The sequence below is a fragment of the Streptomyces europaeiscabiei genome (assembly GCF_001550375.1).
Taxonomy (GTDB): Bacteria; Actinomycetota; Actinomycetes; order Streptomycetales; family Streptomycetaceae; genus Streptomyces; species Streptomyces europaeiscabiei.
Genome location: NZ_LRTR01000837.1, coordinates 1 through 57,671 on the forward strand (window position 1 = coordinate 1; position 57,671 = coordinate 57,671).

A 57,671-nucleotide genomic window follows, 5' to 3' on the forward strand; every position below is an offset into this window, starting at 1 on the left:
CGCGCGGCGGCCTCGCTCGTGTCCTCGTCCTCGCGCATGGCGGTGTCCGCGCGGTCACCGGCGGCACGCAGGACGGGGGCCAGTACCGCTGCGGCCACCCCTCCGGCGAGCGCCGGCCACATCCCCTCCAAGGCGGTACCCACGCCCTCGTGCCACGCGGAGGCCACCTGCGCCGCCAGCGCGACCACCGCCGCCGGGCGCCCCCAGGCCCGGGGCAGATAGGCCACGGCGAGGAGGACCGCGGCGGCCGTCGCCATACAACGCAGGCCCACCACCAGCTCGGAGGTCCGCTGCACCGCGTACGCCGTGTGCACGGTCACGGCCACCGCCACGGCGGACCAGGCATCCACCGGACCGATGCGGACGAAAGCCCCCCGGTAGGCCCAGGCCGTCGCGGACGCGGCGAAGAGCGCTGTGACGCCCAGGGACAGCGGATGCCGATGATCCGAGAGGGCCAGCGAGACGGCCGTGAGCCACCAGGCGAGCGCGAACAGCAGGGACAGCCCGGCGAACGAGCGGCGAAGAGCGCTTTCCACTCCGGATCGATGGGTGTCGCGCCGGGTCACCCGGCGTCATCCGGGTTGGATGCGCCGGGCCTTCCGGTACCGGTCGGGTCCAGGTCGATGTGGCCGTCCACCATCGAGCGGTACACCAGCTCCGAGTTGTCGGCCAGCCGGGTCCTCTCGTTCTTGGCGAACGCCTCGATGGCCCGCCTCCGGTGAGTCCTGACCGTCTCCTCGGTCATGTACAGGCGGCGCGCGATGACCGCCGGCTTCAGGCCCCGGGCCAGCAGCTCCAGCACTTCGAGCTGGCGGGGGCTCAACCGCACCTTGCCGCGCCGGTCGTGGACGATCTGGTGGGCCAGCCGGCTGGACACATACGCCTTCCCCGCGTGCGCCGCCCTGATCGCCTCGGCGAGTTGGGCGTCCGGGTCCTCCTTCAGCACCAGTCCGAGCGCTCCCGCCTCGATGCCCCGGCGCACCACCACGGGGCGGTGTTCGCGGCTGAACAGCATGACCTGCGGACCCCACTCGCGCAGGCGGTGGACGTTGGCGGCGACGTCGCTGCCGTCGTTCAGCTCGATGTCCAGCAGAACGACCGACGGGAGCGCCGATACTCTGGACGGCAGTTCATCGACGTTCTCGGCGCTGCCCACCCACTCGATCTCGGGTGCCGACCCCGCGAGGCACGCCTGGATGCCGTGCAGGATCACCGGGTGGTCGTCGACCGCCGCCAGGCGCGGTCCGGTCGTGGCGTCGTCGCCGGTGCTCGATTCCTGTGTGTCGTTCATGCAGTTCTCCCACCCCCGCGGCCCGTCGGCCACCTGGCCGGGCTCAACGGCCCCACCAAGCAGGTCTACCACTCGTGGTGGTCCGGCGTCTGTCCCCGATGCCGGGGACAGACGGGCACACGGCTCCGGGGCGAAGGTGTGAACCGGCCCCACATGGAGGCCTGTTCGCCGCAGCAGCGGACTGCGGGGCGAAGCCGAGGGCGTACGGCATCACATCAGGAGGACGTTCATGGGCAGGTTCACCAAGCGGGTCGGCAGCTTCGACTCGCCGCACTCGGTCGAGGACACGTTGGAGGTTCTCTTCAACGGCGTGGCCGAGCAGCTCAGCACCCCGTCGCCGACCGTGTCGATGCCCGGGGTGGAGGCGGCGGTCTACCTGAGCCGCTTCGACACCACCGGCGTGACAGTGGCCGCGGGCAACAAGATCGACACGTACTTCACGTTCTACGTCGACCTCACGCCCACCACCAGCGGCTGCGTCGGCGAGGCGTACTTCGACCGGCGGATGGGAGCGATCAACCGCTGGATGGGCAACGCCATGGGCCTGACGGGCGGCCTGTCGCTGGTATTCCAGCGGTGCAGTGTGCGCACCCGCGGCTGGACAATCGCCTGACGCGAAGGAACGACGAGCGATGAGCCAGATGAAGTGCAGGTGTGGTCAGCAACTGGAACGGTGCTGTTCCAGGGGGTGCAGCCGCTGTACCTCGGGGCAGCGATGCCCTCGTCACGGCAAGGACTGGGCAGTCACGACAGGCGGTGGGCTGTTCAGCGCAGGCCGGTCGGGCAGCGGCGCGAAGTGCCGCAAGGACCAGGTTCCTGTCGTCAACTGCCCCTCCTGCAGGGGGCAGCGGGGCAGGACCTGCAACACCTGCGGCGGTACCGGCCAGACGTGCCCGAACCATGGCCGCTTCTGGACATGACCCCGGGCAGGTCCGAGGGGACAAGGAGCGGTGCGGCCCGTACCGGCCGCACCGCTCCCCGCAGGCAGCTTCACCGCCCGGCCGCAGCCATGCGTCTGGCCGGGGGCGGTCTTATTGCGGCGTAACAGGTATGTCCCCGGCGGGAGTTGGGGCTTGCCTGATCAAAGCGCCGGAGAGGTCCCCAACGGCGGGCCGGGGGAGCAGGACACGGTGGACGTAGAGGTGGAGCAGTGCTGATGGGCTGTTCGGCCGACCTGCACCAGGACGCCCTCGCCCGGTCACGTATCCCTCGCCGCGGACTCTCAGCGCAGTCGGCGCACGCGCAGCACCAGGTCGTCGGTGTGATGTGCGCCGGCGCCGCCGTCGGGTGCCACGCGTGGCCGTTGTTCGTCCACCTGGACCTCCCAGTCGTCGTTCAGCAGATCGGCGACCATCGAGGGCCAGACGTAGTCGGCCGGGTCGAAGCCGCCCTCGTGCGCCTGCTGGGTGTCCATGCCCGCGTGGTGTACGAGCAGCAGTACGCCGCCGGGCGCGACGGCCGCGAGCAGCGCTCGCTCGGCCGCGGCGTCGGGGGTGCGCAGCAAGGCCGGGTACTGCGCGGAGACCAGGTCGAAGGAGGCCGGTGGGAGCCCTGCTTCGGTGAGTGAGGCGTGTATCCAGTGAACGATGAGACCGGCGTCCCAGGCGTGCCCGGACGCCCGCTCCAGCGCCACGCCCGAGACCTCGAGCGCGGTCACGTCCCAGCCGCCGCGTGCGAGCCAGACGGCGTCCGCGCCCTCGCCGCAGCCGACGTCGAGCACCCGCCCGGGTGTGAGCCCGGCGACCTCGGCCACGAGCGCGCCGTTGGGCCGGCCGCTCCACAACTGTTGTCGGTCGGCGTACCGGTTGTCCCACTCCGCTCGCACCGCGGGGTCTCCGACGTATCCGTCGGCGAACGAGGCGATGTCGGACGCGGGCGATCCTGCTGCGATGTCATCGGTCACAGTCCCACCCTCGCCCCGCCGAGTTCCGGTCGGCCACTCCTGTTGCCGATCCGGCAAATCGGCGGCAGGGCCTGGGGCACGGAATTCTCCATCCGTGCGAAGGGGTGAGGGCCCGCGCCCCGGAGGCCACGAGCCCGAACCGGGCTCTACAAGCAAGGTGATGGGCGACAGGGCCGAACGGGCCCGGTGCGGTCGGGCGGCACGGCGCAGCGGGCCGACGGTCACAGGGTGGCTCGTGCCCCGATGAGTTCACGGCCGGAGACCACCTCGGATTCGATCCGCACGAAGACCTCGTCCCGCATCGGCACCCAGGAGCTGGGGCCGCTGCGGGTCAGGCGTTCGTGCTCGGCCGGGTCGGTCACCACGGCGGCCCGCCCGGTCACGACCACGCTCCAGCCGGACCGGGTGACCGGATCGAACTCATCCCCCTCGAAGGCGACCACGAAGCCGTCGATGGCGCGCACGAGGTCGGAGGTGGCCGACGTGCACAGCAGGACGGAGGCATCGGCGTCAAGGACGAAGTTGACCGGGAGGACCGCGGGCAGCGCCTGCCGGGTGTACACCACCCGACCGACCGGCACCTTGGCCAACAGGCCCATGCACTCCTGCCGGTCGAGTGCGCGAAAGGCATTGTTGTGAACCATCAGTCCATCGTCAGTTCGGCAGTCGAAACGGAGTAGGGCCGGTCGGCCTCTTCTGCGGCCCCGACCGGCCTGGGGAGGAGCGAGGCCGTGGCGATCGGGGCCGAACTGGGCAGAACCGGGCCAGTCCGCCCGGGCCGAGCCTGCGACGTTCGAGGTGAGCCCCGTATCGCCGTGCCGGCGCGCAGGGGAAGGGACGGACACCATGGTCCAGTCGTCGACGACAGAGAGCGGCGGCCGGTGTCGGACGGGTCGGTGCGGCGACGGGCGTGGCTGATGTTGGCTGGCCACGGCCGGTTTCGCCATGGACTTCTGGGCCTGGGGCCCTGCTCAGCCCGCTCGGCCCCCGGTTCAAGGACACCCTGCAGCTCAGCTCCTTCCAGGGCACCGGGGTTCGCCAGGCGCTGAACCGTCCGGTGCCTGCCGCGGTCTCCCACTGACCGCCGAAGCCCTGCGGCACGACGCACCGACCGACACCCCGCACCCCCGCTCGACCCGAGCGGGGGTGCGGGGTGTCAGGGATTCAGGCTGTGCCCGTCGTGCCGCAGCAGAGGGGGGTCCGGGTACGGGGGAGTCACCTCGGTCGGCGCTCGTCCGTCTCCGGATGCTCCAGATGGGAGGCGAGGACCGCGGCCTGGACCCTGCGTTGCACGCCCAGCTTGGCAAGCAGGCGGGAGATGTGGTTCTTGACGGTCTTCTCGGAGAGGAAGAGCCTCTTGCCGATCTCGCGGTTGGTGAGGCCTTCGCCGATCAGCGCCAGGATGTCCCGCTCGCGAGGGGACAGACCTGCCAACTCGGACGGCACGGCGGGGGTCTCGGCGGGTTCGGCGCGCAGTGAGCGCATCAGCCGGGCCGTGGTCGCGGGGTCCAGCATCGACTGGCCCGAGGCGACCGTGCGTACGGCCGAGACGAGGTCGGAGCCCTTGATCTGCTTGAGGACGTAGCCGGAGGCGCCGGCCATGATCGCGTCGAGCAGGGCCTCCTCGTCGTCGAACGAGGTCAGCATCAGACAGGCCAGCTCCGGCATCTGGCTGCGCAGCTCACGGCAGACCGAGATGCCGTCCCCGTCGGGGAGGCGCACATCGAGAACGGCGACGTCGGGGCGCAGCGCAGGGCCTCGTACGAGGGCGTGCTCGACGGTGCCGGCGTCGCCGATCACCGAGATGTCCGGCTCGGAGTCGAGCAGGTCGGCCAGGCCCCGGCGGACGACCTCGTGGTCGTCCAGCAGAAACACGCGGATCGGGTCCTGCTCGGTGAAAGTGCGTGGCTCAGGCATCACGGCCCCTCGTTCCCCGGTGGAGGACAGACTGCTGGTCGTCCATGGTGACGATCATCACGCGCCCGGGCCGAACGCACCAGGGCCGATCGGCCCCACTCGCGCGAGGACCCGGTGAGGGAGGCAGCGCGGGTGGGGCTGCCCGGCCCGATGTCGTCTCACAGTCGTGGTGTGTCCGGGAGGTTCATGCAGGGGCGATCCTCCCGGTGCCGTCTGCAGAGGCTTCCGCCGCCCCGGCCGATTCGTCGGGCCGCGTGAGGTCGAACCGCACATCCACGACCCCCTCGTCGGCGCGCACCAGCCGCGCGGCAGCCGGCATGAGCGACGTGTCACGGACACGGCCGACGAGCTTCACGACGCCGTCGCGCACCTCCACGTGCACGGACGAACCCGGTGGGGGGAACAGGTAGGACACGATCTCGCGGCCGACCTCCTCGGTGATCTCCTCGTCGGTGCGGAGGAAGACCTTGAGGAGGTCGGCACGGGCGACGACGCCTTCGAGCATCCCCACGGCGTCGACAGCCGGGAGTTGCTTGACCCTGGCCCGGGCCAGGGTGCGGGCCGCTGGGGCGAGCGTGGCGTCCGGGCGCACGGTGAGGGCGGGGGAGGTCATGAGTTCCTCGGCGGTCCCCCTCGCCCGCCTTCGTCAGATCGGACAGGCGGCGCAGCTGGGTGTACCGGTCGGGGGCGCTGTCGCGGAATTCCTCCTTGGGCAGGAGGTCCGCCTCGGAGACGACGCCGACGACCCGGCCGCCGCCCTCGATGAGGGGCAGGGCGCTGACCGTCCGGTCCCCGCATGAGCCGCACGATCTCCTTGAAGGTCGCCCTGCGACCGACCGCGGCGACCGTGTGGGTCATGACATCGCTGACGATGTGCGGGGCGCCGTGCATGGCCGCTCCCTCGTGCCTCGTGCCTCGTGCCTCGTGCCGGGCGGGGTCAGACGGTGCTGCCGGCGCCGTACGGGGCGTACAGGTCCAGCAGACGCGTCCGGGCGGAACGCAGACGGTGCGCCAGCACCCGCCCCACCCACTGGCTGACGTCGTTGCCCAGGGCCGGGTCGTCCCGGCACATGGACCGCACGGCGACGGCGTCGAACTCGTAGGCCCGGACCGGTGTCGTCGCCTCGGCTCCCATCTGCCAGGCGTGCGGCGGGAAGAGCCAGGACCAGCCGACCAGCTCGTTGTGCCCGAGACGCTCGATGACAGCCGCGCGTCGGCCCGGCACCCGCATGTCGAGTTCGACCGTGCCGGTGCGGATGATCCAGAAGCGGTCGGCGCGTCCGCCCTCCTCGAACAGACGCGTTCCCTGCGGGACGGACACGTCCCTGGCCAGGCGCATCAGCCGCTGACGGTGCTCGGCGGTCAGTGTGCGCAGCATGCTGGGGGTGGGGGGAGCGTTCATGACGTGCCTCCGCTGCCGGGTGTGGGGACTTCCATCACCAGGGTGTTCCGGGGCGTGGGTGAGGGCCATGGGCCACCCGGTCCATCGCACGGGCCGTTCGGTACCGGCGGCGGGCTGCGGGACACCGGCCCGTTGGGTGGAGGCCGAGGCGTTGGGGCTGAACGGGCCGTTCGGTCCTGCGATTCTGGGGACAGGGCGTACCCGTCTGGGGACAGGGCGCACCCGCCTACTGACGGGCGAGCCACACGCGGTACGCGGCCACGGCCGTCGGCAGCGTCGGGAAGATCCGGTCCTCGCCGACCGAGCCCGCGAGGCCGTACGCCTCCAGGTCGTCCCGTAGATCCTGCTTCACGCGGGCGAGGGAGAACACGATGTCCCGGTGGGCCAGTGTGCGCCGAAGGTCGTCGACCGCGTCGAGGGCGGTGATGTCCACCTCGACGTTGGCCTCGGTGTTGAGGACGAACCAGCGGACGGGGTCGGCCTGTTCGTCGACGGCGGCCAGGGCACGGCGCCGGAAGTTCTCCGCGTTGGCGAAGAAGAGCGGGGAGTCGTAGCGGTAGACGAGGAGCCCGGGGATGGTCCGGGCCTCGGGGTAGTCGTCGACGTCGTGCATGCCGGCCACGCCGGGGACCAGTCCCTCCACGGCGTCGTGCGGGCGTGCCACCCGGGTCAGCAGTTCTGCCACCGACAGGCCGACGGCCACGATCACCCCGTACAGGATGCCCAGGGCGAGCACTCCGGCCAGGCAGCCGAGGGCCAGCAGCAGTTCCCGGCGGCGGAACGACGCCAGCCGGCGGAAGCCCGCGAGGTCGATCATGCGGACGGCGGCGTAGACGACGAGCGCGCCGAGCACGGCGGACGGAGTGCGCGTCAGCAGAGGGCTGAGCAGGAGCAGCACGGCGAGTACCGCCGCCCCGGCGACCAGCGAGTAGGCCTGGCTGTGGGCGCCCGCGGAGGAGGCGAGCGCGGTGCGGCTGGCGCTGCTGCTCACCGGGAATCCGTGCAGGACCCCGGCGCCGAGGTTGGCAGTGCCGAGGGCGAGGAACTCCTGGTCCGGGTCGAGCCCGGGACCTGCGCCGTCGCGGTCGTCGAACGCCCGGGCGGTGAGGATGAAGTCGGTGTAGGCGACGAGGAGGACCCCGAGCGCGGGCAGCACGAGGTGCGGCAGTTCGCTCAGGTCCGGGACTGCGAACCCCGGCAGGCCGGAGGGGACGTCGCCGATCACCTTGAGCCCGTACCGGTCGTCGAGGTCGAAGACCGACACGGCGGCGGTGCCGAGCACGACCGCCAGCAGCGGACCCGGCACGGCGCGAGCGTAACGGGCCGTCACGAAGAGGAACACGAGTACGGCGGCGGAGAAGACGACGGTGGGCAGGTGTGCGTCCGTCAAGTGGGTGACGAAGGACCACAGTTGAGGGAAGAACTCCGTCCCGGTGGTCCGCACGCCGGTGAGCTTGGGGAGCTGGTCCACCATCATGATGAACGCCACGCCCGCGAGATAGCCGACCAGGACGGGACGGGACAGCAGGTCCGCCAGGAAGCCCAGCCGCACCACCCGGGCCACCAGGCACAGCAGTCCGACCGTGACCGCGAGGGCCGCCGCCAGTGACGCGTAGCGCCCTGGATCGCCGGCGGCGAGTGGCGCGACCACCGTCGCCGTCATCAGGGCGGTCGTGGACTCGGGCCCGACCGACAGCAGCCGAGAGGAACCGAACAGGGCGTAGAGCGCGAGAGCCGGGAGGATGGCCCACAGCCCGGCGACCGGCGGCAGCCCGGCCACGCCCGCGTAGGCCATGACCTGCGGCACCAGATACGCGGCCACGGTCGCACCGGCGAGCAGGTCACCGGCCAGCCACGCACGCCGGTAGCCGAGAAGGGCCGAGGCCCCGGGCGCCCACCGACGCCACCCCGATCCGTTCCCGCCCGCCTTCAGGGCCATGTGCCACCTTTCGCCGGTCCAAGGATCCGTGCGTCCGCGGCAACGCGCGAGACACGCGTACCACAGCATGCCCGGGCGGCGGGTCGTACGGGGCCCAACGGACCTGGCGGGCAGGGCCGTTCAGCCCCATGGCCGCAGACCTTCGGCATCCTGCGCCGCCCGGCGCACGGCACCAGAGTGAGGGGCGTCAGGCAATGACCCGACCGCCCCTCGAAGGGAACCATGACCATGGCCGTGCACGAGCACCCGCACCGGAACTCCGGCTTCCGCCTGCCGTCGTTCCGCAGGCACCGGGCGGCCTTTGCACCCGAGTCCGCCGTGTCGGCACACACCGGCACGCACACCGCGCGGGCCTACGCCTTCGCGTCCCTGCGTCTGCTGACCGGGTTCGCCTTCCTGTGGGCCTTCCTCGACAAGAGCTTCGGCCTCGGCTACGCCACACAGTCCGGCAAGGGCTGGATCGACGGCGGATCGCCCACGAAGGGCTTCCTCGGCTCCGTCGCCGTCGGGCCGATGCAGTCCACCCTCCACTCCTGGGCCGGCGACGCCTGGGCGGACCTGCTGTTCATGCTCGGCCTGCTCGGCATCGGCGTGGCCCTGGTCGCCGGCGTCGCGCTGCGGCTCGCCGCCGTCGCCGGCACCGTGATGATGGCGCTGATGTGGGTCGCCGAGTGGCCGCCCGCCCAGCACCTCTCGGACGGTTCGCCGAGCATGTCGACGAACCCGTTCGTCGACTACCACGTCATCTACGCCGTCGCCCTGATCGCCCTGGCCGCTGCCGCCGCCGGCGACACCCTGGGCCTCGGCAGGCTCTGGGCCGGGCTCCCCCTCGTCCGCCGCAGTCGCTGGCTGCGCTGACCGCGGGAGGCGCGGCGGACACCTCCCGCGGGGCCCGTGCCGGGCCAAGTCGTGCGCCCACGAGGCCCGCCGCGCCGAGCCGGGCGGGGGTCACTCGGCCCGGATTCGGGACCAGTGGCCCCTGCCCGAACAACGCCCTGAACACGACCCTGGAATCGAACTCCTCGCCCTGGAGGTGGAGAGCATGCTCCGCACCATCACCGTAGGCCTCGACGGCTCGCCGGAGAGCCGGGCCGCCGCCGAGTGGGCCGCTCGCGAGGCGCGGCTCAGCGGCCTCGCACTGAGAATCGTCCACATCTGGGAACCGGTACCGGAGCCCATCGCCCAGGCGCCTCTCCTGGGCCGCGAGACCCACCAGCACTGGACCGAGCGAATCCCCCGCGAGGCGGCCGACGGCATCGGACTGCGCCACCCCGGTGTGGAGGTGACCGGCGAGCACCTCGCCGGCCGTCCGAGCGAGATCCTGATCGAGGAGGCGAAGAGTGCCGAACTGCTCGTCCTCGGCTCCCGAGGCCTCAGCGGGATCGGCGGGTTCATGGTCGGCTCCGTGGGCCTGACCGTCGTCGCCCACGCGGAGTGCCCCGTGGTGCTGGTCCGTGCCCTGGAGCTGGCCGCGGACGAACACGAGATGGACCCGGCCGGAATTCCCTCCGCCGCCACTCCGTTCCGGCCCGTCGTCCTCGGCCTCGACATCGAGCACCCGGACGAGACGCTGATCGAGTTCGCCTTCGACGCCGCACAGTGCCGCGCCACCTCCCTGCGCGTCGTCCACGGCTGGAACCCGCCGCCGTACTACGCGTACGGCATGCCCGCCGATCCCGCACTGCACGAAGCACTCGCCCTGAGCGAGTCCGACGCGCTCACCGAGGTACTGCGCCCCTGGCGGCAGAAGTACCCGGCCGTGGAGGTCACCGAGGAGTCCCCCTACGGCACTCCCGGCAATCACCTCGTCGACGCCTCCCGCGAGGCCTCGCTGGTCGTCGTGGGCCGCCGTATCCGCCGCAGCCCGTTCGGCGCCCACATCGGACCCGTCACCCATGCCGTCCTGCACCACTCCGTCGCCCCCGTCGCCGTCGTCCCCCACCACTGACCCACCCCGAGGAGCAGCAACCATGAAGGCAGCGGTCGTACGAGCGTTCGGTGAGCCCCTGGTCATCGAGGAACGCCCCGACCCCGAGCCCGGCCCGGGCCAGGTCCGGGTCCGCGTCGAGGCCTCCGGGCTGTGCCACACCGACATCCACGCCGCCCACGGCGACTGGCCCGTCAAGCCGAACCCACCGTTCGTCCCCGGTCACGAGGGCGTGGGCCTCGTCGAGAAGCTCGGCGACGGTGTCACCCACCTGAGGGTCGGACAGCGGGTCGCCGTGCCCTGGCTCGGCAGGGCCTGCGGGCGGTGCGAGCACTGTCTGTCCGGCTGGGAGACGCTCTGCGAGCAGCAGATCAACACCGGATACGGCTGCGACGGCGGATACGCCGAGAAGATGCTGGCCTGGGCCGACTTCGCACAGGCGGTGCCCGACGGCGTCAGCGCCGTCGACGCCGCCCCTCTGACCTGCGCCGGCGTGACCACGTACAAGGCCCTCAAGGTCGCCGAGGTGCGGCCCGCGCAACTGGTCGCGATCTCCGGCATCGGCGGACTCGGCCACCTCGCCGTGCAGTACGCCAAGATCGCCGGAGCCACAGTGGCCGCGATCGACGTCACCGACGAGAAGCTCGAACTCGCCGGCGAACTCGGTGCCGACCTCGTCATCGACGCCCGCAAGGAGAACGTCGGCGAGGTCCTCAAGCGGCACGGCGGCGCCCACGCGGCCATCGCGCTCGCGGTCAACGACGCGGCCTTCGCCGCCGTCCACGCGGGTCTGCGGCGTGGCGGCAGGCTCGTCATGGTCGCCCTGCCCGCCCACGGCACCGTCCAGGTCCCGATCTTCGACACGGTCCTCAACGGTACGAGCGTGATCGGCTCGATCGTGGGCACCCGGCAGGACCTGGCCGAGGTCTTCGAGCTGCACGCGGCCGGCCGGACCAGGGTCATCTGCGAGACCCGCCCGCTGGCCTCCGTCAACGCATCCATGGATGAGGTGCTGCGCGGCCAGGTCAAGGCCCGGATCGTGTTCGACCTCGGCGCGGGAAGGTGAGGGAGATGGCGATGGACCTGCCGATCGTCGTCGGCGTCGACGGCTCCGAGCCCGGCCTGCGGGCCGTGGACTGGGCGGCAGACGAGGCCGCCCTGCGCGGGGCACCGCTGCGCCTGGTGTACGCCTCGCTGTGGGAGCGGTACGAGGGCGCCCGGCTCGCCGAGGACCTGGGTGAGCCGTCCGAGCGGGTACGGGCCGAGGACATCGTGGACAGCGCCGCCCGGCGCGCCCACCTCCGCCGGCCCGACGTGAAGATCACCACCGATGTGCTGCCCGAGGAACCCGAGTACACGCTGCTGCGGGAGAGCCGCAACGCCTCCCTGCTGGTGACGGGCACCCGGGGCCGCAGCGCCCTCACGGAGGCGCTGCTGGGCTCGGTGAGCCTGACGGTGGCCGCGCACGCGCACTGTCCGATGATCGTCGTACGCGGCAGCCACGACAACCGGGCCCTGCCCGTCACGCACGGCCGTGTCGTCGTCGGCGTGGGGGAGAGGCCGACGTCCTCCGCGGCGGTGCGCTTCGCCTTCGAGGAGGCGGGGCGGCGCGGGGCGGAGGTCGAAGCCGTACGGGCCTGGCGGTGCCCGGCGCACGAGACCACCGACCATCCTCTGCTGGCCGGGGAACCCGCGCGCCTGCACGAGGAGCAGGCCGTGGAGGACCTGGAGTCGGCGCTCCAGGACGCCCCCGCCGATGTCCGGCTGCACCGCCGCACGGCCGAGGGACATGCCCGGAACGCGCTGGTCGACGCCTCGCGCGACGCCGACCTCCTGATCATCGGAGCCAAGCGCCGGCAGCGGCACTTCGGACTTCAGCTCGGCCGGGTGACGCACGGGGTGCTGCACCACTCCGCCTGCCCGGTCGTGATCGTGCCCGAGCAGGAGTGAACGCGGTGACCGGCTGCTCAGAGACTCGCCGCGTGATCGGGGACGTACGTCTGCAGATCGCGCGGCGGGCGCTGGTAGCCGGTCGACGCCGGACGCGCGGGCAGGTCCAGCACCGGGGGCGGGACCTCGTGGTACGGCACGGAGTCCAGCAGATGGGCGATCATGTTCAGCCGCGCCCGGCGCTTGTCGTCGCTCTCGACCACGAACCAGGGCGCCTCGGAGACGTCGGTGTGCACCAGCATCTCGTCCTTCGCCCGGGAGTACGCCTCCCAGTGGGTGATCGACTCCAGGTCCATCGGCGACAGCTTCCAGCGCCGCAGCGGGTCATCCAGCCGACGCCGGAACCGCTCCTGCTGCTCGGTGTCACTCACGGAGAACCAGTACTTGCGCAACAGGATCCCGTCCTCGACCAGCATCCGCTCGAAGATCGGGCACTGGCGGAGGAAGAGCTGGTGCTCCTCCTTCGTGCAGAAGCCCATCACATGCTCGACACCGGCCCGGTTGTACCAGGACCGGTCGAACAGCACGATCTCCCCGGCGGCCGGCAAGTGCTCGGCGTACCGCTGGAAGTACCACTGGGTGCGCTCGCGCTCCGTCGGCTTGGGGAGCGCCGCGATCCGGGCGACGCGCGGGTTGAGATGCTCCGCGACCCGCTTGATCGTGCCGCCCTTGCCCGCAGCGTCCCGCCCCTCGAAGACCACGACCAGCCGGGCACCCTCGGCCCTCACCCACTCCTGCAGCTTCACCAACTCCGTCTGCAGGCGCAGCAGTTCCGTCTCGTATGCCGCGCGCGGCAGTTTCGTCGCCTTCTTGCCGGCCATGCCCGCCTCCACCACCCGATGATCCCCGTCGATGAGTTCCGGAGTCCCCCATGACCAAGGTCGAACACCAGAACGCCACCGTACTGACCGATGAGGAACTGCGCACCCTGGACGCCCACTGGCGGGCCGCCAACTATCTGACCGCCGGACAGATCTACCTGCTGGCCAACCCGCTGCTGACCGAGCCGCTGCGCCCCGAGCACATCAAGCCCCGGCTCCTCGGCCACTGGGGCACCTCTCCCGGCCTGAACCTCGTGTACACGCACCTCAACCGGGTGATCACGGCGCGCGGCCTCGACGCGCTGTGCGTGTGGGGTCCGGGACACGGCGGGCCGTCCGTGCTCGCGAACTCGTGGCTGGAGGGCAGCTACAGCGAGACCTACCCCGACGTGCCGCGCGACGCGGACGGCATGGCACGCCTCTTCCGGCAGTTCTCCTTCCCCGGCGGGGTGCCCAGCCATGTCGCCCCGGAGACGCCCGGCTCCATCCACGAGGGCGGTGAACTCGGCTACTCGCTGGCGCACGCGTACGGCGCAGCGCTCGACAACCCCGACCTGCTCGTGGCCTGTGTGATCGGGGACGGCGAGGCGGAGACCGGGCCACTGGCCGCTTCCTGGCACTCCAACAAGTTCCTCGACCCGGTGCACGACGGAGCGGTCCTGCCGATCCTGCACCTCAACGGCTACAAGATCGCCAACCCGACGGTGCTCTCCCGCATCCCGGAGAGCGAACTGGACGCGCTGCTGCGGGGATACGGCCATGTGCCGATCCACGTGAGCGGCGACGACCCGACGCAGGTGCACCGCGCGATGGCCAGGGCCGTCGACGAGGCGCTGGACCGCATCGCGATGATGCAGCGGTCCGCCCGCGAGGACGGAGCCGCCGAGCGTGCGCACTGGCCGGTGATCGTGCTGCGTACCCCCAAGGGCTGGACCGGCCCCGCCGAGGTCGACGGCGTGCCGGTCGAGGGCACCTGGCGCGCGCATCAGGTCCCGCTGGCCGGGGTACGCGAAAACCCGCAGCACCTAAGGCAGTTGGAGACCTGGCTTCGCTCGTACCGGCCCGAGGAACTCTTCGGCCCGGACGGCCGGCCCACCGCGGACGTCCTCACCTGCGTCCCCGACGGCGCGAAGCGGCTCGGCGCCACGGCGCACGCCAACGGCGGACTCCTCGTCCGCGACCTGCCCATCCGCTCCCTCGACGACTTCGCCGTACCGGTCGAGAAGCCGGGCACGACGCTGCACGAGCCCACCCGGGTCCTCGGCGACCTCCTGGAACAGGTCATGAACGACACCCGCCTGCGCCGGGACTTCCGGGTCGTCGGCCCGGACGAGACCGCCTCCAACCGGCTCCAGGCCGTCTTCGACGCCAGCGGCAAGGCATGGCAGGCCGAACACCTGCCGGTGGACGAACACCTGGACCGGCACGGGCGCGTGATGGAGATCCTCTCCGAACACACCTGCCAGGGCTGGCTGGAGGGCTACCTCCTCACCGGACGGCACGGACTGTTCTCCTGCTACGAGGCGTTCGTCCACATCGTCGACTCCATGGTCAACCAGCACATCAAATGGCTGAAGACCTCACGCGAGCTGCCCTGGCGCGCCCCCATCGCCTCCCTCAACTACCTGCTCACCTCACACGTGTGGCGCCAGGACCACAACGGCTTCTCCCACCAGGACCCCGGCTTCGTCGACCACGTCCTCAACAAGAGCCCCGAGGTCGTGCGCGTCTATCTCCCCCCGGACACCAACACCCTGCTCTCGGTGGCCGATCACGCCCTGCGCAGCCGCGACTACGTCAATGTGATCGTGGCCGGCAAACAGCCCTGCTTCGACTGGCTGTCCATCGAAGAGGCCCGCGCCCACTGCGCGCGGGGCGCGGGGATCTGGGACTGGGCCGGCACCGAGAACGGCGGCGAACCGGATGCCGTCCTCGCCTGCGCCGGTGACGTGCCCACCCTGGAGGTGCTGGCCGCCGCCCAACTGCTGCGCCGCCACCTGCCGCAGCTCGCCGTCCGTGTCGTCAACGTCGTCGACATGACCCGGCTGCTCCCGCGCGAGGAACACCCGCACGGGATGAGCGATTTCGAGTACGACGGCCTGTTCACCACCGACAAGCCGGTGATCTTCGCCTACCACGGTTACCCGTGGCTGATCCACCGCCTCGCCTACCGGCGCACCGGCCACAAGAACCTGCACGTACGCGGCTACAAGGAGTCCGGCACTACGACGACACCGTTCGACATGGTCGTCCGCAACGACCTCGACCGCTACCGCCTGGTCATGGACGTCATCGACCGGGTACCCGGCCTCGCGGTGCGCGCCGCCGCCGTACGCCAGCACATGGCCGACGCCCGCACCCGCCACCATGCCTGGATCCGCGAGCACGGAACCGACCTGCCGGAGGTGGCCGACTGGAGCTGGAGCACCTGAAATCCCGAACTCCGTAGAGGAGTTCACCGCCATGACCGTACGCGTTGGCATCCACCGCCTCGGCCGTACGGGCCGCACCCGGCTGTGGGCGGGTCTCCCGCTCACCGAGCGGTCGACCGTCCCGGCATCGCGGCAACGACTCGGAGGTCCCGGCCGTCGGGCCCGCTCAGCCCGAGGGAGCGCTGACGGAGCCGGTGACCGGCGAACCGACCGCCTCCTCGGGCAGTCGGGAGCGGATGTCGAAATCGTCGGTCAGCCCGGTGTGGTGCAGGATCCGCAGGAACGGGGAACTGTTCGTGACCAGCCGTAGTCGGCCGTTTCGGGCCTTCGCGCGGGTCCGCGTCCGGCACAGCACACCCAGCCCGGTGCAGTCGATGAAGGAGACCTGACGCAGGTCGAGCACCAGATCGGGATGTGGACACGAGGCCAGTGCGTCCAGGCAGGCCGCGAGCGAGGGCGCCGTCACGATGTCGATCTCGCCTTGCAGAGTCACGACGGTCGCGCCACCGACGGTGCGGTGTGTGCGGTACGGCGTGGACCTCGTGCGGTTGTCGTCCATGGGACGAGACAACCCCTGCCGACAGGATACGCGGAAGGGCCGTTCGGTCCCTGTTGCCCGGTTTCAGCAGGGCCTCTGGGCCCTCCGTGCCCCCGGTCGGCGCCGACCGGTGACCCGTCGGCCGACAGGGGAGGGCCGGATGGCCCAGGCGCAATGTACGGCCGAGGGACAAGCTGGATGTGTGGAGCAATCCCGGCACTCCAAGAAGGACGGTGAGGAGCGTTATGAGAGGCTTCGTCTTCCACGGACCCGGGCAGTCCGCCTGGGAGGAAATCCCGGACCCTGCCGTCAAGGAACCCACCGACGCCGTCGTGCGGGTCGACGCCGTCACCATCTGCGGCACGGATCTGCACATCCTCAAGGGCGACGTGCCCGAGGTGCGCCCGGGCACGGTCCTGGGGCACGAGGCCGTCGGCGAGATCATGGAGGTCGGCAGCGACGTCCGGACCGTCCGTCCGGGCGACCGGGTGCTGGTCTCCTGCATCAGCGCCTGCGGGCGCTGCCGCTACTGCCGGGAGAGCGCCTACGGCCAGTGCCGGGGTGGCGGAGGCTGGATCCTCGGCCACCTGATCGACGGCACCCAGGCCGAGTTCGTCCGCGTCCCCTACGCCGACCTGTCCGTGCACGTGCTCCCCGGCGCCGTCGAGAGCAGGGACGCCGTACTGCTTGCCGACATCTTCCCGACCTCCTACGAGGTGGGCGTGCTCAACGGGCGCGTGCGCCCGGGGGACACCGTCGCCGTCGTCGGAGCCGGACCCATCGGCCTCGCGGCGATCGCCACCGCACACCTGTTCGCACCCGAGCGCATCGTCGCCGTCGATCTGGCCGCACCCCGGCTGGAGGCCGCCAAGCGGCTCGGAGCCGATGCCGTGGCCGACGCCCGCGAGGACCCCGAGCAGCTGATCGCGGATCTGACGGACGGGCTCGGCGCGGACGTGGTCATCGAGGCGGTCGGCGTGCCGGAGAGCTTCGAGATGTGCACGCGCATGGTGCGACCGGGCGGCCACGTGGCGAACGTCGGCGTCCACGGCAAGCCCGCCACGCTTCACCTCGAAGACCTGTGGATCAAGAACGTGACCATCACCACCGGCCTGGTCGACACCCACTCCACCCCCACCCTGCTGCGCATGGCGGCCGCCGGTCGTCTGCCCACCCGGGAGCTGGTCACCCACACCTTCCCGCTGCACCGTATGGAGGAGGCGTACGACGTATTCGCCCGGGCCGCCGACACCGGCGCCCTCAAGGTGGTGCTCGGCGAGCAGCCGCACGAGGAGGTCGCCGTGCGAGCGGTCTGACGCCGGTCGATCTCGGACAACCGTTCCGAACCCTGTCGACCGGGGTTCCCCTGCGTGGACCGAACGGCCCTTGTTCCAAGGGCCGTTCGGCGTTTCCACAGGCACTCCCGGCTTCTGCCCCGGGAAGGCGGCGCACGGCGAGCATCGTTCGAAGAGGCGGGGCCCCTTCAGGTCCGGACGTCTCCATCGGACGGTCGCCGACAGAGGGGAAGCACGGCCATGACTCTTCATCACACAGCCGTCGGAGTGGACGGCTCCCTGGTCTTCGTACGGGCGTTGGACCGGGCCGCGGCGGAGGTCGTCCGCCGCGGCACCGCCCTGCGTGTGGGTACGCGGTCCCGGACCGCGACGCAGCCGCACCGGTCCTGGCCTCGGCGGCGTCGCGCGTACGACAGCGGTATCAGGATCTCGCGGGTGGAGACCGTCGCCGCGGAGGGCGGAGCGGTACCCGTGCGGTTGCGCGAGAGCGCGAAGGCGGAGCTGACCGTCGTGGGACACGCGGCCTCGGCGCGCCGACCGGTGCCGCGTTCGGCTCGGTGAGCCTGCGGCCGGCGGCGCTCGCGCGAGGCCCGCTCCTGGTCGTACGCGGGGATCACCCGTGCGACAAGGGGCAGGACGTGCTGCTCGCCATGGAGGACGACACCGACGCGCAGGCGGCCGGCTACGCCTTCCAGGAGGCCGATCGGCGCGGTGCGCGGCTCCGCGTCCTGCGGTCCCGGGCCCATCGGCACCTCGCCCCCGAACTGCCCTCGCCGGTACCGGCCCGCAGCCCGGGACACCCGGGACAGGAATGGCTCACCCCTCACTCCAGGGCCGAGGAGGCCGTACCGCGCTAGGCCCTCACGCGGTTGCGGGAACGGTATCCCGCCATCGAGGTGGAGACCCACACGGTCCCCGCCGCTCCCGCGGACGTCCTGCTCGAGGCGACCCGCGAGGCCGCCGTGGTCGTCACCGGCGCCCGCCACCGTACGACCGTGCTCGGCGCACGCCTCGGGGCGGTCGCCCACACCCTGTTGCACCGGGCGCACCGCCCCGTCGTCGTGGTGCCGAACGCATGACAGGACGTCTGCCGCGGCGGCACATTCCCGAAGGAGACTCCCATGGCCCGCACGATCACCGTCGGTATGGACGGCCCGGACGAAAGCCTGGCCGCGGCCGGGCTGCGTGTCGTCCACGGCCGGTCCAGGACGACATGCCGGGAACCGGCCGACGTGCTCCGCCCGTGGCAGGACAAGTTCCCGGGCGTCGCCGTGACGGAGGAAGCGCTGGTCGGCGACGCGGGCGCGCACCTGGTGGACGCCTCGCGTGGCGCCTCGCTGGTCGTCGTGGGACGGCGCACCCGTGAGGGTTCCCTGGGCCCACGGCTGGGCCCGGTGGCGCACGAGGTCCTTTGGCACGCCGTCTCGCCCGTCGCGGTCGTACCGCACGACTGACGGCGTTCACGCGGGCGAGCGGAGCGACACCGCGGGGGATCGGTGCCGCTCCTGCCTCCATTGTCCCTCGGATCACCTGTACCCCACAGGGCCGATGGTCCCGACCTGGGGCTGTTCCGGCGGCTGGAGCTGTCCTCCTGGGCGGGCAGGGGCGCCCGGCCTGCCTCCAGCCGTGCCGCTGGGGCGCGGAACGGTGAGCCAGGGGCCCGGCGGCGCCGCCGGGCCGCGCGAGGCCCGGACGGGAATGAGGGCGCGACAGGTGCCGGTACGGGAGTCCCGGCCCTGGCGGGCGGCAGGGCGACTCGGCCGTATCCGCTACCACCCCGGGCTGCCGACGACTAACTTGGCACGTGACCGGGCCGTTGGGGTCGGTCGTACCAGGGGATCCGGAGGAGCAGCAGGTGGGAAGCCCCGAAGAGGCTCGCGTCCGGCTGCCACAGCTTCGGCTGGACGAACTGCTGGAGGAGTTGCAGGCGCGCCTGGACGCCGCCCGCGGCACCCGTGACCGGGTGCACAGCCTGTTGGAGGCGGTGCTCTCGGTCGGCCGGGAGCTGGATCTGATGCAGGCCCTGCGCAGCATCGTGGAGGCCGCGGCGGTGCTGGTCGACGCGGAGTACGCGGCCCTCGGCGTGATCGGCCCGGACGGCAAGCGTCTCTCCGCCTTCCACACCGTGGGCGTTTCCGACGAGCAGATCGCACGGATCGGACCGTATCCGGAAGGCCACGGCATCCTGGGAGAGCTGATCCACCACCCGGAGCCGTTGCGTCTGGCGAAGATCTCCGAGCATTCGGCGTCGTACGGCTTCCCGCCGCATCATCCGCCGATGAACACCTTCCTGGGCGTTCCCATCCGCGTGCGGGACCAGGTCTTCGGCAACCTGTACCTGACCGAGAAACGGGGCGGTGCCCAGTTCGACGAGGAGGACGTCTCGGTCACGCTCACGCTGGCCGTGGCGGCCGGCGTGGCCATCGACAACGCGCGGCTGTACGCCGAGTCCCGGCTGCGTGAGCGCTGGCTGCGGGCGAACGCCGAGATCGTCCACCGGCTGATGGCGGGCGGGGAGCGCGCCGAGGTCCTGGGACTGATCGCCGAACAGGCCCGGGAGATCACCGGTGCGGCCCTGGCCATGGTGGCGATGCCGATGGAGGAGACGGAATCGCTGTCGGTGGAGCTCGCCCTGGGCCAGGGAGCGGATGCCCTGCAGGGCATGGTTCTGCCGATCGACGGCACTCTGATCGGCGAGGCCTTCTCCGGTGCGACCGCCGTCACCAGCGCGGACGTCCTCCACGACGAACGCGTCGAGGCGGGCCCCCCGAGGTTCACCGGCCTCGGGCCGGCCGTGGCCGTCCCCGTAGGAACGGGCGAGAGCGGCGTACGAGGTGCGCTCCTCCTGGTCAGGGAAGCGGGGCACATCGCGTTCTCAGAGAGGGAGATCGACCTGCTGAAGGGCTTCGCCGCGCAGGCGGCGATCGCGATGGAGCTGGCGGAGCGCCGCCTGGAGGCCGAGGAGGTCGCGGTGCTCAAGGACCGCGACCGGATCGCCCGCGACCTGCACGACCTGGCGATCCAACGGCTGTTCGCCACCGGCATGACCCTGCAGAGCGCGGGCCGTTTCATCGAGCACGCGGAGGCGTCCGAACGCGTGTCACGGGCGGTGGACGACCTCGACGACACCATCAAGATCATCAGATCGACGATTTTCGGCCTGCGCACGCGTGAGGGAACCGAGGGGAGCGGCCTGCGGGCCCGCGCCGTGCGTCTGGTGGGGGAAGCGGCGCCGGTCGTGGGCTTCGCCCCCGGCGTGCGGATGGAGGGCCTCCTGGACACCGATGTGCCCAAGGAGATCGCGGACAACGTGGTCGCCGTGCTCTCCGAGGCCCTGACCAACATTGCCCGGCACGCCCGAGCCGACCGCGCGGAGGTCGTCCTCGCGACCGACGGGCGGGAGGTCCGGCTGTCGGTCACCGACAACGGCGTCGGCATTCCGCCCGACGGCCGCCGCAGTGGCCTGCGCAACATGGTGGAGAGGGCCGAACACCTGGGTGGTCGCCTCGAACTGACGGAACCCCCCGACGGCGGTACCTCGCTGGTGTGGCGCGTGCCGGTGAAGAAGGGCTAGTCGGCGAGCGACTCCGGCCATGGCCCACGCGGGAACAGCGGCGATGGCGGACCGAGAAGATGCAGATGTCGTCCGAACCGGCATCCGGGTGCAGGGTCGACGCCATGGTCATGGCCCCCTGGTCGTACTGCGCGAGAGGAGCGGCCCGGGCGTCGGCCGGGGTGCCTTACCGGCGGTGAAGCACCTGATGAAGAGGTCCACCACGTATGGGTCTCGCGCACTTTCCCCCGCGGAAGCGGTGGAGTCCCGCGGGCGGAGTCGAGCCGGAGCCCTGAAGCGTCGCCCCTGCCGGCTCCCCTTGCCGGTTCGGCTCGGTGTCTGGCGGGCTTTCGAGGCGGATGGTGTCGGCCACGTCCACACTCGGGAACTTCTCGCGCCAGGGGCGCAGGGCCTGGCTCAGATGGTCCCGCGCGTCCCGGACGATCTCCTGGGGCAGGGTGTGGTCCACGCCAGGGGGTGTACGCGTGGAGCGGTGTGCTGCGGCCATGGACGGCGCCGAGGGGCACCTTGCGGGCCGCGGCGGTGGTGAACGACTTCGAGCAGGTCGTCGCAACGCGGGCGCCCACCTCGTGGACGCGTCGCGCGAAGCGGCGTTGATCGTCGTGGGACGACGGATCCGCCGCGCACCGGTCGGCAGCCACATGGGCCCGGTCACTCACGCGGTGCTCCACCTCGCCTCGGCGCCGGTGTCCCGCACGACTGATCCCAGGCGGTCGGCACGCGGTCGTACCGGTCCTGGGAACCACCCCCTGGACCCGTGGGCGTATGCCCGGCCGGCCGGTCGCGGGCCGGGCATACGCGGGTCACGGCGACAGCGATGCCGGTTCGGGGGTCATGACGGCTTCTCCGCAGCCCTTGGCTCGGTGCCGCCCATGTCGAGCCGGAACGGCGGATACGTGTCCGTCATCAGACAGGCGTAGGCGGAGACCCGCAGCACCCACCGGTTGAGGCCGAGGATCAGGTCGAACAGATCCGTGGGGTACTTCTCGGTGAAGGCCATGGTCACGGCGGCGATCAACACCAGTACGGCGACGAGTCCACCGTTCCACCAGCCGACGTGCCAGCCGCCGACGAAGAAGCCGATGACGATGTAGTGCGGGATGGCCAGCAGCCACCACTTCACCAGGACCAGGCCCCGGGAGAGGCGCTCGGGGTAGTCGATGTCCAGCCGTGCCGGGTAGTCGGGTTCCGCTCCCAGACTGAACGGCGGGTACCGGTCCGTTCCCAGGGCGCCATACGAGTAGTAGGCGACGCGCCACGTCCAGCGCAGCACCCCCAGGTTGAAGTCGAACAGGGCGCGTGGATAGCGCTCGGTGAACAGGATGCCGAAGAACGCGATCACGCTCACCACGACGAACGCGATCCAGAGGAAGAACAGCACCACGTAGTGGGGGATGACCAGGATCCACTTCACCAGCCACAGCCAGCGGGACAACGGTGCGTCGAGCACCGCGTTCACCCGGACGGGGCGGTCCGGTACACCTGTCACAGTCGTCATGTCGATCAACTCCTTCGGCCCATGGCGCTGCCCGCAGGAAGGGGCCTATGACCAGCGTGACCACAGAGCGGGCATGGCCGCGAGGGCAGACCGGTGCCGCCCTGGGGCCGCCGGTCCCGCCCGACCGGCCCCTCAAGGCGCTCGGGGCGTTCGCGGGGCCGTAGGACGACGGCCCAGGGCGTGGAGACCGAGAGCACGGCCGCAGCGCCGCCGCCGACATCGTCCCCACCAGCACCGGTGGCGCCCGCGGGGTCGGCCTCGCCTTCTACGGCACCTGCCGCGACGGCTACGCCGAGGCCGGGCAGAACCCGGATGCGCTGGTGGCGGCCGTCCGCGACGCGCGTGGCGCGACACGATCGCGCGGCTCGCTCCAGGAGACGGCCGTAGCGGCGGGACGCGCCGCCGCGCCCGAGAGCTTCCGAGTCCTGCTGCACGCGGACCCGGTGCCCCAGCTCTGCGGGGCGAACCCGGGCGTCGGCCCCGAACACCTCCTGGGCGTGGCCGACGGCGTCGTCGTCCCGTGCCCGGACGGACCGGGGCTGCTGCCCGCCTTCGCGGGGGCCGGGGCGGAAGGCGCCGTGCCGACCCCCGACTTCGGCATGGTGTCGGGGATCGGCTGCAGCCCGGTCATCCTTGCCGGTCACCCTTGCCGGGGACGCGGGACGCGGGCCGGGCGGCGGAGCTGGGGACTACGGAACTCGGGCTGTATCAAGCGGGTTGGCGTCTGACCAGGACCTGAAGGCGGACGGGGAGGTGTTGACGGCGGTGGGGTGAACCGTCGGGTTCACCCCACCGCACACGGGCCGGGCCGCGCTGTCGGCTCAACAGGCGATGACGTACCAGACCGGGGTCCAGAACACGTCATTCCTGTCGGGCGCGTCGATGGAGAACATCCAGGCACCGTTCACGTCGTAGAAGTGCGCCCTGGTGCCCGGCGTCTGGTTGTTGTGGAGGGAGCCCCAGCCCACGAGGTTGGGCAGGGTGTACGTCGTGCTGCACGTGGTGTAGTCGAATCTGTTGCCGTTCCCGCCCTTCCCGCACACGTAGTAGTACGCGCAGTTCAGCGAGGCGGCGAGCGAGCCGGACCCGGCCGCTTCGGGTACGACGGCGTTCTTCATCTGGGCAGCCGTCAGTGACGGCTGCCGGGCCTCCTCGGAGGTGAGGATGCCGGTGCGGCCGTTGGCGCTGTCGGTGTGGGCGTTGGCTGTACCGTTGAGCCCGACCGTCGAGATCGCGATCGCCGCTGCCGCGAACAGTGCCGCGGCCAACTTGCGTAGTGCCATGAGAAATCCCCTCCCTGTGCCCGTCAACTCGCGCTCCAGGTGCAGCGGTCGGCGGTTCTTCACCTTCGAACACTGGAGCCGAACAAACAACCCTGAACACATGACGCAGGGGTTCTGGTTGACGGAGGTCGCGCCGCCGAGGACCGTGACTTCGCCGGCGTCGGCCGTCGCGCGGGCCTGGTCCAGTGCGGAGGCGATTCCGCCGGTGACGAAGTGGTAGGTGGTGCCGCCGTCCATCGGCTGCGGCTCGCGCGGGTGGTGGGTGAGGACGAACACCGGCGCGTGGAACGGCGGATCGTCGCCCACCAGCCGTTCCACCGCCGGTCCCACTCACTGCGCACCGGACCGAACAGGTGCGCCCCATGCCGAAGGCCCCGGCGATGTTCAGGCGGTCGATCTCCGCCCGGGGCTCGGGCGCGGGAGAGGCGGTAGGACTCGGTTCCGGTCTCGATCAAGTTGCCGCCGAAGGACAGCAGGTCCACGACGGCCGCGCAGAGCCGGGGACCATGTCAAGCGTCTTGGACGATCGACTCACATCTGTTGGGCCGGGCACCTGCCCACCGCTATCCTGGCGGGCGAACCCGCAGGTGAAGAGAGGAGTGCGCGTGCCCCGCATGGCGGCGAGCGACAGGAGGGCCGAGCTCCTCGAAGCGGCGATCCGGGTCATGACACGGGACGGCGTGGCCAAGGCCACCACCCGCGCGATCGTGAACGAGGCCGGCATGCCCCTCGGGGTGTTCCACTACTGCTTCGACTCCAGGGAGCAGCTGCTCGAAGTCGTCACGCAGACGCTCACCGAGCGGTACGTCGCGGAGGCCCGCGGTCTTTTCACGCCGCACCGGGAGATCCGCGACAGCATCCTCGACAGTCTGCACGCGTTCTGGAGCGGGTTCGAGGCGAACCCGCGGGAACACCAGATCAGCTACGAGCTCACGCAGTACGCGCTGCGCAATCCCGGCTTCGAGAACGTGGCCAGACGGCAGTACGCGATCTTCCTGAGCGCGTTCGCCTCCCTGCTCGAACTGGCCGCCGACAACGCCGGGATCGAGTGGACGGTGCCTGTACCGGTGCTCGCGCGGTACGTGCAGTCGACCATCGACGGCCTCAACATCACCTGGCTCGTCGACCGCAACAGCGATGACAGCCGGGCGGCCCTCGAACTGCTCGCCGATCACCTCCTCCAGCACACCCAACCCCGGGAGGCCTGAGCACGGCGGAGCGCACCAGCTCATCCCGCGGTGCCGGACGTGCCTGGCTCGGACCACACGTCGGTCGCGGCGACGCCGAGTGACCTGCCGCGCGGGTCGAGGACTCGGCCGAGGAGGCGCAAGGTCACCTCGTCCATGGGACGGCGGGGCGTCGCGAACCCGCCGCGGGCACGCGGCGGACGACGGCCTGCGCCCCGCAGAGCCGTCTGCCCGGCGGGACCGTGCAGTGACGTCGGGCGGCGGTGAGGCACTCGCACTCCCGCCGCCGCGTGGGTTGCTTCGTCGCGTATCGAGTCAGGTGCCTGGGCGCCCTCGGCGCCCGGTATGTCCCGGACGCGGAGGGCGTCGATGTCTGCAGCGGTGCAGCGGTGCACAGCGATGCAGCGGAGGAACGCTCCGTCAGTAGGCCAGTCTCCGCAGTATCAGGGAGGCGAGCGGCGTCGGCAGCGTACGCAGGGTACGGACCAGGGCCGCGGTGGGCCAGGGAAAGTACGCCTGGGCCGGCTCCTTCTCCAGGGCGCGTATGACATGCCGTGCCCCGCGCTCCTCGGTGATCTCGAACGGTTTGGGCAGCCCGTCCTCGCTGATGCGTGCTGTGGCGACGAAGCCCGGATGGATGGTGGTGAACCGGATTCCGCGGGGCCCGAGTTCCACGCGCGCCGCGTCCAGGAGGGTGCGTGCGGCGGCCTTGGCGGCCGAGTACGGGCCCTGGCGGGGAATTCCCATGAGCCCCGCGAGGGAGTTGGTGTGGGCGATCAGGCCGCCGTCGGGCTGCCGCAGCATCTGTTCGGTCAGGGGAATGAGGTAGTTGACGACGACGTCGTAGTTCAACGCCATGATGCGTGAGACATCGGCGACGGAGACCTGGTCCATGGCCATGTCCGGGCCGTCCCCGGCGTTGAGCAGCGCGATGTCGACGGACCCGAACTCCCTGGTGGCGGCCGCCACCACGTCGGCCGCCTCCCGAGGGTCGAGGGCGTCGGCGGCGATGTCCAGACAGTCGCTGCCCGCGGCCCGTACCTGCTCCGCGAGCCTGGCCAGTTCGGGGGCGCGCCGGGCCGTTATGACCAACCGGTTCCTGCCGGGGGCGAGTTGGCGCGCCACTTCCGCGCCGATGCCCGCGGACGCGCCGACGATCAGGATCGTACGGTCGGTGATCCTTGCCATGGTGTTCCTGTTCTCGAAGGTACGGTGAGCGTCGCGGAACGCGAGACGCGGGAGAAGGGGAAGCGGGCGGGGGAGTGCCCGGGTTCGTGGTCAGGACGGCAGCACGTACGCCTCGATCCGTGAAGCGTTGAGCTCCCGCGCGCGCGGCGGGTCGTCGGTCGCAATGGTCGCCGCGTACAGGGTGTCACCCTTGGGGCCCGCGATCAGGCAGCTGAGCGTGCGTTGGCTGGTCGCGACGCGGTCCAGGATGGGGCCGCCGGGTCCGACCCGGACGCATTCGCCGCGCAGCGCGTTGGCGACCCAGGCCGTACCGTCCCTGCCCGGGGCGATGCCGTCGGGTGCGATGGGGCTGCTGGAGCGGTCGGCGATGGCCTGGTGGTCGAGCAGGGCCGAGACGCGCCGGGCGATGCTGCCGACGAGTCCCGGGTGGGTGACCGCCTTCCACAGCCAGGGCTCGATCAAGGGGGCCCAGGGGCGGGGCGGCCCCAGTCGGCCGTCGGCCAGTACCGGCAGCGCCACGAGCCTCATCGCCATTGTCTCGGCGGCCAGCAGCGTCCGGCCGTCGTCGATCGGGCAGAAGCCGTTGGCGAACGCCAACGGCTCGCTGAGGCCGATGAGTTCACGTTCTGGACCTTACCGGCAGGCACCTGGAGACCCTCGCGTTGAGCCGTGCGGATGCGCTTTCGGCCTGAGTCGGACCGGTAGTACGGAGTGCCCCGGTCGGTCAGGCTGTCGAGCCCGCCCGCCCACCCGGCGTTCCAGGCCCGTCCGTCAGTCGAACAGATCCGGTTCCTGCTGCGTGATCTGGTCCCACATCGGGCGGAACTGGAACCAGCCCGCGAGAGGACCGGAGGTCTGCTCCCGCACCGTCCGTGCCGTGTCCGGGTCGATCAGCCTGGGTGTCCCCGCGGCCATGGCCAGCAGTTGGGCATGGCAGGAGCGTTCCATGGTGACGAAGTACCAGGCGGCCTCGGCGACGGACGCTCCGACGGTGAGCAGCCCGTGGTTCTGCAGGACGACCGCCTTGCCGGAGCCCAGCGCCACGCCGATCCGGCGTCCCTCCTCGGTGTCGTTCACGACGCCGAGGTAGTCGGTGTACAGCCCGTGGTCGTCGTAGAAGGCGCAGGCGTCCTGTGTGATCGGGTCCAGCGGGATGCCGAGGCTGGAGAACGCCTTGCCGTGCAGGGAGTGGGTGTGCGCGGCCGCGACCACGTCGGGGCGGGCGCGGTGGACCTCGGAGTGGATGCAGAACGCGGCATTGTTGACGGGCCGTTTCCCCTCCAGCAGGGTCCCGTCGTGGTCGACGAGGATGAGGTCGGAGACCCGGATCTGTCCGAAGGACATCCCGAAAGGATTGACCCAGAAGGCCGAGGGGTGTTCCGGGTCGCGCGCGGTGATGTGTCCCGCGACCCCCTCGGAGAAGCCGAAGCGGGCGAACAGCCGGAAAGCGGCGGCCAGTTCCTGCTTGCGGATCAGGCGTTCCTCCTCGACCGTCGGGTTCTGCGGCGGCATCGGCAGCGTGACGCCTTCGGGCATGTGGCCGACCGAGTCGTGCTGTATCGGGGTATCGGTGGTCAGGGACATGGGTTCATACCTTTCGGTTGTGGTGCGGGTGTCCGGCTCGGAACCGGTTCACTTGTTCGTGAAGGTCGTCGCGGAGGACTTCGCGAAAGGTGACCGCCTGCCGTACATCGCGGTCACCAGGCGCAGGATGAAGCGGTAGGACGAGGGATCGAACGGCAGCATGTGCGGGTCGCGGCGCAGCGGGAACCGGTTCACTGAGACCGCGCGGAGCCGGGTGTACTTGCGGATGCCCTCCGCGCCGTGCCGGACGCCGAGCCCGGATCCCTTCCAGCCGCCCATGGGCAGACCGAACGCCATGTAGTTGGACTGGACGTCGTTGACGGTGACGCAGCCGACCTCCAGCCGCTCGGCCAGCCTGCGGGCCCGGGCGGTGTCCCTGCCGACGATGGTGGCCTGCAGGCCGTACGTGCTGTCGTTGGCGAGGCGTACCGCCTCCTCCGCGTCGGCCACCTTCATCACGGGCAGCGTGGGGCCGAAGGTCTCCTCACGCATGCAAGCCATCGAGTGGTCGACGTCGACGAGCAGCGTGGGCTCGAAGAACCGGCCCGGGCCGGACGCCGGGTGCCCGCCGACGAGCACCCGGGCGCCACGCTCGACCGCGTCCGTCACGTGGTCCGTCACGACGTCCAGTTGGGCCGGGAAGGTCAGGGCGCCCACGTCGGTGCTACCGGGCCCGGCCGGCCTGCCCTGGGTGACCTCCGCGAACCGCTCGCGCAGCCGGGCGATGAACCTCTCGTACACCGGGGCCTCGACGTAGCAGCGCTCGACCGAGGTGCACATCTGGCCGCCGTTGACGAGGGCACCGTGCAGCGCGACGTTGACGGCGCGTTCGACGTCGGCGTCCGCGAGGACGATCAGGGCGTCCTTGCCGCCGAGTTCGAGTGAGCAGGGCACGAGCCGCTCCCCGGCCCGCGCCGCGACCGCCCGCCCGGTCCTCGTCGAGCCGGTGAACATCACGAAGTCGACGGTGTCCACGACGGCCCGTCCGGTGGCGCCGGCGCCCGTGACGACCTGGAACACGTCCTCGGGCCAGCCGCACTCGCGGGTCAACCGCTCCATGAGGAGCGCGGTCAGCGGTGTGCACTCGGACGGCTTGATGACGACGGTGTTGCCGGCGGCGAGCGCCGGGATGGCGTCGCCGAACGAGTTGATCAGCGGGTTGTTCCACGGCCCGATGACGCCCACCACGCCGAGCGGCACCCGCTGCGTGTACATGCGGCGCCCCAGAACCAGCGGGGACAGTGAGCGGACCCTGGTCTCGGCGAGCAGGCGCGGGGACTGTCTGGCCCAGTGGGCGAAGGCGCCGACGCAGTAGACCACCTCGATGACCGCGTCCTCCTCCGCCTTGCCGTTCTCGGCGACGATCGAGTCCACGATTTCCTGACGATGACTCAGCATCCAGTGGCGGGCGCGCGTGAACAGACGCGAACGGGTGTCGGCGCTCAGATGCGCCCAACCCGGCTGGGCGCGCCTCGCGCGCTCGACGGCCGCGGCGACCTGCTCCGCGGAGGTGTCCGCGACGCTGCCGATCACTTCTCCGGTGGCGGGATTGTCCACAGCGATGCCCGCACCCGATGCGGCACCGGCGTCACTGATGGTTGAGGACTCGGTCACGGAATCTCCTGCGGGGCGTTGACTTCGGTTCGACCAGAGTGAGACGGTCAAGCGTACAAGTCAAGCGTCTAGGACGCTTGACCAACTTCCTTCCCCCCCCCTGGCGATCAACGCCCAGACACCCGTTGGGAGCGGTCCGCAATGAAGCGGAAAGCGAAGACAGTCCTTGGTGGACTCGGGGTTCCCGAGTCGCTGCGCTGGCATGAAGGGGCCCTGTGGTTCTCGGACCTCGCCCACGGCACGGTGCACCGGTGGGACGGGGCAGGGCGTCTGGACACGGTCTGCGAGGTGCCGGGGCGGGCCGGCGGCCTCGGTTGGCTCCCGGACGGGCGCCTGCTCGTCGTCTCCATGGACGGAGGCTGCGTCTACCGGCTCGAACCCGACGGCGAACTGGTCGAGCACGCGGACCTGCGGAAGATCGCAGGCGGCCCGGTCAACGACATGCTGGTAGACGCACAGGGGCGGGCGTACGTCGGCAACTTCGGCTTCGACTACTACACGTTCGACCGCGAGAACCCGAACTCCCAGCTCTACGAGCCGCCCGGCCCTCCGAAGGCGCCCATCACCTGCTTCGGCCCCGACGGGGACCTGCTCGGCCTCTCCGAACCGGTGCTGTTCCCCAACGGGCTGCTGCTGAGCCAGGACGGGGCGACACTCATAGCGGCGGAGACGCTCGGCCTGCGCATCACCGCGTTCCCCGTACGGCCGGACGGCACGCTCGGCGCGCCGCGCGCGTGGGGCTCGCTGGTCTCGCCCCTGCTGTGGCGGCTGGTCAACGACGGGGGACCGGCCGGGCGGGTCACCCGGAAGATCTCCGCCCTGCTGGACCATCCCTGGATCGCCAAGCGCTCCGCCTCACCGATCGCCCCGGACGGACTCGCCTGGGACCGGGACGGCCGAACCGTCTGGGCCGCAAACGCCCTGCGCGGCGAATGCGTCCGCGTGGCGGAGGGAGGACAGATCCTCGACCGCGTGGCCACCAGCCAGTACACGCTCAGCTGTCTGGTGGCCGGTGATGACGGCCGCACCTTGTTCGCGGCGACCGTCCCGACCGACGACCCCGTGCACGCCGCCGAACTCAATGACGGCCACATCGAGGTGTTCCCACTATGAACCGCGACGTTTCAGCCGAGCCGGAAGGTAAAGGTCGTGTTCCAGCCATTTCTGAACAATTGACTTGGACTAGCGTCCAAGAGAAAGTCTGAGGCCATGAACAAGCAACCCCCGCACGACCGCGTCGTCCTCGTGACCGGCGCGGCGGCAGGAATCGGCGCCGCCATCGCCGACGCCGCGGTCGGCGCCGGCCACCGTGTGCTGCTGACCGACGTCGACGAGACAGCCGCACAGGCCACCGCAGCCCGCCTCGGCAAGCGGGCCGCGGCCTTCCGCCTCGACATCCGGGACCCGGAGGGCTGGACCAAGGCGTTCGACGCGGCCGAGGCCGAGTTCGGACCCGTCGACATCCTGGTCAACAACGCCGGCATCATCACCACCGGCAAGACCCGGGACCTGAGCCTGGAACAGCACCGCGCCATGGTCGAAGTCAATCTCCTCGGCACCATGACCGGCGTGTACACGGCCATCCCGAGGATGACCGAGCGCGGCAGCGGCCACATCGTCACGATCTGCAGCATGAGCTCGTTCCTGGCCCTGCCCGGGTACGCCACCTACGGCGGCACCAAGCACGGACTGCGGGCCTTCCACCACGCCGTCGCGCTGGAGGAGCGGCACGGCCCACTGGACTTCACGATCATCCACCCGGCGGCCACCCGTACCGAGATGCTCGACCAGGAGCTCAACGACCCGACAGCGATCACCGCGTTCGCCGAGAAGTCGGTCCCGCCCGCGGAGGTCGCGAAGGTCGTCGTCGAGTCGTTCCGCACCAGGCCGACCGAAGTGGTCTTCCCGACCCTCGCCGGCCGTGTCCAGCAGGTCGCGGGTGCGGTCCCGCAGCTCATCCGCCTGCTCGTGCCCATCATCGAAGCCAAAGGGCGGCGCGAGCGCGACCGTCTCCTGCGTGCCGGCCGCACCCGGCTGTCGGACCCGTCCGGAGGTGCGTGATGACGATCGAGGAGGACCGCATGAGCACATCTGCGATATCCGCGCCCGACCAGGTGCCGGCCGCCGTCAGCGGGCTGAGCGAGGTCCGGATGACCCAGCTCGCCAAGGCGACCGCGCACCTGGAACCCCCTTTCGCCGTGGTCGACCTGGACGCCTTCGACCTCAACGCCGCTGACATGGCCCGCCGTACGGGCGGCAACGCCACCATCCGCCTCGCCAGCAAGTCCGTGCGCAGCCGCGACCTGATCCGGCGCGCGGCCGAGCGACCGCGCTACCACGGCATCCTCGCCTTCACCCTGCCCGAGGCCCTGTGGCTGTCCGCAGAGCACGACGACGTGGTCATCGGCTACCCGACCACCGACCAGCAAGCGCTGCGGCTGCTCGCCGCGGACGAGCGCGCCGCCGAACGCGTCACCCTCATGATCGACTCGGTCGGCCATCTGGATCTCGTCGACGAGGCCGTGGGCCCGAAGCGCCCCGACCTCAGGGTGTGTATCGACCTGGACGCCTCGCTCGAACTGTTCGGCGGGCGCGTCCACCTGGGCCCGTACCGCTCACCCGTACACACCCCCCGCCAGGCAGCGGACCTGGCCCGCGCCGTCACCGAGCGGCCCGGCTTCCGGCTCGTGGGCGTCATGTCGTACGAGGGCCAGATCGCCGGCCTGGGAGACAAGCCGCCCGGCTCGCCCGTACAGGGTGTGCTGCGCCGGACCATGCAGCGCCTGTCGGCCCGCGAACTCGCCGAACGCCGGGCCGCCGCCATCGGCGCCGTCGAGAACGTCGCACCACTGGAGTTCGTCAACGGCGGAGGCACCGGAACCGTCGAACAGACCGCCGCCGAGCACGTCATCACCGAGATAGGGGCGGGATCGGGGCTCTACGGACCCGGGCTGTTCGACCACTACCGCCGCTTCCGGCCTCGCGCCGCCGCGTTCTTCGTCATGCCCGTCGTACGCCGCCCCACGGCGAAGATCGCCACTCTGCTCGGCGGCGGCTGGATCGCCTCGGGGCCGGTCGGCGCCGACCGCCTGCCGACCCTCAGCTGGCCCCACGGTCTGAAGCTGACCCCGCTCGAAGCCGCCGGAGAGGTGCAGACCCCCGTACGGGGCGACGCCGCGCCCGGCCTGCGGCTCGGCGACCACGTATGGCTGCGCCACGCCAAAGCCGGCGAGCTGTGCGAACGCGTCAACACCCTCCACCTGGTGTCCGGCTCCGAGGTCGTCGGCCAGGTGCCCACCTACCGAGGCGAGGGACACGCGTTCCTCTGAATCCCCACTGTGCCGCCACCCCCCACTCGCCCTTCTGGCCGAACCCACCTCCGGAGGCCGGATTGTCTGCCGAGTTCACGTCACCCGCACCCGCACCCGCACCCGCACCCGCACCCGCACCCGCACCCGCACCCGCACCCGCACCCGTGGTCGCGGCAGCACCCGTGGGTGTCATCGCGGACGGACCCACCGAGCCCGTGTCCCGTCGTTGGACGTTCGTCTACAGCCTGGTCTGGTTCGGCACGGTCGGCATCGACCTGGGTCTCACCCACTTCGCGGTCCTCGACGACGGCCCCGTGATCGACAGCCCTCGGTTTCTGCGCCGCGCGGAGAAGAAACTGAAGAAAGCGCAGCGCGAGCTGTCCCGCAAACAGAAGGGATCGAACAACCGGGAGAAGGCCCGCCTGAAGGCCGCCCGCGCCCACGCGCAAGTGGCCGACGCCCGCCGCGAGTTCCACCACCAGCTCTCCCCGAAGCTGATCCGCGACAACCAAGCGATCGGTGTGGAGGACCTGGCGGCCAAAGGACTGGCACGCACCAGGCTGGCGAAGAGTGTGCATGACGCGGGCTGGGCGCAGTTCGTGCACATGCTGGAGTGCAAAGCGGTCAGGTACGGCCGGACCCTGGTGAAAATCGGCCGGTTCGAGCCGACCAGCCACGTCGGTGCGGCGTGCGGGGCGAAGGACGGCCCCAAGCCCCTGCACATCCGGACCTGGACCTGTGTCGCCTGCGGTGTGGTCCACGACCGGGACCACAATGCCGCGAAGAACGTGAGAACGGCCGCCGGACTGGCGGTGACAGCCTGTGGAGCGCAGGTCAGACCGGGACTCGTCCCGGCACAGCGCGACGAAGCAGGAAGCCACGGATTCCCGTCCGAAGACTGCGCCGCGTAGCGGCACAGCAACGGATGGGAAGGCCAGAATCATCGGGCTTCAGCCCGAGGAGCAAGTCAATGGATGGCCAACCTCATCACCCTGCAACTGCTGATCCCCCAGCAGTTGCAGGAGAACGACCCGGCCCACAAGGTCACCGACCTCCAGTTCGGCCCTGCGGGCCGCGATCAGCGTACAAAGGTCCGGTTCCGCGTCCTGGGCCCCCCGATCCGCTGTGGAGCTACGCACCGTTCGGTGCTTCAGGGCCCCCGAGAGGTCCATGACGGTCATCGGCTCTCCGGAGATGCCGTTCGCTTGACGGATCCGGCTCGCTCCACAGGTCCGGCGCTACGACACCAACGGAGCGGCCGTGCCGGTCAAGGACGCGCCCGAGGAGTTTGTCGTGGCGGAGTGTGATGGTCCTTTCGGCGATGACGAGGCTGGGGTGAGCGCGGGCGAGATGGGTCTCGAGGCGGAGCACGTCACTTACCGAGTGAAGGCTGGCCTGAATGATCAGGTTGTGGGTGCCGCTGATCGCCGCGCAGTTGCGGGTCTCGGGGAGGCGGACGAGAGCGTGGCCGATGTCGGACAGGTCGCCCGCGGGTGCTGTCGCCCAGAGCGTGACGGCGACGGGCCAGCCGCCCAGGGGTCGGGCGAAATCGCAACGGAAGCGGAGCAGGCGCAGGCGTACCAGCTGGTCGATGCGCCGCTTGACGCTGTAGCCGCTGGTGCCCAGGGCTTCGGCCAGGAAGCGGTGGGAGGCTCGCCCGTCGTGGGACAGGTGACCGAGAAGCGCGCGGTCGTGTGAGGTGATTTCGTACTGTCCGCGGGCAGGGGCGGCGGGCCTTGGCGCGGGGGCGTCGATCAGCTGCGTTCGCTGGTCCGACGCGAGCGCGTCAATGCGCCAGTGGCCACCCTCGGTGAACATGTGCGTGACGATCCGGGTGCGGACTGCCGCGATACCCGGGATGGACGCGAGGCCGTCGAGGGCGTAGCGGGACATGGCAGCCAGGTCTCGGGTGGCCACGGTCGCGAGGACGCGGTGGGTGTCAGCCGACCGTTCGATGGTGATCACATGCGGGTGGCTCTCCAGGGTGCGCGCCACCTGGGCGCTCGTGCCGGCCGTGCAGTCGATATCGACGAAGGCGACACAGATCTGGTCGAACAGCCTGGCACCGGGCGAGACGCTGACCCAGGCCTCGCCGCGGTCGCTCAGACGGTTGAACCGGCGGGCCACGGTGACCGGATCCACCCCAAGAGTGCGACCCAGGTCGGTCCACGAGGCCCGGGGCCGCAACTGCAGGGCATGGATGAGTGCGAGATCGTCCTCGCTCAGCAGGGGGGTGTTCGCCACTTCCATATCCTGCGTTCTCCCGTGCATGGGCAGCGAAATCCTGCACCCAGGGCGGCTGGGCTGCTCAGTGTCGCATTCTGGGCGTTCCAAAGCGGACCCAGGTGGTTTGTGATCGAAGGGGTGGTGTCATGGCGTTCGCCGACTACCAGAACGAGATCTATCTCAACGGGCTGGGCGGGGTGCTGCCGACCTTGCCCATGGACTTCGCTGAGCTGGAGAGAAGGGCGGAGGCAGCGCTGCCGCCGTCGGTGTGGTCCTACGTCGCAGGTGGCGCGGGAGACGAGCGCACCCAGCGGGCCAATGTCACCGCCTTCGACCGATGGGGGCTGGTCCCGCGCATGTTCGTTGGCACTGTCGAGCGGGATCTGACAGTCGAGCTGCTGGGGATGACCCTGCCGTCGCCGGTGTTCCTCGCCCCGATCGGAATGATCGGCATATGCGCGCAGGACGGCCACGGCGACCTGGCCACGGCCCGCGCCGCCGCACGTACCGGCGTCCCCATGGTCGCCTCCACTCTCTCGGTCGATCCGTTGGAGCGGGTGGCGGATCAACTCGGCGACACACCGGGCTTCTTCCAGCTCTACACACCCACCGACCGGGACCTTGCCGAAAGCCTTGTCCGCCGCGCCGAACGAGCGGGGTTCAAGGGCATCGTCGTCACCCTCGACACCTGGATCAACGGCTGGCGCCCCCGAGACCTGGCCACGTCCAACTTCCCACAGCTGCGCGGCCACGCTCTGGCCAACTACACCAGCGACCCGGTCTTCCGCGCCGCCTTGCGGCGCCCGCCCGAGGAGGACCTGCAGGCCGCGATCCTGCACTGGACCCAGATCTTCGGCAACCCGCTCACCTGGAACGACCTGGACTGGCTGCGCTCCCTCACCACTCTGCCGCTGATCGTCAAAGGCATCTGCCACCCCGAGGACGCCCGCCGCGCCAAGGATGCCGGGGTGGACGGAATCTACTGTTCCAACCACGGCGGCCGACAGGCCAACGGCGGCCTCCCCGCTCTCAACGCTCTGCCCGGCGTCGTCGAAGCCGCCGAAGGGCTACCGGTCCTGTTCGACTCCGGCATCCGCAGCGGCGCCGACATCATCAAGGCACTCGCCCTGGGTGCGACCGCCGTCGGGATCGGCCGCCCCTACGCGCACGGGTGTGCGCTGGCCGGCACGGACGGCATCGTCCATGTGCTGCGCGCGCTGCTGGCCGAAGCCGATCTGATCATGGCCGTCGACGGATACCCCACGCTCAAGCACCTCGTCCCCGAAGCGCTTCAGCCCGTCTGAGCGCGCGCCTGCCCGACGTCGGCGACGGGGCAGCCGGCCGGCCCGGGGCGGGAGCGCATGGCGTCCCGGGCCGAACAGGCGACTTCAGCTGGTCGGGTTCCTCCCGGGCATGCGGTGTCAAAGTGGTTGTGTCAGATCAAAGAGGACGGCGGAGCGCGGATGTCTTTCGCCGTGGGCCCGGTTGCCTTTTCGGGAACCAGTCGTAGTACGTCGGCGACGATCCAGCCGAATATCCTGCACTACCTCGCCTACCTCGCCTACCTCGCCTCCGTCGCCGAGGAGCGCGGCGTCGATCTCCGGCACGTGCTGGAGCAGGTCGGGCTGGACGAGACGGTCATGTGCTCGGCGGCTCTGCGGGTCTCCTATCGGCAGGGCAGTACGGTGATCCGCCGTGCGCTGGAACTCACCGGGGACACGCGCCTGGGGATGAGGGTGGGAGCGGTGCAGCACCGACGGCTTGGGGTCTGCTCGGCTTCGCCCTGATGGCCAGCGACACACTGCAGCACGCCCGGCGGTCCGGCCGACCTGATGGGATCCGATCCGACTGGGGCGGACACCCTCGCGTCGGACGGCAAGGGCGCCCGCGGCTCGCGCCACGGTGAGATCCGGCCGCCCATCTGCTGGCCGCGGTCACCGGGCGACGGCCTGGCCGTCACCCTGCTGCGAGTCCCCGGCAAGACGAATGAAATCACCGGCCTCGACGCCCTGTTGGCGCCCTGCACTGCCAGCGCGATCACGCACGGTTCCTCGCCGAGGAGAAGAAGGCGCACTACGTCTTCACCGTGAAGCGCAACCAGAAGAACCCGCACCGCCAACTCGCCGCCCTGTCCTGGCAGAAGGCGAGCGCGAAGTTCTACGACCGTACCGACGCACACGGACGCCTGGAAACCGCGTAGTGCAGACCCTGACCATCACCGACCTCGGCGTCGGCTTCCCCCTCGCGGTCCAGGTCGCGAAGATCGTCCGGCACCGCACCCAGCGCACGACAGGCAAGCACAGCCGCGAGACGGTCTACGTCATCACGGACCTGACCAGCCGCGAAGCCTCCCCCAAGCGCATCGCGAAGATCGTCCGCTCACAGTGGATCACCGAGAACCGGCTCCACTTCGTCCGCGTCTCCACCTTCGCTCAGGACGCCTCCACGGTCCGCACCGGACACCGCCCAGACAACAAGGCCACCCTCCGCAGCTTCGCCATCAACACACTGCGAGCCGCCGGCCACGAACATCGCGGTCGGCCTCCGCGAGATGTCCTACGACAGCTTCCGCCGACCACTGGACCTCCTCGAACTATCCTGACCAGCACTCACGCAGGATCAAAAGACCTTGCAACAGCCCTGGCGGACGGCTGACTTGGCGCCATGGTGCGAGAGCGCTGCTGGACTCGCGGACGTGGTCGGTGGCCCGGGCGGACGTGATTCTCTTGACCGCCCTCCGCCCTCCGCCCTCCGCCCTCCGCCCTCCGCCCTCCGCAGCCCGTCCGCGTCCGTCCGTCCGTGAACAATCCCCGCGCTGGGGAAGGGATTGAGTAATGCGGTCAACCGAGGTCGAAGAGATTCGGCAGGCGGAGGAGGTATCGGGTGCGGTCGTGGCGTTTGAGTGCCTCGAACTCGGGGGCCCGATACAGGGGTGTGATGGTGCATCGTTCGGCGGCCGAACCGATCTCGTCCAGCAGGGCGTTGACGGCCTGCCGCGCCGAGGTGTTGGCGCCTTCCATGGTGGCCAGATCGATGGGCACGGCCACATAGTCGCCGGACAGGAAGAGGTTGGGGATCTTCGTGGCCGACCGTGGTCGGTGGTGGAAGGTTCCCGTCGGGTGGATGAGCAGCTGTTCCTCGTTGGCCGGGTTCGGAGTGCCGAGTCCGGTCACGGCCGGATCGAGGAACCAGGAGTGCAGCACGGAGTCCTTCAGTACCGTACGGCCGCTGTCGTTCAGCGCCGCCTTCAACTGCGCCCACACTTCGCGGGCGACTTCGGCGCGGGTGCACTGCTTGGCCGTCTTGCCGTACAGGATGCCCGGCTGGTCCCACTCGGACACGTCGACGGACAGACAGTCCCTGACCGTGCCGTCACCGAAATCGGCAGGGAAGTCGTGGCCCGGCCAGTGCTGGGCCTGGGCGATCGCGGTCAGCGACCAGGGAGAGTCGATGAGGTCGAGATGGCCGTGCAGGATCGGCGTACGTTCGGTCAGATAGAACTGAATGCCGGTCATCCAGTCCGTCTCCAACCGGTCGCACTTGGCCAGTTGGGGATCGGCGGCGCGCACGGCGGAGTTCCAGGTGCGGCGGGCGTGTTCGACAGGCATGGCCGAGATGTAGTGGTCGGCGGTGACGGTCCGGCGGGCACCCTCCGGATCCTCCATGACGGCCCCGCCGATCCGGCCCGCGTCCAGGGTCAGGTCCCGTACGGTCCAGCCGATGTGGAACTCGACCCCGAGTGACTTCAGATAGGTCACCCAGGGGTCGATCCAGGCCTCGTTGGTGGGCGCGTTGAGGATCCGGTCCAGCGGTCCGTCCGCGCCCCGCCCCAGGACGTTGAAGGCGAACGCCTCCAGCAGGGTGCCGACCGTACGGGTGCTGGCATTCTCCGCCTTGGTGGCCACGATGTTGCGGGTGATGCCGACGGCGAGGATCCGTTGGTAGTCGTACGACATCCGCCCGGCCCGTACGAACTCCCACCACGGCGTCTGCTCCCAGGTGTCGTCACGGCGTTCGTCGCAGCTGGTGAGGAAGACGAGGAGGCGGTTGGCGAAGTAGAGGGCCTCGTGGAGGGGGAGGTTGAAGGCGGTGTCCAGGACGGAGGTGAGGGCCCGGCGGATTTCGTCGGGGGTGAGTTGGGCCGGGGTGCTGTCGGGCCAGGGAAGTGGGATCCGGATGTCCTCGCGGCCGCCCGAGCGGGCGAACAGCATCTCCTTGGGGGCGACGAGGTTGTCGTGGACGCCGTTGGGGTTGCCGGGGAAGGGGATGCGCCGCATGGTGTCGGGCAGGTTGTGATAGATCCCCGGGATGAAGCGGAAGCCGTGCTCTCCGGGCAGGGGATCGCGCCCGCCCGTGCCGCTGTCCGGCACGTCCATGCTGCGGGCCTTGCCGCCCAAGGCCTTGCGTTCGTAGACCGTGACCCGGAAGCCGCGTTCGGCGAGTTCGTGCGCCGCCGTGAGCCCGGCGACGCCCCCGCCCAGTACGGCCACGGTCTGTGGGGCGGCGCCGCTCCGGGCCGCGGCCTGCTGGGGCGTTCCGAGAGCGACCCCGCTGCCGGCGGCCGCGGCTGTTCCCAGGAACCCTCTGCGTGTGGTGCCGCTCATCGCCATCCCTTACCTTCGGTAACCGTTGGCGCACGAGGATAGGAGCGACGCACCGATCTCGGAAGGCGACCGACGGAGCGTGGGTCACTTTGGCTTGATGCCGCATCACCTCGACGTCACCCGAGGGCGAGAGGTAAAGGTATTTCTGGTCTGATCTAATCCGATCTAATTGGATCTAATCCGATCTGGTCCGATCTGGTCCAACTGGGGCCGGTCGCCTGCCGGAAGGCGGGGAGGCTTTTTGGCACGTCTCGCAAGGCACCTCGGCTCAAAGGCTGTTCTGGCGCCGGGCCGGGCGTCGAAGCAGTGGGCTGGACGGCGGCAGGTGGGGCAGCGGTGACGCGGGAACGTGCCGGTTGTCCGCCTGGAGCGGGTGGGACGCCAATGGTCCGTCGGCCCAGGCCCGCCCCCGGGCCGGCGAAGCGGATTGCGTTGTGAGCGTGGATCCAGGCCTGCCCCCAGTGCTCGGTCAGCCGCGCCTGTCTTCGCACATGCGGCATCCGCTACACGATCTTGGAGAAGCGGGACCGCAAGACGGCACGCCTGCGCCGGGGTTCACGCGACGGACGGTCGCCGGGCTTCGACAGGGGCTGGTGCAGGGACCGCAGCACAGTGGAGCGGGCCACCGGCAAGCAGGGGCAATTCAGAGCCGTGGCCACCCGCTATGACGGCGCGGAAGCATCTACCTCCGCACCGTCACCGCCGCCGCACTCGAGCCTCCACCGATCCGATCCGGAGCGGTTCACCCGTCAGGACAGCTCATGGGCTTCCTTCGGATGCATGCGTTGGGCCGGCGTGACGGCGCGGCGTTCCTGTCCGGCAGCGCTTGCTCTTTCGCCTTCGCCGGCTGTCGGTCGCATGCATTCGATGAGGTAGTCGCCGGTGTCGGGATCGAGGGTCACGCCGTGGGTTTCGCTGCGGAATCCGGGGAAGCGGCGGTCGAAGGATTCGAGGGCGGTGAGGTAGCGCAGCAGCGGGCCCTCGGGGGATCCGACGCTCTCGCCGGGCATGAGGACGGGGATGCCGGGCGGGGTGACGGTGATCATGGCGGCGGCCACCTGGCCCGGCGCCTCGGCCAACCGTACGCGGTGGGTGCCACCGCGGATCAGGCGCTGATAGCACAGCTGCGGTGGAGCGACCGGTTCCGGCAGCTGCTGGAAGGCAGTGTCCAGCAGGTCGACGAGGCGGACTGAGCGCAGGTGGTCGTGCATGTCCTGGCACAACTCGCGCAGGGTTTGACCGGCGTATCGCCTGGGGTGCTCGGCGACCAGCGCGGGCAGGACCTGGTCCAGGGGGGCGTCCTCGTCGTAGAGGGCCTTGAAGTCCATGAGGGCGTCGAGGAGGGTGCCCCATTTGCCCTTGGTGATGCCCATGGAGAACAGGACGAGCGTCGTATAGCTGTCGGTCTTCTCCACGACGATGTGTCGGGTGGCCAGGTACGCGGTGAGCACTCGTGCCGGGATGCCCCAGTCGCCGGTCGCGCCGGTCGCGTCGATGCCCGGGCAGGTCAGGGTGACTTTGATCGGGTCGAGCATGCAGTAGCCGTCGGTCAGTCCCGGGAAGCCGTGCCAGGCCGCGCCGGGCTCCAGATGCCAGCATGTCGGCTCGGTGCGCAGCAGGTCAGCCGGGGTCTCGTCGAACGGCAGTCGGGTGCCGGTGGCCGGGTCGGTGACCGTCTCGGGTTGCCACACGCCGAAGAACCATGGCGGTCGGTCGCCGGCCTCCTCGATACGGCGCCGGATGCGGACCATCTCCTGGCGGAAGCGGACCGCCTCGGTCACGGCCTCGTCGATCAGCCAGCGGCCTTGCGGCCCGTCCATCATCGCTGTGGCCACGTCCAACGAAGCGATCATCGGATAGAGCGGGGACGTGGTGCCGTGCATCATCAGCGCCTCGTTGAACCGGTCGTGTTCGACGGGCGCCCTCGGGGAGGGCTTGACGTGAACCATCGCGCTCTGGGAGAGCGCGGCCAGCAGTTTGTGGGTGGACTGGGTCGCGAAGACCGTCGGCCGGTCCGGGCCGGGGAAGGTGTCCTCGTCCACCGACATGCCGTACCGGCCCCTGTAGAGCGGGTGGAAGCGGGCGTACGCGAACCATGCCTCGTCGAAGTGCAGCCGGGGTGTGCTCTTGGCGAACGCCTCTGCCGCCATCGGAGCGTCGTAACACAGGCCGTCGTAGGTGGAGTTGGTGAAGACGGCGTACTGAGGGTGGGGCGACACGGCATCCTGGGTCAGCGGGTTCGCGGCGATCCGGGCCGCGACGGAGTCCGCCGCGAGTTCCGCCGGGGGCAGCGGCCCGGCCAAGCCGTAGCCGTTGCGGGTGGGGATCAGGTAGACCGGGCGGGCGCCGGAGACCACCAGCCCGTGCAGCACCGACTTGTGGCAGTTGCGGTCCACCAGCGCGATCTCGTCGCGGGTGACGCTGAAGTGGCCGACCACTCGGTTGCAGGTGGAATCCCCGTGCAGCACGAAGTAGGTGAGGCCGGCTCCGAAGACCCGGGCGGCGTTGCGCTCCGCTTCGCCGATCGGGCCGGTGTGTTCGAACAGTGAGCCGAGTTCCCCCACGGAGATCGACAGGTCGCTGCGCAACAGCCGCTCCCCGAAGTAGTCGTGGAAGGCCCGGCCCGCAGGTGACTTCAGCAAGGCGACACCGCCCGAGTGGGCCGGGGTGTGCCAGGAGTACTCGTGCGCGTCGTCGAAGCGGCGCAGCGCCCGGAAGAAGGGCGGCAGAACGGCATCCTGGTACGCGCGCGCGGCCGTGGTGATCCGGCCCGCGATGAACCCGGGAGTGTCTTCAAGCGGCCACACATAGCCCACGACAGACTCCGACACCCACAGCGGCAGATCCTGTACACCGTCTTCGGCCATGACCAGGAAGACCGGCAGTTTCTGAAACCGCCGACCGATGGAGCGCAGCACCGCGGCGCCACCGGGCTCTCCGTCCGCACCTCCCCGGCCCGGAAGTTCCCAGGCGACCAGTGCCGCGGTCAGCCCCGCCTCCGTCCGCAGTACAGCCTCGGCATCCGCGACGCCTACCGCCCATCGGACGTCGAACCCCCGCTTCTCGATCGCCTCACCGATGCGTACCAACTGCTCGGCACCGGCACCCTCATCCTGTGGACGTTCCCGCACCGCGACCAAAATCCGGCTGTCCGCCATGAGACCCCTCCCGGCGGCCCACGCCGCTCCCGCTCAGTCTCCGAGCGGACCGGCCGAGCCCGCAGCTTCACGGCCGTAAACCACCCGCAGGACGGACCCCCATGTTCACCCGCCCCGGCGATGTCCTCTCCGACACGGCACCCGCGTACGACAACACCACCTGGTCCGCCACCCAGAAGCCCGCCAAGGGCGAAGCCCGGTGGACGGGCCGGGCGGGCGCCAGGGGTACGGCGGCGACGGCCAGCCGCTGTGGCAGTGGACGGCCGTCACCGCGGACGACACGCTCGGCCGCCCGGTACCCGGTTGCGCAAGGTCTCCGGGGTGTCTCCCGGAGCAGTCCCAACCGACCTGATCGTCGCTCCCGGGCGGGACCCGTACAGCGCGACCGCGTTCGCCTTGACTCGGCGGGACAGCGTTTCATGACTGCGAGATGTCCGTTCTCGGATCCTCAAGATTCAGTGTCTCGTATGTCCAAGATCAAGGGTCAAGGCCGGTGTGCCTCGGCTTGATGCAGGGCCGACTCGGCTGAGGCAGACCGAAGCGGTCCGGTGCCTCGCGACGAGGGTCGGCCTTCGGGTTCGGGCCTGCTTCTCGAGCCCACCGATCAGCCTTCCGGTCGCGACCTGCTGGGCGAGCGTGGGCACCATTGGCACCATGGCCCAGGCGTGCAGCTGTGCGCGGAGGAGTCCGCGAGGACCCGCGCCCGCCGGCCGACACACCTTCACGCTCCGCATGAAACCACGCCCAAGTCGGCTTCCTACACGACGAGTTGTGGCAGTATCCAATGGCATGTCGCTGTCGGTCATGTGGTCGCCCAAGTCCGGTCGTCGTCTGACGGGTGTCCTGCTCGTGGTGCTCGTGCTGCTCGCGCAGCTCGCCGCGGTGGGCCCCGGTGCGCACGATGCCGGCGCGGCGGCCGGGCCGGGAGCGGCCGGGGTCGCGACGCCGGATCTGGCTGGCTACGACGTGTCCCTGCGCTCCGACACCGACGGCAGTCACTGGACGGGACGGCAGCGGGTGTCGTTCCGCAACGCCTCCCGTCAGCCGCTGCGTGAGGTGTACCTGCGTCTGTGGGGCAACGGTGAGGACCAGTGCGGCACGCCCGGTGCGCCTTCCCCCGTGGCCGTGTCGAACGTCGACGGTGGCACGCCGGACCGACTCTCCGTGCAGTGCACGGCCCTGCGCATCGCCCTGCCCAGGCCGCTCGGGCGCGGCGAGCGGACGTCTGTCGCCTTCGATGTCTCCCTCACCGTGCCCGACCGCACTGCGCGCTTCGGCCGCGAGGGCGCCTACCGCTTCCTCGGCAACGCACTGCCGGTGCTCGCCGTGCACGACGCGCAGGGGTGGCACCTCGACCCGTACGTGGCGTTCGGAGAGAGCTTCTACGCGCTGACGAGTGACTTCCGGGTCCGCCTCGACCACCCGTCAGCCCTGAAGGTGCCCGCGACCGGTCGCACTCGTGCCCTGCCCGGTGGCCGCGGCCGTACGGTCACGCTGAGCGTCGCGCACCGCGTGCGGGACTTCGCGTGGGCGGCGGGCCCGTTCCGCACGGCGACGCAGACCACGCCCGGGGGCGTACGCGTGAAGTCGTACTGGGCGATCGGCACACCTGCCGAGGGGGTACGCCTCAACCGTTCGGACGCCGTCGCCGCGATCGACCGCTTCGGCAGGGAGTTCGGCCGCTACCCGTACGGCGAGATCGATCTCGTGATGACCAGCCGATTCGGCGGCGGCATGGAATATCCGGGCCTGGTCCTGGTCGGCACCACCGAGGAGGGCGGTGCCGTCGTCCACGAGGTGGCGCACCAGTGGTGGTACGGCATCGTCGGCAACGACGAGTACACCTCGCCGTGGCTGGACGAGAGCTTCGCCCAGTACGCCAACGCCCGTTTCTACGGGTGGGAGACCCGCGACTGCTGGTCGGATGTCCACTGGCCCGACGACAGCGCCGTGCTGACCGGCTCGATGGGCTACTGGTCCCAGCACCGCGGTGACTACCACCTCCTCTACACGGCCGGGCCCTGCGCCCTGGCCGACCTGGAACGCACCCTCGGCGCCGGAATTATGGCCCTGGTCCTGAAGCGGTACGCCCAGGATCACTGGTACGGCGTCTCCACCACGGCCGCCTTCAAGAAGGCCGCACAGGCGGCGACGGACGAGGACCTCGGCCCGTTCTGGGAAACCCACCGCATCCGGTGACGGTGCATCCCGGTGCCTGTCGGGTCGCCGGCCTCGGAGGCGACGAGGTCCGGCCCGCAGAACCGTCCCTGCGACGCTCTCGCCGGCAGGTCGAACACCCGGTTGCAGGCGTACCGCTGCGGCAGAGGCGAGCCGAGGGCCCTACGCCGCTTCGTGCCGTACCTCAAAGAAGGCAGCACACGCCCTGGTCCACGAGCTCCTGGCCCATGGCCACTCCCGCCGGGCGATCGTCCGACACCTGGGCTGGGGCCTCAACACCGTGCTCCGGTACGCGCACGCCGCACGCTGGCAGGACACCATCCGCGAGAACCGCCCCCGGCCCAGCCGACTGGACCCCTACAAGCCCTACCTGGACCGGCAATTCGCCGCAGGGTGCACCAGCGTCACCCGACTGCAAGGCGAGATGGTTGCCGAGCGGGCCCCCGTCTCCTAGATGATCAATTCCAAGGGATGCCTGCGGAGGGTCTGGGGTGGGCGGCGGCCGAAGCCACCGCGAGACGGTCAGGCGGCGGGCTGCCGGCCCTGGTTGTCGAGGTGGCAGCGGGCGGTCAGGCGTCAGGGTCGACTTCGGGGTGCGTGAACCGCACGGGCTTGCCCAGCGACCGGGCGTAGGCGATTTCGGCTCGGGTGCTGTCTCCGACGTAGTCGCCGACTACGAGCACCTCATCAGCGAGCCGGATCTTCGCCCGGTGCAGATCGTCGAGTCGAACCTTCAGCGCCTCGGCCTCGACAGGATCGGACCAAAGTTCATGCGGCGACTTCATGTCACAGCCCGGTTTGACGACAATCTTTCCGGCTTTGGTCTCCCGCAGATCGGCCTCGTGCATCTCGGTCATGAAGCGGGTGGAGCCGCAGATCACAACGATAGGCGGGAGGCTCAACAGCTTCTTCGCGTCGGCGAGCTTCTCCTCGGGGGTGAGTAGTTGCGGGTATGACACGGGGTTCCTCCTGGTGGTGTGGTCCAAGGGGCGCCTGCGGAGACGAGAACGAGGGTGTCCAAGATCGCTTTGTGACGAACGATGTGGACACCCTCGCGACAGCACTCTATGCGGCGGCCGATGACATGCTGAAGGAGCATCCCGACCTGGCGCCGTGGCGCCCGCCGGTCGGCATTACGCTCCGACTGAGCGATGCCGAACTGGTCACCCTCGCCACGATGCAGGCCATACTCGGCTACACCTCCGAGGCCACATGGCTCCGCCATGCCCGTGCCCACCTGCGCCACCTCTTCCCCTGCCTGCCCCCGCGGCCCGGCTACAACAAGCGGCTGAACAAGGCCGCCGGTCCGATGCGAAGCGTCAACCGGATCCTGGCCACCACCTCGGTGTGGAGCGACGACGTATGGGTCGCGGACTCCACCCCGGTGGAATGCGGCCGCTCCCGCGAGACCGTCAAACGCTCCGACCTGGCAGGTTGGGCCGAATACGGCTACTGCGCCAGCCACAGCCGCTTCTTCTGGGGCCTGCGCCTGCACCTGGTCTGCACTCTTCACGGCCTGCCCATCGCCTTCGCCCTGACCGGGGCCAAGGACGACGAACGCGAGACCCTTAGTGAACAAGGCCGCAGGACACGTCAGCGACTTCGGCGAGATACTCACCGACCGCCTCGGCTCCACACTCCCCACCTGGATCGACGCCGTCGGGCACGTCAAGATCGATCATTGTGGACCCAGCCGTCTTTCGTTCGAACGCTGGGATGACGCTCCGCGACGGCTCCCCAAGATCTGTGCCAGAACCGAGTCCTGGCAACACCCGGGGCTTTCCGGCGGGCGCCTGAGGGTGCTCTGCGGGGAAGCGGGGGCGATGGCGCCACCGAAACCCAAGGCCAACCCATGCGCGGCGATCCGCCGTGATGCCCGGGCGGGGATGTCCTGCCGGGCCTTGATGTGCGACTACGAGCACGGTGCCGGATTCCGTACGGCAAGGCGGCGTTGGCGTCGGTGTGGCCGCAGGACAGTGCGCTTCTAGACGGAAGTCATGCGCTCCTGGACGAAAGACGGATCCCCGACCGTCGGCTGTCCCTCTAGCGTCGACCGGACCGATGACGACCCGGAACCCTGAACCACCACGCAGAGGATCCTCATGCCCGTAATACCTGCTTCTGCCGTACTGCCGCGGTTTCGGCACCGCTGGGCGGCCGTGGTCGGCCTGCTGGTGCTGTCCCCGATCAGCGCGGAATACCTCATCGGCTACGGCGAAAGCACTGGTCGGCCGCTGGAGCTGCTGGCGGGCCTGCTCATCCTCGCGCCGCTCTACGGAACCGTCGCGGTGCTCATCCGCGAAATCACTCGGCGCACCGGTCGCGGCTGGCCGACGATTCTGCTGTTGAGCGCGGCCTTCGGGGTCATCCAGGCCGGTTTGATCGACCAGACACTGTTCGACAATGAGGTCGCCGCCGATGACCCCGACTGGGCGACCCAGGCGTTGGTCACCCTCATCCCGGGCCTGGGGGTCGATGCGGCGAGCCTGCTGAACTATGTCGGGGGGCATGTGATCTGGAGTTTCGCCGCTCCGATCGCTGTGGTCGAATCCTGTGCCCCGCGCATCGCGGACCGGCGGTGGCTGGGCCCGGTCGGTGTCGGCGTCATGGTGCTGCTGTGGGCGCTGAGCGCCGCGCTGATCTTCAACGACACGGCAGCGGACTCCGGCGCCGGAACGGCGCAGCTGATCGGCGCCGCAGTGGTGGCCATCGTCCTGATCGCCGCCGCGTTCACCGTCCGGCCTGCGAGGACCCAGTCGTCTGCGAAGGCGCCGCCATGGTGGCTGGTAGGCGGTGTCACAGGGGTCGCATGGTGTGCCAATCAACTGCTGTCGGCGACCTGGGCGGGGGTCACGGTGAACGTGGTCGCGATGGTCGTACTCGGCTGGCTACTGTTGCACTGGTCGCGCCGCCGGGGCTGGGGCCGTCGACACGTACTCGCCGTCGCAGGCAGTGCCCTCGTAGTCCGCGCCGGGCTGTCCTTCCTGGTCGAACCGCTCGGCAACAACGTGGACGGCACGGTGAAGTACGCGGTCAACGCCGTGATGCTCGGTGGAGTCGCAGCCCTTCTCCTCCTGGCCGCCCACCGTCTGCGTCGACAGGAGCCGAGCGCATGCTGACTGTCCGCGGCATCTCCTACCTGGTCGGCGAGGCGAGCACCGATGACGTGCGGCGGGATCTGGAGGTCATCGCCGGGGACCTGCACTGCACCACGGTGATGCTCGTCGGGGGCGGTAAGCGATTGATCGATGCCGCCCGCATCGCCCTCGAGACCGGTCTCGGCGTCTACATCCGGCCAGGCGTTCCCGAGCTGCCTCAGCCGAAGCTGCTGGAGCACCTGGACGCCATCGCCGAGGCGGCCGAAGAACTTCGCCGCGAACACCCGGACCGGGTGACGCTCCTGGTCGGCAGCGAGTTCTCCCACACCGTGCCCGGCATCGTCCCCGGACCTCGGTCGTTCCTGCGCCTGAAGCTCATCGTGCGTTTCCACCGCGTGCTGCGGCGCAGGATCGACCGGCGGCTCCACAGGCTGCTCACCACCGCCGTGATCACCGCGCGGCGTCGCTTCGGCGGGCCGGTCACCTACTCTGCGGCCGGGTGGGAACACGTCGACTGGTCGCTGTTCGACCTGGTCGGCGTCAGCCTCTACCGCTCCGGCCGCAACCACACCACCTACACAGACCGCCTGCGCAGTCTGGTTCGCGACCACGACAAGCCCGTTGTCATCACCGAGTTCGGGTGCGGTGCCTTCACCGGAGCCGACCAGCGGGGAGCCGGTTCCTTCTGGATCGTCAACTGGTTCGCCGTACCCCCGCGCATCCGCGGCGACCATCCCCGCGATGAGGCCGTGCAGGCCCGCTACCTCGGTGAACTCATCGACCAGTACGACGCGGAGGGCGTGCACGGCTGCTTCGTGTTCACCTTCGCCATACCCGACTTCCCGCATCACGATGATCCTCGTCTCGACCTCGACAAGGCCGGCTTCGGGGTCGTGGCGGTGACCGGCGACGGTGCGTGCAGGCCCAAGGAGGCGTTCCACGAGGTCGCGGGGCGCTACGGCGACATGGCCGTGGAGGGAATGACCGAGTGAGATGAGCGGCCAGGTCGCCCACACCGAACCTGCGAACGAGCCACGCGAACACCACACCTCAAACCAGCGACGCGGACCCAGGACCAACCTCGCAGGGCACCTGGAGCACCAGCGTTGCTACTCCTCATCGATATCTCGGGCCATGTGATGGCTAAGTGTTGCCCGGACCGTCGACTAGCGTTGCCCACTCCCACTCCCACTCCCAGAGCCACGGTGCCCGCGTCGGCGGCGCTCATCGGTATCAGTACCGACGGACGGGCGATCGCTGTCGGTCGACATCGACGCCGCACCCCACGTCCTGGTCTGCACCGGCACCGGCACCGGCGGCGGCACGACCAGCCTGCGCACCATCACCGCCCAGTTCGGCAACATCCGCCGCAGCCCGTACGAAGTCGCGGACGCGTTCCGTGGTGTTCCCTTCCAGCCAGACCGGTCCCCGTTCGATCGGCTGTGCGTCGTGCAGAGGCACATAGGCCACGTCCGGCCGAGGGTAGTAACGCCGGGAATGTTCCTTCGAGCGAGCGCAGCACCGGGCGCAGCTCCGGATGCGCGGCTGCGACGGCCGGAAACAGGGTGCGGTCTTCGCCTTGGTGGTGGCCGTCGAGAGCCGTGCAGAAGCCATGGCAGTACAGCAGAAGTTCACGGGTGGCCGCGTTGCCGGGGGTGCCGTCTGCGAGGGAGGCGCGGGTCACTGACAGCGCTTCCCGTAGTCGGTGGTGCACCCGACGGAGTTCTTGGCTCCAGGCAACGAGCCTGGTCGTCTCACGCTCAGTCACGCGAGAACGAAGGGTGCGACCCGTGCATCGTCGGCCTCCTTCGATTCGGCGCCTCCATGCCTGACACGGTCTGCCACCGGCACGCGACGCTTCCCAGACACTACCGCGCCTGCTGCCCCGTCGGCATCACCGCCGTCCCGCACGCCGACCGTGCCCCGCGTAATACCTGATGAGTGCCCTAGTGAGCTGCGGGAGCCGCGTCCTGGCTCGCTGCCACGCTACGGTTTCCCGAAGTGTTTCCTGGCCTGCGTCTTGCCCAGGGAAGTGAGGACGAGCCCCTGCCCGTTGATCTGCACGAGGGGCTTCGGATTCTTCGCCGTCAGCACAGCCATGCCCGCTTCCAGTTCGGCTGTCGTAAGTTCCAGCCTTGCGGCGAGATCTGCGTTGCCGGACTCCTGATTGAACGCAATGCGTATCGGCACATGGAGTTTGGCCATGATGGCCAGCGCGTGCGGGTTCTGCACCCACTGCGGCCTGGCGGCTGTCTGCTCCGCCGCCTGCGGCAGCGTGTTGACGGCTGAGGCGGACGACGGACTGGCCTGATCCAGGCCCTTGAACGCGCGTTCGCCGTCGTTCTTCCAGTACTCGGCCGCCTTCGTCTCCTGGTTCGTACGGTAGCGGTCCAGGGTTTGCCGGATCAGGTCCGTGTAGTTGGTTCCGGTCACCGGGTTGCGAGGTGCCCGGTAGGGGTTGTACGTGACACCGAAGTTGGCCGCCATATCCATGACGAAGTGGTAGCGGTGGATGTCGGTGAGGTCCCGGCGATAGTCCGTGTACCACAGAGCCATCAGCGCGTAGGCGATGCTCTCCTTCATCTGCGGGTCCGCGCCGGTGACATGGGCCAGCTTCATGAGCTTGCCCGTGGTCCGCGAGGGGCCGAGCGAGACTGGGAAGCCGAGCCGGCCCGCCGTGTTGACCTGTGCGTTCCTCTGGTTGGGGGTGGCCTTGTCGCCGCGGAAGGTCTGGTCGACCGGCTGCCGGTCGAGTTCGGGGCCGGTCCCCGGGCCGACGCCGTCGAGGGTCCAGCCGGGCAGGTTCCTCTCGGCGGAGGGGTTCTCGTCGCCCTTGAGGACGTACCCCTTGAACTCCTCCTGTGTCACCGTGACGTGGTCCTCCATCCCCTCGATCTTGTAGAGGATCTCGGCGACGTCGTGGATGGCGCTGATGAGCGTGGCGAACTTCTCCGGCTGGGGATCGGCGAGGATGCCGGCGAGCGTCTTCTCGCCGAAGTCGACGAAGGGCAGGTACAGGCGGCAGAGGGCGGCCAGTTGCGCTGTGGTGAAGTCGAGATGGCCGGCCAGTTCCTCGCTCTCCTTGCGCCGCTCCGCGAGCCATGGGGAGAGGTGGGTCCCGATGAACTCCGCGAGTTTCTCACGGATCTTCTCGTCCAGCGCGACCGATTCCGATATCTGCTTCTCGACGTCGGCCACGGGCAGCGCCCTGACCCGGTGCAGCACGGCGGAAGCGGCTTCCTCGTCCGTTTTGTAGTGGCGCCACAGGGCGTCCTTCGCGTCTTGTGGACGAGAGGTGCCGTTCGCCGGCGGGTTGCTCTGCTTGGGCGCGTCCATCCATTCCTTGAGCACCTGGATGATGGCGGGCCTGTTCTCCCGGTCCTCCCAGGCACCGGCCAGCGGGGTGTTCCGCACACCGAGGAGAATCTTGCTGTAGGTGGTCTCGGCGTCCTGCTCGCTCGCGGACTCCTTGACCTTCTTGCCCAGCGTCAGCACCCGCTGTACCGCGGGCTGTCCCGAAGTCTGCCCGCCGCCATCGGCGGGCGCGTCGACGGCCGCACCGCGCGGTGGGCCGCTCATCACCCGCGCGGCCGTGGCCTCGGCCTCCCGCTCGAAACGGTCGGACGGGTCGGACAACCGTGTGCCGTCGCCCGTGTCGGTGCCCGAAACCGGGCCGCGCCGTTGCTGGATCACATGGGTCAGCTCGTGCGCGAGCGTGTGCTTGTCCGCCCCGCCAGCCCCGATCACCACATGGTTGCCGGACGTGTAGGCGCGGGCACCGATCTCCGCCGCCGAACGCTGGGCGACAGTGTCGTTGTGCACCTGTACGTCGCCGAAGCCGGCGCCGAGGCGTGCCTCCATCTCCTTGCGCAGAGGGGTGTCCAGCGGCCGGCCCGCCGACCGCAGGACCTCATGTACGGCAGAGCGCTGCACTGCGGGGTTGTGGCCGCAGTGCGCGTCGTGCGTGTGCCGCTGCTGTTCGACGGCCCGGGCCACCGCGGCGTTGCCTGCCAGGCGTTGGAGTGCCAGGAGTGTGGCGGCGGGCCCCGGGGGCTGGCCCGTACGCCGCGCGGAGTCCGTCGTACGGGCTTTGCCGCTCCTCTGATCCTGCGCGCGCACCGGGATCCCCTCCTCGCGAATACAACTTCTCATCAGTACCGGCCGGACCGCACGTGTGAAAGGACCCGGAGGGCAGTCATGAAGGCAGACATGAGGGCACCCGTGCGGGCCTCGGGCTCACGCGCTGCGGACCTTCCGCAACGACCGCTGCGCGGTCCGGCTGCCCTCCCCGCCTGACGTGACCCGGTCCGGCTCAAGGAGAGGCGAATCAACTCGTCCATCGGTCAACTGGCGGTGCGGCGCGTCCCTGTGCCCTGTCACCAGAGTCGCAGGACGCCGGGAGCGCGATCGTCGAAGATCTCGATCAGCCAGTCAAAGACAGTGGTTCCGCGTTCTTCTCTCGCTGCGGCAAGGTCGGCGCTGACCGAAGGGCGGTTCGAGGGGTGGCAGCGTGACAACCGGATCTCCGACTGGCGAGCTGTCTCTGGGTGGCCGAGATGCTCGCGAGACACCTGGTGGTCGCGCCATTCGACCACATAGTCATCGTCGTCGGGCGCTCCGAAGCCGCCGCTGAGACAGTCCGCCAAGGCGTCGAGGTTTCGACCGAAGTAGCCACCGGGGCCGTTGATCGCCTCGCCGATGACTCTCCAGAAGTCGCCCAGCGTTCTGATCTGTGTGCCGTCCAGCACATATATCGGTGTCACGGCTCGCAGGATACGTGCGAGTCCGTGCCGTCTGCGCGCGCACAGTGCAGCTGCCAGGCGCGCTGGGTACCGCACTCTTCTCGTCGGAGTCCGGCTGGTGGGTTTTCGTCCAGCAGGCGAGCATCTGCCGCCAGGTGAGCCTGTACGGCGGCAGGGGATCGGCGAACACCGGACAGGTGTCCGCGTGGCGGACGATCTCCACATCGCTGTTCACCGCGTCGCAGGTCGGGCCGAGGAGCCGCTCGATGCGGTCCCGCCTGGCAGGGGCTGCCCTTGCCGTCGGTCCCGGGCGAGACGAAGTCGTCGTGCAGCAGCCGGTTCAGCGCGACGGACACGTCAAGTTCGGTGTGACCGGCCGGCGGACCGAACCGCAGGGATGCGGGAGTCCATCGGAGGATCTCCTTGATCGTCCACCGCTACTCTGCCGGCCTGCCCGAATAGGACGTCTACATCAACGGCGGAATCGCCCGAGTGGACAAAGATCGAGCTTTGGCACAGCAGATACACCCGTCCGGGTTGTCTTTTCCATGGATTCATCAGCATTTGCATGGCGACGTCATCTGCGGAGCAGCATCCGTGCATGGAGAATCCTGCATGCGACGGAACACCGTCGGCAGAGGGGATTTTGGCTGGGCCTGAGGTCGTCTTCACGGCGGACTTCGCGTCTACCCGTCAATGGGTGGCAGGGCGTTCGTGGGCGTATCCGAACGGCGGACCGGTCAACCCTGGCGACAACAAACTGGACTACCTGACGGCGGACCCCGCGTACAGCCGCTCGGGCACCTTCCGTGCCACCCTCCGCAAGGACGGCCTGTGGGACACGGGCCTGCTCACCACGGAGGGGAGCGAGGAGGCTTTCACCGTCCGCGCGGGGGATGTGCTCGAGGCACGCGTCAGATTGCCGTACGAGGCCGGGGCGTGGCCGGCCATCTGGACCTGGCGGGACGGCGACCAGGAGATCGATGTCTTCGAGTACCACCCCGACAACGCCGACCTTCTGGAGCTGACCAACCACGTCCGTGGCGCCAACCTCTACTATCGCGACCCCGCTGTCCGTCCGGGCGCGTGGGTCGACCTGCGCGTCGAGTTCGGCCCGAGGTCCGTGATCTGGTGGGTGAACGGCAGCAGGGTGTTCGCCGACCGCCGAGGCGTGGGACGTTCCTGGCACGCCTACCTCATCGTCAACCTGTCGGTGTGCGCGGGCCGTTATCACCCGCCACCGGCTCCCCACGTCAAGGAGATGTCGTACGAGGTCCAGCACCTTGTGGTGCGACGGCCTGCCGCGCTTTTGGAGGCACTGTCCGACGAGTCCGAGGCGGTGGCCGACGGCGACGGACCGTGAACCTGTGGACGAAGGCGATATTCCGCAGGTGCTGGTCGTGAGCCGACCATGAAGTCCTGGGCCAGTCCCACTGGAGCACGAGGAGAGTGTGCCTTTGGGATGCGGCAAGGCAGAACGCGTGCAGGGCATTGAAGTGCCCCGGCAGGTACTTCCATGGGTCACCGACGATCTTGTCCGTGCCACGACCGATCAAGGAAGCGGCCTCCGTGTCGTCGGTCGGCAGACCGGACAGGCTGGCCAGCAGGTCGATGTGACCGAGCAGTTTCGGAAGCATGGAGCCGGAGAGCAACCATCCCGAACTGTGAGCCGCCAGGTCAGTCACCGGCCTTTTTGTCGAACCATCCGAGCGACCGGACGACGGACGCGCCGATAAAGAGGATGCCGAGAGGAACGATCGTGAACCAGGTGGCATCGGCTTTCATGGCCGCGAGCAGGGCGATGGCGCCGATGGCCAGCGCCAGGAGCACGAGCATGCCCAGAAAGACACGAATCTTGGAAACCAACGGAGGACTCTCCCATGTTCAGCCGGGCTCTATTGACTAGACAGCGTTCGCAACCCGTTGGGCCCTTGGCGACGATTGCCCATTAGGGAGGCAGCAAGCTCCCCGGCGTGACACCACGGCTCCGTTGGGAAGCTCATGGGGCGAGTCTCCCAACGCTGCCTTCCGGAGGCGCCAGTAGAACTACGTAATCGAATACGTAGGTTCACCGGCCGAGGCGGGGCCAAGCAGCGGCCAGCCGTACAGTGAGCCGTTTCCAATCTCATCTGTCGGATGGGCAGTTGGCCTGACGGACGGGTGAAGCCCCTGGTAGATGGGTTTTCGACCAGGAGAACCGTCTCCACCAGAGGCTTCGTATGTTTGTCTGCCCGTCCGGCGTCGACGTGTCCAGCTCTGTCCTGCGCTCCTCACTGCCCGCCTGAAAGAACACCGTCGTGTTCTCGGCACCCGCTGGCGGCGCCTGAGCGGGGCCGACAGGCCCTGCTTCCTCTCGCCCACCTTCCGCACCGGTCAGCCGTATGCTCAACTCGCGGCTGGTTTCAGGATCGGCGCCACCACCGTCTACCGCTACGTCACCGAGGCAGGTCATAGCCGACCCCAAGTGGCACCTGCTGGGGGCTTCACCGGCCCGGGCCGGTGCCTTCCATGAAGGCTTTGGGAGGCGGTCCTGAGGGACTACCTCTTGCGGGTGGAGGGCAAGTCTCGACTGAGATGGTCGTTCCAGGGATGCCGCCTTCAACGCCGCCGGATGGACCGTCATCCGGGAAGCCTCCTGATCTGAGGTCTCGCCGCTGGCCGGGCAGCCGTCGCTGCCCACCTAGGCGCGCTGACGGCCGAGGGCCGTACGGTGAAGTAGGCGGACAGCGGGGCGGCCTTCAGGCGTGCGCCTGCCAGCCTCGTGCTTCAGGCCGGCGCGGCGAGTGGCGGCGATGTCGGCCACGGGCGCCGGGTTTTTCGGCGGCCATATCGAGGTCCTGGCTGGGGCGGCTCACGAGGCGGTGCGCCCGCACGGCGTACCCGCCGGTGAGGTCCAGTGGATATGGGGAGCCGAGGGCGATCACATCCTCAGGAGCCGCGTGTGCCGCGCCGTCATGTCTGTCACGCGGCTGCCCGGGTGGGGGAGGCGAGTTGGGGGAAGGCGTCCTCCCATACGGTGCGCGCGGTGCGGCCGACGGGGGTGTGCAGCACCGGCCACAGCTGGAGGGGCAGGTCCTGGTTGAGGCACCGGGGCAGGTCGTTGTGCAGGCCCTCGTGCAGGACGGTGTGGGTACAGACCCATGCGCTGCCGAGGCTTGCCCAGGTCGTACCTGCTCATCCCGGACCGGCCCAGGTGTAGCGGCAGCTCTACGACTCCGGCAGACGACGCCGAAATTCTCCCGGAACAGCGCGAGGTCCTCGGCGACCGCGCCCGAAGGGTTGCTCGGCGCGGGTGCGGGGTGCTGTGACTCCGTCCCTGTATGCCCGGTCGCCGACCGGGCAGTTCAACCTGCGCGGCGAGCCGCTCCACCCCTTGCCCCATAGAGAGAGCGCCCCGTCTTCGGCCGCCCTCGTGGCGCGCGGCGACGTGCCATGATTGGGGCACATGTGCGAATTGGTGGCGGGAGGATGCCATGGTCGCCTACGAACTCAAGGACCGCCTGGTTGTCGGTATCGCCTCCAGTGCACTGTTCGACCTGGCGGAGGCGGATGTCGTCTTCCGTGATCAGGGAGAGGAGGTCTACCGCGCCTACCAGGAGGAGCACCTGGACGACACGCTGGACAAGGGTGTCGCCTTCCCCTTCATCCGCAGGCTGCTGTCCCTGAACGACCTCTCACCCGGGGACCCTTTGGTCGAGGTCATCATCCTTTCCCGCAACGATCCCGACACCGGGCTGCGGGTCATGCGGTCCATCCAGTCCCACGGCCTGCCGATCAGCCGGGCCATCTTCATGCAGGGCCGCTCGCCCTACCGCTTCATGCCCGCCCTGAACATGTCCCTGTTCCTGTCCGCGAACGAGGACGACGTCCGCGAGGCCGTCGCGCTCGGGCTGCCCGCCGGCCGGGTGCTCGGCCCGGCCGTGGCAGACGAGGGCGATGACCAGGATCTGCGGATCGCCTTCGACTTCGACGGGGTCATCGCCGACGACGCCTCGGAACAGGTCTATCAGACCGACGGCATCGAGAGCTTCCGCTTCCACGAGGCAGCGAACGCCGCCACCCCCCACGACCCGGGGCCCCTGCGGGACTTCCTCGCCGGAGTCAACCGGCTCCAGCGGCGCGAAGAAGAACAACGGGCAGTAGACGCCGAGTACAAGATCCGCGTCCACGTCTCCCTCGTCACCGCCCGCGACGCACCCGCTCACGAACGCCCGGTGCGCAGCCTGAAGAACTGGGGCGTAACCGTCAACGACGCCTTCTTCCTCGGCGGCATAGACAAGAGCACGATCATGGAGGTCCTCAAGCCCCACATCTTCTTCGATGACCAGGTCGGCCACCTGACCGGCACCGCCCGCAGCACGCCCAGCGTGCACGTCCCCTTCGGGAAGATAAACGAACCGGCCCTCCCGGCACCCGGGCAAGCGCAGCAATGAGCCTCGCCCCGGACCGAGTCCGAGCCGCGAAACGCTCACGACGCCAAGGCCGACTCGCACCTGTGCGTCCGCGATGAGGGTGGATCTGGCGTTTCCCCTGTAGGCGGCCGCCTCGATCCGTTGGCCATGTCTCACGGCCGCAGAGGCCGACAGATGACCGACGTGTGCCGACGTGCCCCCTCGGTGGGGCGAGGACCATGGTGTTCCGGCGTCACCGACGACAGCAGCCGTACCGGCCTGGTGTTGAAGGCCGACACCGCCGGGGCCTGCATCCGCCACCATGGAGGATGCAGCAGGCTCCGGCCGTTTCTGCAGAGGGCCTGGTCTGGCCCGGGCTCGCCTGGATGGCCGCCACCCTGTTCGCCCTCGCCGCGTTCCGCAACACCGCCCCCGGCACGCCCCCGATCGGCTGCGTGCTGGACTGGTTCGCCTTCCTGTGGGCCGAGAGCATCATCGCCCTCTGCCTGATCACCGTGGTCATCACCGGCGTCAACAAGGCCCTCCAGCAGGACACGCCGCCCACGTAATGGCTACGTACGCCGCACTGGGCCGGCCACGCCCACGGTCAGGCGCACATG

At 69.9% G+C, this 57,671-nt stretch carries 45 protein-coding genes and 10 pseudogenes; 29 read left to right on the forward strand and 26 right to left on the reverse strand.

The features are described 5' to 3' along the window. Positions 1-536, reverse strand: a 536-nt coding sequence (locus AWZ10_RS42360) for a hypothetical protein (RefSeq protein ID WP_208618656.1), incomplete at its 3' end; no start/stop codon positions are given. A gap of 26 nt (positions 537-562) precedes the next feature. Next, positions 563-1,291: a LuxR C-terminal-related transcriptional regulator gene (locus tag AWZ10_RS42365; protein ID WP_060893786.1), complete on the reverse strand. Its 729-nt coding sequence runs from the start codon at positions 1,289-1,291 to the stop codon at positions 563-565. A gap of 229 nt (positions 1,292-1,520) precedes the next feature. Here AWZ10_RS42365 and AWZ10_RS42370 point away from each other — a divergent pair, with 229 nt between their 5' ends. Beyond that, a complete protein-coding gene (locus AWZ10_RS42370; RefSeq protein WP_046704573.1) occupies positions 1,521-1,904 on the forward strand; it encodes a hypothetical protein in 384 nt (127 codons plus the stop codon). 609 nt (positions 1,905-2,513) lie between these two features. Here AWZ10_RS42370 and AWZ10_RS42375 read toward each other — a convergent pair. The 6 genes and pseudogenes from AWZ10_RS42375 to AWZ10_RS42400 all read right to left on the reverse strand — a co-directional run bounded on the left by AWZ10_RS42375 (position 2,514) and on the right by AWZ10_RS42400 (position 8,452). Further along, a complete protein-coding gene (locus AWZ10_RS42375; protein WP_046704574.1) occupies positions 2,514-3,194 on the reverse strand; it encodes a class I SAM-dependent methyltransferase in 681 nt (226 codons plus the stop codon). A 221-nt stretch (positions 3,195-3,415) separates the two neighbouring features. Further along, entirely contained in the window at positions 3,416-3,838 is a 423-nt protein-coding gene (locus tag AWZ10_RS42380) for a pyridoxamine 5'-phosphate oxidase family protein (protein ID WP_046704576.1), read from the reverse strand. Between the two features lie 571 nt (positions 3,839-4,409). Continuing rightward, positions 4,410-5,111 (reverse strand): response regulator, encoded by a 702-nt coding sequence (locus tag AWZ10_RS42385; RefSeq protein WP_060893787.1) that lies wholly within the window; start codon positions 5,109-5,111, stop codon positions 4,410-4,412. A gap of 184 nt (positions 5,112-5,295) precedes the next feature. After that, positions 5,296-6,002: pseudogene (locus AWZ10_RS42390) on the reverse strand (CBS domain-containing protein). A gap of 46 nt (positions 6,003-6,048) precedes the next feature. Then, complete coding sequence (locus AWZ10_RS42395; RefSeq protein WP_060893788.1) at positions 6,049-6,513, reverse strand: Crp/Fnr family transcriptional regulator; 465 nt, start codon at positions 6,511-6,513, stop codon at positions 6,049-6,051. A 226-nt stretch (positions 6,514-6,739) separates the two neighbouring features. Further along, positions 6,740-8,452: a SulP family inorganic anion transporter gene (locus AWZ10_RS42400; RefSeq protein WP_060893789.1), complete on the reverse strand. Its 1,713-nt coding sequence runs from the start codon at positions 8,450-8,452 to the stop codon at positions 6,740-6,742. Positions 8,453-8,680: 228 nt separating this feature from the next. On the opposite strand from AWZ10_RS42400, the gene AWZ10_RS42405 reads away from it, so the two are divergent. From AWZ10_RS42405 to AWZ10_RS42420, 4 genes are all read left to right on the forward strand, one after another. Continuing rightward, positions 8,681-9,310 carry a DoxX family membrane protein gene (locus tag AWZ10_RS42405; RefSeq protein ID WP_060893790.1) on the forward strand — a complete coding sequence of 210 codons (630 nt, stop codon included), beginning with the start codon at positions 8,681-8,683 and terminating at the stop codon, positions 9,308-9,310. Positions 9,311-9,494: 184 nt separating this feature from the next. Next, entirely contained in the window at positions 9,495-10,400 is a 906-nt protein-coding gene (locus tag AWZ10_RS42410) for a universal stress protein (protein WP_060893812.1), read from the forward strand. 22 nt (positions 10,401-10,422) lie between these two features. Then, entirely contained in the window at positions 10,423-11,445 is a 1,023-nt protein-coding gene (gene adhP, locus AWZ10_RS42415; RefSeq protein WP_046707258.1) for an alcohol dehydrogenase AdhP, read from the forward strand. 5 nt (positions 11,446-11,450) lie between these two features. Next, positions 11,451-12,329 (forward strand): universal stress protein, encoded by an 879-nt coding sequence (locus AWZ10_RS42420; RefSeq protein ID WP_060893791.1) that lies wholly within the window; start codon positions 11,451-11,453, stop codon positions 12,327-12,329. A 17-nt stretch (positions 12,330-12,346) separates the two neighbouring features. Here the strand turns inward: AWZ10_RS42420 and ppk2 are convergent, their stop codons facing one another. Next, entirely contained in the window at positions 12,347-13,150 is an 804-nt protein-coding gene (ppk2, locus tag AWZ10_RS42425) for a polyphosphate kinase 2 (RefSeq protein ID WP_046707256.1), read from the reverse strand. 50 nt (positions 13,151-13,200) lie between these two features. On the opposite strand from ppk2, the gene AWZ10_RS42430 reads away from it, so the two are divergent. Then, positions 13,201-15,582 (forward strand): phosphoketolase family protein, encoded by a 2,382-nt coding sequence (locus tag AWZ10_RS42430; RefSeq protein WP_060893792.1) that lies wholly within the window; start codon positions 13,201-13,203, stop codon positions 15,580-15,582. 166 nt (positions 15,583-15,748) lie between these two features. Here AWZ10_RS42430 and AWZ10_RS42435 read toward each other — a convergent pair whose 3' ends face one another. Continuing rightward, complete coding sequence (locus tag AWZ10_RS42435; RefSeq protein ID WP_060893793.1) at positions 15,749-16,141, reverse strand: STAS domain-containing protein; 393 nt, start codon at positions 16,139-16,141, stop codon at positions 15,749-15,751. A gap of 224 nt (positions 16,142-16,365) precedes the next feature. Between AWZ10_RS42435 and AWZ10_RS42440 the strand changes: the two genes are divergently transcribed. The 5 genes and pseudogenes from AWZ10_RS42440 to AWZ10_RS54740 all read left to right on the forward strand — a co-directional run. Then, the gene (locus AWZ10_RS42440; RefSeq protein WP_060893794.1) at positions 16,366-17,436 is read left to right on the forward strand and encodes a zinc-dependent alcohol dehydrogenase family protein; all 1,071 of its coding nucleotides are present in this window, start codon (positions 16,366-16,368) and stop codon (positions 17,434-17,436) included. Positions 17,437-17,655: 219 nt separating this feature from the next. Continuing rightward, a pseudogene (locus AWZ10_RS56140) lies at positions 17,656-18,494 on the forward strand (universal stress protein). A gap of 42 nt (positions 18,495-18,536) precedes the next feature. Beyond that, the gene (locus AWZ10_RS42450; RefSeq protein ID WP_060893795.1) at positions 18,537-18,869 is read left to right on the forward strand and encodes a universal stress protein; all 333 of its coding nucleotides are present in this window, start codon (positions 18,537-18,539) and stop codon (positions 18,867-18,869) included. A 401-nt stretch (positions 18,870-19,270) separates the two neighbouring features. Then, entirely contained in the window at positions 19,271-20,989 is a 1,719-nt protein-coding gene (locus AWZ10_RS42455) for a sensor histidine kinase (RefSeq protein WP_060893796.1), read from the forward strand. A gap of 557 nt (positions 20,990-21,546) precedes the next feature. Next, positions 21,547-21,681, forward strand: a pseudogene (locus AWZ10_RS54740) (universal stress protein); the annotation flags it as partial. Positions 21,682-21,821: 140 nt separating this feature from the next. Here the strand turns inward: AWZ10_RS54740 and AWZ10_RS42460 are convergent. Beyond that, positions 21,822-22,487, reverse strand: coding sequence for a DUF4389 domain-containing protein (locus AWZ10_RS42460; protein WP_046707250.1), 666 nt, complete (start codon positions 22,485-22,487; stop codon positions 21,822-21,824). A 320-nt stretch (positions 22,488-22,807) separates the two neighbouring features. Here AWZ10_RS42460 and AWZ10_RS42465 point away from each other — a divergent pair, with 320 nt between their 5' ends. Next, positions 22,808-23,215 carry a hypothetical protein gene (locus tag AWZ10_RS42465; RefSeq protein ID WP_060893797.1) on the forward strand — a complete coding sequence of 136 codons (408 nt, stop codon included), beginning with the start codon at positions 22,808-22,810 and terminating at the stop codon, positions 23,213-23,215. Positions 23,216-23,884: 669 nt separating this feature from the next. Here the strand turns inward: AWZ10_RS42465 and AWZ10_RS42475 are convergent. Beyond that, positions 23,885-24,182: pseudogene (locus tag AWZ10_RS42475) on the reverse strand (dihydrofolate reductase family protein); the annotation flags it as partial. Then, positions 24,178-24,273: pseudogene (locus tag AWZ10_RS54745) on the reverse strand (IS21-like element helper ATPase IstB); the annotation flags it as partial. The pseudogenes AWZ10_RS42475 and AWZ10_RS54745, both read right to left, overlap by 5 nt. Positions 24,274-24,384: 111 nt before the next feature. Here AWZ10_RS54745 and AWZ10_RS42480 point away from each other — a divergent pair. Then, positions 24,385-24,978, forward strand: a complete 594-nt coding sequence (locus AWZ10_RS42480; RefSeq protein WP_060893798.1) for a TetR/AcrR family transcriptional regulator — start codon at positions 24,385-24,387, stop codon at positions 24,976-24,978. 399 nt (positions 24,979-25,377) lie between these two features. Here the strand turns inward: AWZ10_RS42480 and AWZ10_RS42485 are convergent, their stop codons facing one another. From AWZ10_RS42485 to AWZ10_RS42500, 4 genes are all read right to left on the reverse strand, one after another. Next, positions 25,378-26,145 carry an SDR family NAD(P)-dependent oxidoreductase gene (locus tag AWZ10_RS42485; RefSeq protein ID WP_060893799.1) on the reverse strand — a complete coding sequence of 256 codons (768 nt, stop codon included), beginning with the start codon at positions 26,143-26,145 and terminating at the stop codon, positions 25,378-25,380. A gap of 90 nt (positions 26,146-26,235) precedes the next feature. Beyond that, a complete protein-coding gene (locus tag AWZ10_RS42490; RefSeq protein WP_060893800.1) occupies positions 26,236-26,742 on the reverse strand; it encodes an SMP-30/gluconolactonase/LRE family protein in 507 nt (168 codons plus the stop codon). A 174-nt stretch (positions 26,743-26,916) separates the two neighbouring features. Then, complete coding sequence (locus AWZ10_RS42495) at positions 26,917-27,729, reverse strand: class II aldolase/adducin family protein (protein WP_107417611.1); 813 nt, start codon at positions 27,727-27,729, stop codon at positions 26,917-26,919. 48 nt (positions 27,730-27,777) lie between these two features. After that, entirely contained in the window at positions 27,778-29,343 is a 1,566-nt protein-coding gene (locus AWZ10_RS42500; RefSeq protein ID WP_079104670.1) for an aldehyde dehydrogenase family protein, read from the reverse strand. A gap of 141 nt (positions 29,344-29,484) precedes the next feature. Between AWZ10_RS42500 and AWZ10_RS42505 the strand changes: the two genes are divergently transcribed. From AWZ10_RS42505 to AWZ10_RS42520, 4 genes and pseudogenes are all read left to right on the forward strand, one after another. Beyond that, positions 29,485-30,456, forward strand: a complete 972-nt coding sequence (locus tag AWZ10_RS42505) for an SMP-30/gluconolactonase/LRE family protein (RefSeq protein ID WP_060893801.1) — start codon at positions 29,485-29,487, stop codon at positions 30,454-30,456. Between the two features lie 96 nt (positions 30,457-30,552). After that, entirely contained in the window at positions 30,553-31,404 is an 852-nt protein-coding gene (locus AWZ10_RS42510) for an SDR family NAD(P)-dependent oxidoreductase (protein WP_060893802.1), read from the forward strand. Positions 31,405-31,424: 20 nt separating this feature from the next. Continuing rightward, entirely contained in the window at positions 31,425-32,672 is a 1,248-nt protein-coding gene (locus AWZ10_RS42515; RefSeq protein ID WP_079104675.1) for an amino acid deaminase/aldolase, read from the forward strand. Between the two features lie 245 nt (positions 32,673-32,917). After that, positions 32,918-33,565: pseudogene (locus AWZ10_RS42520) on the forward strand (RNA-guided endonuclease TnpB family protein); the annotation flags it as partial. Between the two features lie 220 nt (positions 33,566-33,785). Here the strand turns inward: AWZ10_RS42520 and AWZ10_RS42530 are convergent. After that, positions 33,786-34,898, reverse strand: coding sequence for an Lrp/AsnC family transcriptional regulator (locus tag AWZ10_RS42530; protein WP_244172748.1), 1,113 nt, complete (start codon positions 34,896-34,898; stop codon positions 33,786-33,788). 128 nt (positions 34,899-35,026) lie between these two features. Here AWZ10_RS42530 and AWZ10_RS42535 point away from each other — a divergent pair, with 128 nt between their 5' ends. The 3 genes from AWZ10_RS42535 (at position 35,027) to AWZ10_RS42545 (ending at position 37,535) form a co-directional block, all read left to right on the forward strand. Beyond that, positions 35,027-36,184: an alpha-hydroxy-acid oxidizing protein gene (locus AWZ10_RS42535; protein WP_060893803.1), complete on the forward strand. Its 1,158-nt coding sequence runs from the start codon at positions 35,027-35,029 to the stop codon at positions 36,182-36,184. 159 nt (positions 36,185-36,343) lie between these two features. Then, complete coding sequence (locus AWZ10_RS42540) at positions 36,344-36,667, forward strand: AraC family transcriptional regulator ligand-binding domain-containing protein (protein WP_060893804.1); 324 nt, start codon at positions 36,344-36,346, stop codon at positions 36,665-36,667. Between the two features lie 412 nt (positions 36,668-37,079). After that, positions 37,080-37,535 carry a DDE transposase family protein gene (locus AWZ10_RS42545; RefSeq protein ID WP_060893805.1) on the forward strand — a complete coding sequence of 152 codons (456 nt, stop codon included), beginning with the start codon at positions 37,080-37,082 and terminating at the stop codon, positions 37,533-37,535. A 185-nt stretch (positions 37,536-37,720) separates the two neighbouring features. On the opposite strand, the gene AWZ10_RS42550 is transcribed toward AWZ10_RS42545, so the two are convergent. Next, entirely contained in the window at positions 37,721-39,484 is a 1,764-nt protein-coding gene (locus AWZ10_RS42550; protein ID WP_060893818.1) for a hydroxysqualene dehydroxylase, read from the reverse strand. Between the two features lie 749 nt (positions 39,485-40,233). After that, entirely contained in the window at positions 40,234-42,642 is a 2,409-nt protein-coding gene (locus AWZ10_RS42555) for an Orn/Lys/Arg family decarboxylase (RefSeq protein WP_046707014.1), read from the reverse strand. A gap of 804 nt (positions 42,643-43,446) precedes the next feature. On the opposite strand from AWZ10_RS42555, the gene AWZ10_RS42560 reads away from it, so the two are divergent. Both AWZ10_RS42560 and AWZ10_RS54750 read left to right on the forward strand, forming a co-directional pair. Continuing rightward, positions 43,447-44,841 (forward strand): M1 family metallopeptidase, encoded by a 1,395-nt coding sequence (locus AWZ10_RS42560; RefSeq protein WP_060893819.1) that lies wholly within the window; start codon positions 43,447-43,449, stop codon positions 44,839-44,841. 259 nt (positions 44,842-45,100) lie between these two features. Beyond that, a complete protein-coding gene (locus AWZ10_RS54750; protein ID WP_240439335.1) occupies positions 45,101-45,274 on the forward strand; it encodes a hypothetical protein in 174 nt (57 codons plus the stop codon). 115 nt (positions 45,275-45,389) lie between these two features. Here AWZ10_RS54750 and AWZ10_RS42565 read toward each other — a convergent pair whose 3' ends face one another. Continuing rightward, positions 45,390-45,779 (reverse strand): hypothetical protein, encoded by a 390-nt coding sequence (locus AWZ10_RS42565; protein ID WP_046707013.1) that lies wholly within the window; start codon positions 45,777-45,779, stop codon positions 45,390-45,392. A 71-nt stretch (positions 45,780-45,850) separates the two neighbouring features. On the opposite strand from AWZ10_RS42565, the pseudogene AWZ10_RS42570 reads away from it, so the two are divergent. The 3 genes and pseudogenes from AWZ10_RS42570 to AWZ10_RS42580 form a co-directional block, all read left to right on the forward strand. Beyond that, positions 45,851-46,429: pseudogene (locus AWZ10_RS42570) on the forward strand (transposase); the annotation flags it as partial. 550 nt (positions 46,430-46,979) lie between these two features. After that, positions 46,980-47,939 (forward strand): hypothetical protein, encoded by a 960-nt coding sequence (locus AWZ10_RS42575; RefSeq protein ID WP_234360955.1) that lies wholly within the window; start codon positions 46,980-46,982, stop codon positions 47,937-47,939. After that, entirely contained in the window at positions 47,933-48,910 is a 978-nt protein-coding gene (locus AWZ10_RS42580; RefSeq protein WP_046707011.1) for a hypothetical protein, read from the forward strand. The genes AWZ10_RS42575 and AWZ10_RS42580 overlap by 7 nt, the downstream gene beginning before the upstream one ends. Positions 48,911-49,260: 350 nt before the next feature. On the opposite strand, the gene AWZ10_RS54755 is transcribed toward AWZ10_RS42580, so the two are convergent. The 3 genes from AWZ10_RS54755 to AWZ10_RS42595 all read right to left on the reverse strand — a co-directional run bounded on the left by AWZ10_RS54755 (position 49,261) and on the right by AWZ10_RS42595 (position 52,681). Continuing rightward, positions 49,261-49,686 (reverse strand): hemerythrin domain-containing protein, encoded by a 426-nt coding sequence (locus AWZ10_RS54755; protein WP_319328793.1) that lies wholly within the window; start codon positions 49,684-49,686, stop codon positions 49,261-49,263. A gap of 218 nt (positions 49,687-49,904) precedes the next feature. Then, positions 49,905-52,037, reverse strand: a complete 2,133-nt coding sequence (locus AWZ10_RS54760) for an eCIS core domain-containing protein (RefSeq protein ID WP_060893807.1) — start codon at positions 52,035-52,037, stop codon at positions 49,905-49,907. A gap of 257 nt (positions 52,038-52,294) precedes the next feature. Beyond that, a complete protein-coding gene (locus tag AWZ10_RS42595; RefSeq protein ID WP_060893808.1) occupies positions 52,295-52,681 on the reverse strand; it encodes a barstar family protein in 387 nt (128 codons plus the stop codon). Between the two features lie 580 nt (positions 52,682-53,261). Between AWZ10_RS42595 and AWZ10_RS42600 the strand changes: the two genes are divergently transcribed. Beyond that, a complete protein-coding gene (locus AWZ10_RS42600) occupies positions 53,262-54,023 on the forward strand; it encodes a LamG domain-containing protein (protein ID WP_060893809.1) in 762 nt (253 codons plus the stop codon). A gap of 314 nt (positions 54,024-54,337) precedes the next feature. Here the strand turns inward: AWZ10_RS42600 and AWZ10_RS42605 are convergent, their stop codons facing one another. Further along, complete coding sequence (locus AWZ10_RS42605) at positions 54,338-54,526, reverse strand: hypothetical protein (protein ID WP_046702748.1); 189 nt, start codon at positions 54,524-54,526, stop codon at positions 54,338-54,340. Between the two features lie 353 nt (positions 54,527-54,879). On the opposite strand from AWZ10_RS42605, the pseudogene AWZ10_RS54765 reads away from it, so the two are divergent. Continuing rightward, positions 54,880-55,133, forward strand: a pseudogene (locus tag AWZ10_RS54765) (helix-turn-helix domain-containing protein); the annotation flags it as partial. 221 nt (positions 55,134-55,354) lie between these two features. Here the strand turns inward: AWZ10_RS54765 and AWZ10_RS55620 are convergent. After that, positions 55,355-55,616: pseudogene (locus AWZ10_RS55620) on the reverse strand (hypothetical protein); the annotation flags it as partial. Between the two features lie 517 nt (positions 55,617-56,133). Between AWZ10_RS55620 and AWZ10_RS42610 the strand changes: the two are divergent. Together AWZ10_RS42610 and AWZ10_RS42615 are read left to right on the forward strand one after the other, a co-directional pair. After that, on the forward strand, positions 56,134-57,093 hold the full coding sequence (locus AWZ10_RS42610; protein ID WP_060893810.1) for a 5'-nucleotidase: 960 nt from the start codon (positions 56,134-56,136) through the stop codon (positions 57,091-57,093). Between the two features lie 314 nt (positions 57,094-57,407). Further along, a pseudogene (locus tag AWZ10_RS42615) lies at positions 57,408-57,620 on the forward strand (DUF4436 family protein); the annotation flags it as partial. Positions 57,621-57,671 lie beyond the last annotated feature (51 nt).

Excerpts from the sequence above, each read along its gene's own strand:
- AWZ10_RS42365 (WP_060893786.1), bottom strand. The coding sequence starts at position 1,291 with ATGAACGACACACAGGAATCGAGCACCGGCGACGACGCCACGACCGGA.
- AWZ10_RS42370 (WP_046704573.1), top strand. The coding sequence starts at position 1,521 with ATGGGCAGGTTCACCAAGCGGGTCGGCAGCTTCGACTCGCCGCACTCG.
- AWZ10_RS42380 (WP_046704576.1), bottom strand. The coding sequence starts at position 3,838 with ATGGTTCACAACAATGCCTTTCGCGCACTCGACCGGCAGGAGTGCATG.
- AWZ10_RS42385 (WP_060893787.1), bottom strand. The coding sequence starts at position 5,111 with ATGCCTGAGCCACGCACTTTCACCGAGCAGGACCCGATCCGCGTGTTT.
- AWZ10_RS42395 (WP_060893788.1), bottom strand. The coding sequence starts at position 6,513 with ATGAACGCTCCCCCCACCCCCAGCATGCTGCGCACACTGACCGCCGAG.
- AWZ10_RS42400 (WP_060893789.1), bottom strand. The coding sequence starts at position 8,452 with ATGGCCCTGAAGGCGGGCGGGAACGGATCGGGGTGGCGTCGGTGGGCG.
- AWZ10_RS42405 (WP_060893790.1), top strand. The coding sequence starts at position 8,681 with ATGGCCGTGCACGAGCACCCGCACCGGAACTCCGGCTTCCGCCTGCCG.
- AWZ10_RS42410 (WP_060893812.1), top strand. The coding sequence starts at position 9,495 with ATGCTCCGCACCATCACCGTAGGCCTCGACGGCTCGCCGGAGAGCCGG.
- adhP (WP_046707258.1), top strand. The coding sequence starts at position 10,423 with ATGAAGGCAGCGGTCGTACGAGCGTTCGGTGAGCCCCTGGTCATCGAG.
- AWZ10_RS42420 (WP_060893791.1), top strand. The coding sequence starts at position 11,451 with ATGGCGATGGACCTGCCGATCGTCGTCGGCGTCGACGGCTCCGAGCCC.
- ppk2 (WP_046707256.1), bottom strand. The coding sequence starts at position 13,150 with ATGGCCGGCAAGAAGGCGACGAAACTGCCGCGCGCGGCATACGAGACG.
- AWZ10_RS42430 (WP_060893792.1), top strand. The coding sequence starts at position 13,201 with ATGACCAAGGTCGAACACCAGAACGCCACCGTACTGACCGATGAGGAA.
- AWZ10_RS42435 (WP_060893793.1), bottom strand. The coding sequence starts at position 16,141 with ATGGACGACAACCGCACGAGGTCCACGCCGTACCGCACACACCGCACC.
- AWZ10_RS42440 (WP_060893794.1), top strand. The coding sequence starts at position 16,366 with ATGAGAGGCTTCGTCTTCCACGGACCCGGGCAGTCCGCCTGGGAGGAA.
- AWZ10_RS42450 (WP_060893795.1), top strand. The coding sequence starts at position 18,537 with ATGGCCCGCACGATCACCGTCGGTATGGACGGCCCGGACGAAAGCCTG.
- AWZ10_RS42460 (WP_046707250.1), bottom strand. The coding sequence starts at position 22,487 with ATGACGACTGTGACAGGTGTACCGGACCGCCCCGTCCGGGTGAACGCG.
- AWZ10_RS42480 (WP_060893798.1), top strand. The coding sequence starts at position 24,385 with ATGGCGGCGAGCGACAGGAGGGCCGAGCTCCTCGAAGCGGCGATCCGG.
- AWZ10_RS42485 (WP_060893799.1), bottom strand. The coding sequence starts at position 26,145 with ATGGCAAGGATCACCGACCGTACGATCCTGATCGTCGGCGCGTCCGCG.
- AWZ10_RS42495 (WP_107417611.1), bottom strand. The coding sequence starts at position 27,729 with ATGTCCCTGACCACCGATACCCCGATACAGCACGACTCGGTCGGCCAC.
- AWZ10_RS42505 (WP_060893801.1), top strand. The coding sequence starts at position 29,485 with ATGAAGCGGAAAGCGAAGACAGTCCTTGGTGGACTCGGGGTTCCCGAG.
- AWZ10_RS42510 (WP_060893802.1), top strand. The coding sequence starts at position 30,553 with ATGAACAAGCAACCCCCGCACGACCGCGTCGTCCTCGTGACCGGCGCG.
- AWZ10_RS42515 (WP_079104675.1), top strand. The coding sequence starts at position 31,425 with ATGAGCACATCTGCGATATCCGCGCCCGACCAGGTGCCGGCCGCCGTC.
- AWZ10_RS42535 (WP_060893803.1), top strand. The coding sequence starts at position 35,027 with ATGGCGTTCGCCGACTACCAGAACGAGATCTATCTCAACGGGCTGGGC.
- AWZ10_RS42540 (WP_060893804.1), top strand. The coding sequence starts at position 36,344 with ATGTCTTTCGCCGTGGGCCCGGTTGCCTTTTCGGGAACCAGTCGTAGT.
- AWZ10_RS42550 (WP_060893818.1), bottom strand. The coding sequence starts at position 39,484 with ATGAGCGGCACCACACGCAGAGGGTTCCTGGGAACAGCCGCGGCCGCC.
- AWZ10_RS42555 (WP_046707014.1), bottom strand. The coding sequence starts at position 42,642 with ATGGCGGACAGCCGGATTTTGGTCGCGGTGCGGGAACGTCCACAGGAT.
- AWZ10_RS42560 (WP_060893819.1), top strand. The coding sequence starts at position 43,447 with ATGTGGTCGCCCAAGTCCGGTCGTCGTCTGACGGGTGTCCTGCTCGTG.
- AWZ10_RS42580 (WP_046707011.1), top strand. The coding sequence starts at position 47,933 with ATGCTGACTGTCCGCGGCATCTCCTACCTGGTCGGCGAGGCGAGCACC.
- AWZ10_RS42600 (WP_060893809.1), top strand. The coding sequence starts at position 53,262 with ATGGAGAATCCTGCATGCGACGGAACACCGTCGGCAGAGGGGATTTTG.
- AWZ10_RS42610 (WP_060893810.1), top strand. The coding sequence starts at position 56,134 with ATGGTCGCCTACGAACTCAAGGACCGCCTGGTTGTCGGTATCGCCTCC.